This window comes from Streptomyces sp. NPDC087844, from assembly GCF_044742785.1.
Lineage (GTDB): Bacteria > Actinomycetota > Actinomycetes > Streptomycetales > Streptomycetaceae > Streptomyces.
Window position 1 is genome coordinate 57337 of record NZ_JBIUVD010000020.1, and the last position, 56319, is coordinate 113655.

Consider the following 56319-nt stretch of genomic DNA (forward strand, 5'->3'; position numbering starts at 1 on the left):
AGCGCACGGCGCGGCGCAGGCCGAGCACGGCGACGGCGGTGCCGAGCGCCAGGAAGAGCCCGATCTCCAGTGGCCCCTCGACACCGAGGCGCAGCAGCGCCCCGTGCAGCGACTGGTTGGCGAGATCGTCGGCGGGCCGCCCGAGCCCGGCCCCGGCCAGATGATGCACCCAGTACGTGTACGAGTCGTGCGGCATCGCCGCCCACGCGAGCGCGGTGAGCGCGGCGAAGGTGAGCGCGGAGGAGACGGCGGCCCTGCGGCGGCCGGTGAACCACAGGAGCGGCGCGAACAGCAGGACGGTGGGCTGCAGGGCCGCGGCGAGGCCGATCAGTACCCCGCTCGCCCGTTCCCCGCGCACCGCGAAGCAGCCGAGGAGCACCAGCAGGACCGGGATGATGCTGGTCTGGCCGAGATACAGGGTGTTGCGCACGGGCAGCGACAGCATCAGCAGGCTGATCGCGACGGGCGCTGCCAGCAGGGCCGTACGGCGGCTCACGGGGTGGGGGAGGGCGCGGGCGGCGAGCAGTCCGAGGGCGACCACCAGCAGCAGCGTGCCGAAGGTCCAGCCCCAGCCGAGGGCCTGCTCGGCCGCCTTGGTGAGGGGTTTGAGGACGAGCCCGCCGAAGGGTGTGCCCGTGAAGCGCGTCGAGTCGTACAGCGAACCGTTCACATGCAGCACGCCGTCGGGTCCGACCCAGGTCTCCAGATCCGTCAGGCGCTCGCCCCTAGGCGTACTCAGGACGACGGCGACCTGTCGGACGGCCAGTACGGCGGCGACCAGCCACAGGCCCGCGCGGACCATGCCCAGCCGCGCTCCGGCCGCCGCGGGCGCCGTCGCCCCGAAGGGATCACCTGGTCGTCCGCCGTGCTCCACATTTGCCACGTGCCGTCGGCCCTCCCGCCCCGTTCGTCCTCTACGCCCCATGAGCCCCATGAGTCCCTGGGGTCCCGTGCGTCTGTTTCCTGTTCGAACTCTAAGAGGCTCGCACCACCCCCGATGTGAGACGCGGGCAACCCCCTCTTCACCTGACGTCCTCCATTCTTTTGTCCCGATGGAGGTGTTGTAAGGCTGAAGAGAGCCCACGGCACGCCGCCACGCGAGGCCGTGACGGGAATACAACCACCCGACATGCCGATAACCGGCTATATTCGGCTACGGAACTAGTTAGCGCATCTAACTAGGCAGACGAAAGGCTTACCGCATGACCGAGCCGCAGCTCTGGCACGACGTGGACGACTACTTCACCGGGCTCCTCGCCCCGCCGGACGCCGCCCTGACCGAGGCGCTGCGCGACAGCGACGCCGCCGGACTTCCGCAGATCAACGTCGCCCCGAACCAGGGCAAGCTGCTGCATCTCCTCGCCGTGATCCAGGGCGCGACCCGCATCCTGGAGATCGGCACACTCGGCGGCTACAGCACCATCTGGCTGGCCCGCGCTCTCCCCGAGGACGGCCGGCTGATCACCCTGGAGTACAGCGAACAACACGCCGAGGTGGCCCGGCACAACCTCGCCCGCGCCGGTCTGGACAAGATCACCGAAGTGCGGGTGGGGCCGGCCCTGATCGGCCTGCGGACACTGGCCGGGGAGAATCCCGCGCCCTTCGACGTGGTCTTCATCGACGCGGACAAGGTGAACAACCCGCGCTATGTGGAGTGGGCCCTCAAGCTCACCCGGCCGGGCAGTCTGATCATCCTCGACAACGTCGTCCGCGGGGGCGCCGTCACCGACGCCACCAGCGACGACCCGAGCGTGCGCGGCACCCGCGAGGCGCTCGACCTGTTCGCCGCGCACCCCAGGGTGACCGCCACGGCGATCCAGACGGTGGGAGTGAAGGGGTACGACGGGTTCGCGCTGGCGCGCGTACTGCCGTAGGCGGCGCCTGTCGTGGGCGCCGACTGCCACAGGCCCCGCCGGCGAAGGTTTCGCCGCACCCCCAGGGCGTCAGACCTCGTGGTAGAAGCCCACGTTCACGCTGCGCGGGCCCGTGCGGTCGTGGATGACCAGCTCGCCCGAACCGCCCATGGGCAGCGTCGCCGTCCCGCCGTACGGCAGCGGCTGCTGGACTCCGCCGCCTCCGCCCACCAGCGAGAAGCGCACCTCGGACGACGGGTCGTCGTGCGTGCCCCGCAGCCAGGTCACCTGCCAGGTCCCCTCGGGCCCGCACAGGAACTCCAGGTGGACCCGCGAGACGAACAGCCAGTCGTCGGGCGTCGCGAGGCGGCAGGCGCCCCGGTCGCGCCCCACCCGCAGCATGGCGCCCGGCTCGCTCGGCGCGTCGGCCATCTGCATTCCGGCCGTCGCGCCGGCGTCCGTCCCGGACACCGAGGCCATGGTGAGTTCGAGCACGTGCGCTCCTTCGTTCCCGCGCGTTCCCGCGTTCCGACGTTCCGACTGTCCCGCGCCGGGACGTGTTCGACGCCCGGCGACGTATCGCCGCCGAATGATAGAGCGCCGGGACGTACGACGTCCGGCACAGTCGCATACCGCTCCGCACAGTCCATACCGTGCGGCACGGTCGCATACCGCTCGCAGGTCCCCGCGCGGCCTGCCGGAACGACCTCCGGAACGGCCTCGGGAACGGCTTCCGGCACGGTTTCCGGCACAATGGACGCATGACCGAGCGCAAACCTCCCGGGGTCGGCTTCGAGTCCTGGGTCGACCGACAGATCCGCGAGGCGGAGGCACGCGGCGAGTTCACCGAACTCGTCGGTGCGGGCAAGCCGTTGCCGAGCGGCCCCGACACGTCGTACGACGAACTGTGGTGGATCAAGCAGAAGATGGCCCGCGAGGGCATGTCCGTACTGCCTCCCACGCTGGCGCTGCGCAAGGAGGCGGAGGACGCGCTGGAACAGGCCGCCACCGCGCCGTCGGAGCGGGTGGTGCGGCGGATCGTCACGGAGATCAACGCGAAGATCCGCGAGATGATGTTCAAGCCGCCACCCGGCCCACCGCTGGGCCTCAAGCCGTACGACGTGGAAGAGATCGTCCGCGCCTGGCACGAACGCCACGCGGCCTGACGGCCGACGGCCACGCCGGTCGGGTCGACGCTCGACCGCCACCATCGCGGCGCCCACTGAACCCGACCGCCGCCACCGCACCGCCTGACACTCGACCGCCGCCGTCGCACCCTCCCGTCGTCCCTGCGGGACGCCCGGCCGCCGTCACCACGCCCGCTGACGCGCCACCGCCGATCCGACTGGCCCGGCCACCGGCGAGGCAGGCACACCGCCGCCGCGAGCCCGCGCCGCCCTCGCGGGACGCCCGGCCGCCACCACGCCCGCTGACGCGCCAGCGGTCGGCGGGCAGCGGCCAGCGGTCGGCGGGTAGCGGCCAGCGGGTAGCGGCGAGGTGGGCACCCGTGGCTGTCGCGCGCCATCGCGGCGCCCGCTACGGGATGCCCGACCGGTCGGCGCCTCCTCGGCCGGGCGTGGATTACGGGCACGGGTCCATGACCCCGGTCCTGGGCCGGCCCCGGCCCCGGACCCGTGACACAGGTCCATGGCACAGGTCCACGCGACAGGTCCATGGCACGGGTTCGCTCACGAGCGAGGCCCCGCCCCGGCACATCGCCCGGGCGGGGCCTCCTCACTCATAAAACCCACCGCAACCGACTTGCCGCGCACGTCAGTTACGCGGACCCGGCCGGCCGGGCTCAGATCTTCAGCAGCCGTTCCGTCAGTTCGCGGTAGTCCTTCAGGGCAAGCCGCAACTGCTCCGTGTCGGCCGTGTCGTCGGCGGAGTTCTGCCAGGACGTGCTCAGGGCGCGCCGTCGCTGGGTGACGGCGTCGGTGAACCGTTCAGCGACCTCCTGGAGCACCTGGTCCGCCTCCTCGACCGAGCCTCGGGGCCCGTCGACGAACCCGGCGACCGCGTGCTGCAGCCGCAGCGACCACTTGTCGCCCTCGTCGTGCGGCATGAGCCGCCCGCCGGTACTCACACCGCCCCCGGTCCCGGTCCCGGTCCCGGTCCCGGCGTTCACCCTCGCCTCGGCACCGCGGACGCCCTCGCGGGACGCGCCGCCCCGGCCGCCGCCCGGAGCCGCCTTGCCGGTGCCGCCGGCGACCTTCCCGGCAACGCCCTCACGCGCCGGTGAGCGGTCCTGCTCCGGCGTACGCGGACCGGCGGCCGGAATCCGCCCGCCGACCACCGTGTCCTGGCCGTCCCGCGCACGCTCCTGGGCCGCCGTGTCCCGGCCGCCGAGCACATCGTCGCGCGCGGCGGAGTTTGCCCGCGTCGAGGCCTCGGGCCCCGCCGTGCCCGCGTTGCCCGTGAGCCGCCCGGCCGCGGACCCGCCGCCGTGCGCCGCGCCGCCGGTTCGTGGCGTCCTGGTCACATTGCCCCGCTCGTCCCGCTCATCGCGCTCGTTCCGCTGATCCTTGGAAGGACCTGCCGCGGTGTTGTCCGGCATGCGTCTCAACTCCCCTTCACGTGGCGCTTGTTGAGCGCCCACGGCGCGTGCGAACGGCCGCGGGAGCTGTCGTCGGTTCGAGTGGTCTCGGCTGCTTCCTCGCCACCGTCCCTGTCGGCCTTCCGCAGCTGCGCCCTGTCGTCGCGCGCGGAGCTGGTCAGGGCCTCGAAGAGGGCGCGGGCCTCGACCAGGGACTCACGCAGCTCCTCCGTGCCGGCCCGGTCGGCGCCGGCCCCGTTCGGGTGCGCGGCCAGGTGGACACGGCGGTAGCCGTTCACGTGGTGCGCGTGGTGCACGGAGAGCGCGGAGACCTGCTCCTCGTAACGGTCGCCCGCCGGGAAGCCGCGCGCGCCCGCCACCTCGCCGAGCAGCCGGTCCGCCTCTACGACGGCGTCGCGCGGCGAGTCGACGAACTGCTCCTGGATCGCGGTCCAGCGGACCGTGTAACGGTCCCGCGCCGCGGCGTCCAGCGGCTGCTCGCGGAGCGACCCGTGCCGCTGCACGCGCTCCTCAAGCTCGCGCTCGGCGGCCTGGGAGTCGCCGTCGTGCCGGGCGAGTACCCGGTCGTACTCGGGCCCGAAGCGCCGCTTCAGGCTCTGCCCGCCGCCCGCCCCGCGAGCCATCACGAGCCGAGCGATCACGGCGGCGACAACGGCCACCACGATCACGATCAGAACGATGATCACGCCTGTGGACATGGATTGCCTTCCGGGTTCTGGGCCCAGCGGGCCGCTTCCTCCTTCAGGTTGCCCGGACTTCGGCTACCAAACGGCCGTGGCCGGATCCACGTCATGAGGGTCCCCAAGTGGGCCCCGGGTCAGCTCACTTGCCGAGCCATGTCCGCCCGGCCGGTTTCACCACCGGCTCCACGCAGGGCCGCTCGGCATCGGAGCCGCACAGCTCGGAGTTCAGTTCCGTCACGAGCTGGGCGAGGTCGGTGGGCCGGTCCGGGCCCCACCAGTCGCCGAGGAGTTCGGCCAGGGACTCCTCCCGGGCCGCGGCCAGCTTCTCGGCCACCTCACGCCCCTCCTCGGTGAGAACGAGGTCGAGACCCTCCCGTACGCCGAGACGCCGCTCCTCCACCTGGCGTGCGGCCGCGATGACGATCTGCAGGGGCACCCCGCTGTGATCGGCGAGGGCGGCGGGCTCGGCCCAGCCGTAGCGCCTGATGCGCAGCAGCAGCCAACTCGCGGCGGGCAGCAGGTCGTACCCGGCGCGCGCGGTGATCTTCTCGTAGATGTGCCGCCGCCCCTCCCTGGTGCCCAGCACGGACAGGGCGCGGCACACCTCGTCGTACGAGGAGCGCTCGACGGGGTTGCTGGCGAGCGTCTGGGTGGCGTCGGGCGCCGTCACCGAGCCCCGCAGCCTGTCCTCGCGCAGGAACCAGGCGAGCACGAATCCGACGACGGCGACCGGGGCCGCGTACAGGAAGACGTCCGTGATGGAGACGGCGTACGCCTCGACGACGGGTGGCCGGAGCGCGGCCGGCAGTTCGCCGATGATCTTCGGGTCGGATTTGAGCGCGTCGGCACCCAGGCCCGCCGGCAGTTCCTGCCCGCGGAGCACGTCGGCGAGTTCGCCGCTCAGCCGGCTCGTGAACACCGAGCCGAAGATGGCCACGCCGAACGAGGCCCCGATGGACCGGAAGAAGGTGGCGCCCGAGGTCGCGACGCCCAGATCCTCGTACGAGACGGCGTTCTGCACGATCAGGACGAGGACCTGCATGACGAGACCGAGCCCGAGGCCGAAGACGAGGAAGTACACACTCATCTCGCCCGTGGAGCTGTCCACGTCGAGCCGGTGGAGGAGCAGCAGTCCCAGGGCCGTGACGGCGGTGCCCGCGATGGGGAACACCTTCCAGCGGCCCGTGCGGCTGACGATCTGCCCGGAGACCGTCGAGGAGACCAGCAGTCCGGCCACCATCGGCAGCATGTGCACGCCCGACATGGTGGGCGAGACACCCTGGACGACCTGGAGGAACGTCGGCAGGTACGTCATGGCGCCGAACATCGCGAAGCCGACGACGAAGCTGATGACCGCGGCGAGGGTGAAGGTGCGGATCCCGAACAGTTTCAGCGGGAGCACGGGTTCGGCGGCGCGGCGCTCGACGGCCACGAACAGCACGGCGAGTACGACGCCCAGGACCGCGAGGCCGATGATCTGCGGCGAACCCCAGCCCCAGGTGTTGCCGCCGAGGGAGGCGACGAGGACCAGGCAGGTGGCGACGGCCGCGATCAGGAACGTACCGAGGTAGTCGATCGTGTGGTGCCGGGAGCGGACCGGGATGTGCAGGACGGTGGCGATGACGGCGAGCGCGACGACCCCGACGGGAAGGTTGATGTAGAACACCCAGCGCCAGCTCAGGTGCTCGGTGAACAGCCCGCCGAGCAGGGGCCCCAGGACACTGGTCGCACCGAAGACCGCGCCGAACAGCCCCTGGTACTTGCCCCTTTCCCGGGGCGGGACGATGTCGCCGACGATCGCCATCGACAGCACGATGAGGCCGCCGCCGCCGAGGCCCTGGAGGGCGCGGAAGCCGATCAGCTGGGGCATGTTCTGCGCCATGCCGCACAGCGCCGAGCCGATCAGGAAGATCACGACGGCGAACTGGAACAGCTTCTTGCGTCCGTACTGGTCACCGAGCTTGCCCCAGAGCGGGGTGGCGGCCGTGGAGGCCAGCAGATACGCCGTGACGACCCACGACAGATGGTCGAGTCCGCCGAGATCGCTGACGATGGTCGGCAGCGCGGTCGACACGATGGTCTGGTCGAGCGCGGCGAGCAGCAGCCCCAGGAGCAGCGCTCCGATGGAGACGAGGACACCGCCCCGCATGTGCTCCGGAACGGCGGCGGCGCCCCGCGCGTGGTCCCCTCGACGACGGGGCTGAAGAACATCGGGAGGCACCGCAGGTACGCCCCGGTCACCCCCGCCGCCCCTGTCACCCCTGCCGCTTCGGCCGCCCTTGTCACCCCTGTCACCCCTGCCGTGCGCATCCTCGGCCATGTAGACCTCCCGGCCACGAGAATCCCGTTCCTCTTCCATCCTGGTCGGTGTGACCGGTTATGGCCTGTTGAATCCGGCCAGGAGTTCGGGATTCCGGGGGTAACCGGGAGATTGTGTGGAGGGGGTCTGCATAATCGCTGGAGTTCGCATGGGGAAGGATCTACGACGTGAGCGACCGGAGCGGTCATATATGCCCGGAATGCGGGGCACCCAGGGAGTCCGGGGGTTCCCCGACATGCGGCTGCGCCCGCAGAGCGGCGGACGAACTTTTGGAGACCCGGTCCGCCGAGACGGCAGCCGCGGAGGACTTCGACCCGCTGCGCATACGCCCCTACGTGGACCTGGAAGTGCACGCGGAGGGCTCCACCGCCGACCCCGGTAGTGGCGGGTCGCAGGCGCCGCCACCGGAGGCCCGCCAGGGACCCGACGACCGGGCAACCATCTCGATCCCTCTCCAGCGCACCCCGTCCGACGGTTTCACCGACACCCACGCCGACGATGGCGATGGCGACGGCGACGGCGACGGCGCTTACGACGCCCCCGCAGACCTCTCGGACATCCCCGAGAACACGGGTCGCCGGCGTCGTTTCATGCTCGTGGGTGCCGGTGCCACGGCCGTCGTGGTCGCGGCAGCCGGGTTCGCGAGCGGACTGTTCTCGTACGAGTCGCCGTCGCGCAACGGCGCGGCCCCGGACGACATACGCGCGAGCGTGCCGGACACGGCGGTGGACGAGCCGTCCCCGTCGGCCTCCGAGTCACCGTCGGCATCGGCATCCACCTCGTCGTCCGCGTCGGCCGACGAGAGCCCCACGCCCTCGGCCTCGGAATCGACGAGCGCCTCGGCCACTCCGTCCAGGACGTCCGCGACGACACGTGCGCCGTCGCCCGAGAACTCGGTCAGCACCGCCCCGTCGTCCGCCGACCCGACGGACAAGACGGACCCGGCGGTGCTGCGCCGCGGCGACGAGGGCCCCGAGGTCACCGAACTACAGCTCCGCCTCAAACAGTTGGCCCTCTACGTGGGCGACGCGGACGGCGACTACGACAACCGCACCGAGAACGCCGTCCGCAACTACCAGTTCACCCGAGGCATAGACGACGACCAGGGCGTCTACACCGAAGAAACCCGCTCCCGCCTGGAATCAGAAACAACAAAACCCTGACCCCACCTCCACCCCCACCCCCACCCCCAACAGGGGCGCGGGGAACGGCGCACTCTTTCGTCTTTCAGGGGCGCGGGGAACGGCGCAATCTTGCGCGCTTAGGGGCGCGGGGAACGGCGCAATCTTTGCGTTTCAGGGGCGCGGGGAACGACGCAATCTTTGCGTTTCAGGGGCGCGGGGAACGGCGCAACCTTGCGCCTCCCCACCCTCAGGGGCGCGGGGAACGGCGCACCCGATCCCCACCGACCCGCAACCGCACACCCCCACCCTCCAACCCCTCAACCCGAACCCCCCGAAGATCCCGAACAACCGCATCAGGCCGATGAAGACCGGCCCGAGCCCCAACCCCCACCACCCGCATCCCAGCGGAGCGCCCCGCCGAGATCCCCGCCCCCGAGTCCTCGAACACCACACACTCCTCAGGCGCGACCCCCAGCTCCGCCGCCCCCTTCAAGAACCCCTCGGGATCCGGTTTGCTCGCCCCCACGGACTCCGCGGTGATCCGCAGTTCGGGCAGCGCGAGCCCCGCCGCCCCCATCCGCGCCGCGGACAACCCCACATCCGCCGACGTGACGAGCGCGTGCGGCACCCCGAGCGCCCGCAAGGACGCCAGGAACTCCCCCGCCCCCTCGACCGCCACGACCCCGTCCATGTCGGCGGTCTCCTCGGCGAGCATGCGCGCGTTGTCGGCGTGGTTCTGCTCCATGGGCCGGCTCGGCAGCAGCACGGCCATCGACGCGTACCCCTGCCGCCCGTGGACGACCTTCATGACCTCGTCCCCGTCGAGCCCGTGCCGGTCGGCCCAGCGGCGCCAGACGCGCTCGACGACGGCGTCCGAGTTGACGAGGGTGCCGTCCATGTCCAGCAGCAGCGCGCGGGCGGTCAGCACGGTCGAGGCCGTCATCGGCATGCTCCAAAGCAGCGTGGAATCACGGCGCGGAGGGGGACCCCGCACGCCTCCGGGAGACAAGGTGGCCCCGCCCGCCGGTCAGGGAGTGCGAGCGGGGACCACTTTGTTCACCCACGGTACAAAACGAAACGGTGATCCCGCTACCCACCCCGCACACTCACTCCACCCCGCCCCGCGCCCACCCCACGCAAGTCCCGAACAACGCGGACAAGCCACCCCGAAACCCCATCGGACCCCATAGAGCGCCACCTGACCCCATAGATGGCCACCGGACTCCATAGATCCCCGGACTCCACAGCACCATCGGACCCCATAGAGCGCCATCGGATCACGCTGAACCTCGCCGGATCCCCGCGGACCCCACCGAATCCCGCCGAATCCCGCCCGAGGCCTTGTCGTGTCATGAACGCGTCACTAACTTCTCACCTGACGCACATCTCCCGGAAACCGGCCCCCGCGAGCATTCAGTCGCTCGCAGGTCAACTTCCCCCCACCCGTAGGGAGTTCGCATGCCGAAAGTCTACGCGCGTCGACGGCTGAGTCTAGTGGCCGCCTTCGCCGGTCTGATAGCCATGGTCGGGCTTTTCAACGGCCCGGCCGCCTCCGCCGCGCTGCCCACCCCGGTCAGCGCCGCCACCGCCCGCACCTACCTCGCCTCGCTCACCGTGGCGACCGAGGACCGCACCGGGTACGACCGCGACCTCTTCCCGCACTGGATCACCATCAGCGGCACCTGCAACACCCGCGAGACCGTGCTGAAGCGTGACGGCACGAACGTCGTGACCAGCTCCGCCTGCGCGGCCACCAGCGGCTCCTGGTACTCCGTCTACGACGGCGCCACCTGGACCGCCGCCTCCGACCTCGACATCGACCACCTCATCCCGCTGGCCGAGGCCTGGGACTCCGGCGCCGACAGCTGGACCACCGCACAGCGCCAGGCCTTCGCCAACGACCTGACCCGCCCGCAGCTCATCGCCGTCACGGACAACGTGAACCAGTCGAAGAGCGACCAGGACCCGGCCGAGTGGATGCCCTCCCGCACGGCCTACGCCTGCACCTACGTCCGCGCCTGGGTCCAGGTGAAGTACTACTACGACCTCTCCGTCGACTCCGCGGAGAAGAGCAAGCTCACCTCGGTCCTCAGCGGCTGCTGAGCACGGCGGCCGACCGGGCCCCGGGCCCGGATCTCACGTGCTCTCTCGCCGGAATCTCCCCACCGGCCTCCGTCGTTCCGTACCGTACGGGGCGACGGAGGAGGGTGATCACGTGGCGAGCCTGCGCCTGGGTCCATTGCTGAGGTACGTCGACGGCTCGTCCGCGACCGTCTGGGTCGAGGCGAGCCGTCCGGCCACCGCCGAGGTGCGCTGTGCGGACGGCGCGGGCGGTGAGTCCCGTACCTTCCAGGTGTCGGGCCACCACTACGCCCTGATCCCGGTCACCGGACTGGCACCGGGGACGACCACCTCGTACGAGGTGCTGTTCGACGGGGAGCGGGTCTGGCCCCTCCCCGACTCCCCCTTCCCGCCCTCGGCCATCCACGCCCCCGTGGACGACCACGAGACCGTGCGCGTCGCCTTCGGCTCCTGTCGCTGGGCATCACCGCCCGAGGGCGAGAAGGACCCGGTCGGTCCGGACGCCCTGGACACCCTCGCGGCCCGGATCGCCGCCGACCCGCAGGGCGAGCGCCCGGACGTCCTCCTGCTGCTGGGCGACCAGGTGTACGCGGACGAGGTCTCCAAGGCCACCCAGCACTGGTTGCAGGCCCGCCGCGGCCTGGACCAGCCGCCCGGCGCCGAGGTCGCGGACTACGAGGAGTACACCCACCTCTACTACGAATCGTGGCTCGACCCCGAGGTCCGCTGGCTGCTCTCCACCGTGCCCAGCTGCATGATCTTCGACGACCACGACGTCATCGACGACTGGAACACCAGCGAGGCCTGGGTCTCCGACATGCGGGACACCCCCTGGTGGCGTGAGCGCGTGCTCAGCGGCCTGATGTCGTACTGGGTCCACCAGCACCTCGGCAACCTCTCCCCCGACCGCCTCGCCGAGGACCCCCTGTACGAGGAGGTCCGCGCCACGCCCGACGGCACGGACGCCCTGCGCGCCTTCGCCGCCCGGGCCGACACCGACCCGGCCTCGGTCCGCTGGAGCTACCGCCGCGACTTCGGCCGCACCCGTCTCGTGATGGTCGACAGCCGCGCCGCCCGCGTCCTCGACGAGCAGAACCGCTCGATGCTCGACACGGCGGAGTGGGAGTGGCTGCGCGAACAGATACGGGACGGTCACGTACTGGACGAGCAGGCACCCGGGGGCACCGGCGCCTACGACCACCTGCTCATCGGCACCTCCCTGCCCTGGCTGCTCCCCCACCTCGTACACGACGCGGAGGCGTGGAACGCCGCGATGTGCCGGGGCGAACGGGGTGAGCGCTGGGCGCGGCGCGGGGAGAATCTGCGGCGGGCGGCCGACCTGGAGCACTGGGCCGCGTTCCCGTCGTCCTTCGACAAGCTGGCCGGGCTGATCGCCGAGGCGGGTTCGGGGCCCCAGGCGCCCGCGACGGTCTGCGTGCTGTCCGGGGACGTACACCACGCGTACATCGCCGAGCCGGTCTGGCGGGAGGGTCTGCGGGGCCCCGACGCCCGCGTGGTCCAGCTGACCTGCTCCCCCGTCCACAACTCCATCCCGCCGTACATCAAGGTCGGCTTCCGCTTCGGCTGGAGCGGGGTGGGCCGGGCGCTCGGCCGGCGGTTCGCCCGGCACGGCAGGGTCACGGCCCCGCCGGTGGACTGGCGGAAGACCGGCGGGCCCTGGTTCGGCAACCAGCTGATGACGCTGACTCTGAGCGGGCGCTCGGCTCGGCTGCGGCTCGATCACGCGCGTGCGGAGCGGGGTGGCGGGGCGCGGTTGCGGACGATCATGGAGTCCGTCCTCAGCTGAGCGCTCCGCCGGGGGTGGTTGTGCGTGTGCCGGCCGGTGGGGCTGTGCGCGTAATTCCCCGCCCCCCTACGGGGCGCCGCACCTGGCCTCGTACGCCTATTGCGCGTGTTGCCCGTGATGTTGGTGCTTGGTCCCGTGAGGCATGCCACAACCAGTACCGTTGATCCGCTTCAGGGGTCGGTTCCCGTGGTGTGCGACGGCATGATGATGCGGACCGTCCGCTTCCACCGGGGCGGTGAGCCGCGTATGCCCCATCTGTCCGGGAGTCACACCCTTGTCTGCAGCGACCGCGGAGCCGACGGAACCGATGGAACCGACGAGGACCACCGGGTCCACGGAACCGAGAGATCACGTCTCCGTGGCGGTGGTCGGCGCCGGACCGCGCGGCACCAGCGTGCTGGAACGCCTCTGCGCCTCCGCACCCGAACTCCTCACGCCCGGCACGCGTCTGACGGTCCACGTCGTCGATCCGTCACCGCCGGGCCCGGGCCTCGTCTGGCGCACCGCCCAGCCGGCCGAGCTGCTGATGAACACCGTGGCCTCGCAGGTCACCCTCTTCACCGACGACAGCGTGGACTGCTCGGGCCCGATACGCCCCGGCCCCGGACTGCACGCCTGGGCGAGCGGGCAAGCGGTCGGACGGCTGGGGCCGGACGACTACCCGACCCGCGCCCAGTACGGCCAGTACCTGGAGTGGGTCTTCGGCGAGGTGGTCCGCGGGGCGCCGCCCGCGCTGCGGATCGAGACGCACCGGGCGCGCGCGACCCGCCTCGACGGCACGGCCGACGGCCTGCAGACCCTCGTACTCGACAACGGCCGTGCCCTGACGGACCTGGCGGCCGTGGTCCTCGCCCAGGGCCATCTGCCCGCCGTGGCGGACCAGGCGCAGGAGCGGCTGTCCGCGCACGCCGAGCGGCACGGACTGCGTCATGTCCCGCCCGCCAACCCGGCGGACCTCGACCTCTCCCGCGTCGCCCCCGGCGAGACCGTCCTGCTGCGCGGCCTGGGCCTCAACTTCTTCGACCACATGGCCCTGTTGACGACGGGCCGCGGCGGCCGTTTCGTGCGCACCCCGGCCGGTACGCGCTACCTCCCCTCGGGCCGCGAGCCCCGTCTGGCGGCCGGCTCCCGGCGCGGCATCCCGTACCAGGCGCGCGGCGACAACGCGAAGGGCCCGTACGGCCGTCACCTCCCGCTCGTGCTCACCCCGGAGGCCGTCGCCGCCTTCCGCAAGCGCGCGGACTCGGGCGAAGCCCCCGACTTCCTGACGGAGATATGGCCGTTGGTGGCCAAGGAGGTCGAAACGGTCTACTACGAGACCCTGTTGACCCGCGTCGCCGCCGATACCCCGGGTGCTCCGGGCGCTCCGGGCGCTCCGGGCGCTCCGGGCGCTCCGGGCGCTCCGGCGGTACGCGACTTCCGTGAGCGTTTCCTCGCCGTGCCGCACCGGGACCCCCAAGAGGCCGAGGTGCTCGCGGAGTTCGGGATCCCCGAAGCCGACCACTGGTCCTGGGACCGCGTCTCACGCCCCCACGGCGGACGGGTCTTCACCGGCCCCCGCGACTTCCGGGGCTGGCTGCTGGCCCATCTGCGCGAGGACGCCGAACAGGCCGCGCTCGGCAATGTCGACGGCCCGCTCAAGGCGGCTCTCGACGTGCTGCGCGACCTGCGCAACGAGTTGCGGCAGATCGTCGACCACGGCGGCCTCGCGGGTCCCTCGCGCCGGGAGCACCTGGACCGCTGGTACACCCCGCTCAACGCGTTCCTGTCCATCGGCCCGCCCCGGCGCCGCATCGAGGAGATGGCGGCGCTCATCGAGGCGGGCGTGCTGGAGGTGATCGGCCCGCGCCTTGAGGTGCGGGCCGAGGACGGGGCGTGGGTGGCGCACTCCCCCGACGTGCCCGGTTCGGCCGTGTCGGCGACCACGCTCGTCGAGGCCCGGCTGCCCGAGCCGGACCTGCGGCGCACCGCCGACGCGCTGCTCGCCCGGTTGCTGAAGACGGGCCAGTGCCGCCCGCACACCGTGGACGGTTACGAGACCGGAGGGCTGGACGTCACACAGCGCCCCTATCACCTGATCGACCGTCAAGGGCGCCCGCACAGGCGCCGGTTCGCGATCGGCGTGCCCACGGAGGGGGTGCACTGGGTGACCGCCGCCGGGGCCCGTCCGGGGGTGGACTCGGTCACGTTGTCGGACGCCGACGCGGTGGCGCGGGCCGTGCTGCGAACGGCTGCCGCCGAGGTCGGACGGGACGCGAGGGCGAACGCGGACCCCGTATCGACACCCGTATCGACGGAAAAACCATGGCCCAAAGTTGAACTTGCAAGCATTGAATAGGCAGACCTAACGTAGAGCACTCACTCGGTTACGTCCTGCACGGACCGTACCGACACCGAAGGAGTCACCCCACATGACCGGACGCCTCAACAGCGCCCAGCCATACGCCGTCGGCCTGTTCCGCATCGTCGTCGGCCTGCTCTTCGCCTGCCACGGCGCCGTCGCGCTGCTCGGTGTTCTCGGCGGCCTGGACGGCAAGGGCGCCACCGTCGGGACCGGCGCCTGGCCCAACTGGTACGCGGCCGTCATCGAACTCGTCGGCGGCACTCTGGTCCTGCTCGGCCTCGGCACCCGTATCGCCGCGTTCATCGCCTCGGGCGCGATGGCCTACGCGTACTTCAAGGTCCACCAGCCCGAGGCGCTGTGGCCGATCGAGAACAGCGGTGAGGGCGCGGCCATGTACTGCTGGTCGATGCTCCTGCTCGTCTTCACCGGCTCGGGCGCGTTCGGCCTGGACCGGCTGATCCCCGGCCGTTCGTCCACGGCGAGCGGGGAGAACCGTCCCTCGGAGCCCGTCGCGGCCTGACGCGGGCCTCCGTGCCCTTCGCGACGACAGCGGCACGGCTTCAGCCGGCCCACCCGAAGGGCACGTTGAAGCACGCCGGCCGGGCGCCCGTGCCGCCCGGCTCGGCGTGCAGCACGACGGAGCCGGCCTCACCGCGCCGGAAGTTCCAGTCGCGACGCGCACGCGCCCCGCCCCCGCCGCGGCCGGACCGGCGCCGCACGGATCCCGGTGCACATGGACCCCGTACGCGTGCCCCGCCCTTTCCGTTGGTACGGGACGTCCGGGCGGCCCGCCCCAGGGGTGTGGCAGCCGGGTGAACATGGTGTGGCGAACACACGAGCCCCCTGTGGATCTCCTGTCGCACCCGAGGCGTACGCTGTATGGCTGTCACAGGCCGCTCCTGCCGCTCCCCCGCGACACACCGCGGCACACGGCACGGTTCGGGCCTACGGGGGAGACACAGGGGAGTTTCGGTGCTTGAGAGTGTGGGGTCGCTGTCCGGCACCCCTTGGATCTACAGCCAATGGATCTATGCCGTAGTGGCGCTGTCGGTCCTGTTCGACGTCTTTCTGCCGGTGCTGCCGAGCGGCGTACTGGTCATCACGGCGGCGACGGCTGCCGCGGCGGGCACCGGAGCGGCGGTGCGGCACGTGCCGGACATCCTCTCGCTGATTCTCTGCGCCGCGACCGCGTCGGTCCTCGGCGACCTGGTGGCGTACCGGCTGGCCTGGCGAGGCGGTGAACGGCTCGACCGTGCCATCGCCCGCTCCCGACGCCTGAGAGGGGCGCAGGAACGTCTCGGCGCGGCTCTCGCCCGCGGCGGCGGCACGCTGGTCGTGCTCGCCCGCTTCGCCCCCGCGGGACGCTCGCTGGTCTCCCTGGGCGCGGGGGCCGCACACCGGCGCGTACGCGAGTTCCTGCCCTGGTCGATCCTCGCGGGCCTCGCGTGGGCCGCGTACAGCGTCGCCCTCGGCTACTTCGGCGGCCAGTGGCTGGGCGCGACGTGGTTCGCCTCGGGCATCTCGCTGGTCGCGCTCTTCGGGGCGGGCGCGGGGGCGGCGTATCTGATGCGACGCCCGTCACCGGCGCCGGTATCCGCACTCGTACCCGCACTCGTATCCGCGCCCCTACCCGCGCCCGTACCCGCGCCCCTACCGGAGACGGGCCCGAGCGCCTGAGACCGGGGCAGAGCCGCCGCTACGACGTGCGGGCGGCCTGGCCTCGCACCTCCAACCCGGCCAGCAACTCGGCCGTGGCCTCCGCGACCGCGTCGACGGCGCGTTCGAAGACCTCGCGGTTGTGGGCGGCCGGGGCGCGGAAGCCCGAGATCTTGCGGACGTACCGAAGAGCGGCGGCGCGGATGTCCTCCTCCGTGGCCTCTTCGGGCAGGACGGGCGGTCGGAGAGTCTTGATGCTGCGGCACATGCGTCCAGTCTCGCGCGCGGCACTGACATCGCGAGCGTTCGAGTGAAGTCCCCCTGCGAAGTCCCCCAAAGAACTCGCATCGCAAAATCGAACAGACGTACCATTGCCGGGTGGCTGCGACCTACGACTTCCCAAGCGACCTCCTGGCCGGTCAGGAGGAGCTGCATCAGGTCCGGGCCGAACTTCTGGCCCTGCTGAAGCGGCTCCCCTGGTCGGTCGAGCCCCTGGACGGCTTCAGCGACGACCACGGCTGGCGCAAGGTGGAACGCCCCGCCTCCCCGGGCTGGACCCCCGACGAACAGGCTGAGGTGGAAAAGCTCCGGCAGCGCGAAAGGGAACTGGCGGTCTTCGTGACCTGCCACCGCTTCTGGTCGGAGGTAGCGCCCACGGAGAAGGTGGCCGCCCGAATGAGCGTCAAGCACACACGAGAAACGGAGGACCGGGGCCCGTCGTAGCCGAGCTGCTTCAGCTGATCCTCCCCATCCGCCGTCCGGCCGGAAGCCGTAGCACACCCCACCCCGAGCCCGTCCGGCCCGAGGGTCGGGGCATAACCCACCCCAGCCCGTCCGACCCGGAAGTAGGGGCGCGGCCCCACTCCCAGGGGCGCGGGGAACTGCGCAACGAGCCCTCACCGAACCCGCACACGAAGCACCCCGCCCGCCCCCTCGCCCGAGCGGAACCGCACCCCGGTCAGGGCGCCCCGACCGGCCCGCACGGAACAGAACAGAACGGAACCGGTCGCTCAGGCGCCGGCCCCCCGCTCCTCCCGAATCTGCGAGACCACCTCGGCGACAGTCGCCCGCACGGCCTCCAGCTCGGTAAGGAAGTGCCAGTAATCCGGATGCCGCCCCTCCAACGACCCGATCGCCCGCTCCAGCCGAGCCACCGAGTCGTCGAGCGGACGCGCCTGCCGAGGATCGGGCGTGTTGCGTCCGGCCATGGCGAGCCGCTGCGCGTCCCGGATCGCGAACCGCGTCCGCTCGATCTCCCGCTGCGGGTCCTTCGACACCTCGTTCAGCCGCCGCAGCCGGTCCCCGGCCGCGGACACCGCCTCATCGGTCGTGTTCAGCAGGGCGCGCACGGTGGACAGCAGGGCCGTCGCGTCGGCCCAGCGCTGCTCCTCGCGAGCGGTCCGCGCCTCCGCCAGCCTCACCTCGGCCTGCCGGACGGCCTCCGCCGACTGGTCCGGCACATGCTGGAGGTCCTGCCAGCACTCGGCCACGAACCGCCGCCGCAACTCGCTGAGCACCGGATTCACCTGCCCGGACCGCGTGGTGAGCGCCTGCGCGCGCGTACGCAGCGACACGAGACGGCGGTCGATCTCGGTGGCCCGCTCCGGCAGCCGCTCGGCTTCCGCGCGCACGGCGCCGGCGTCCCGGGCGACCCGGTCGGCCCGCTCCAGCGTCTCCGGCACGCCGTGCTGCCCGGCGCCCTGGTTGAGCTTGGTCAGCTCGGGGGCGAGCGCGGCGAGACGGGCGGCCAGGTCGTCGGCCTTGAGGCCGCTGCCCCGCACCGCGTCCAGGGCGTTCGACGCGGCGAGCAGGGACTGCCGCGCCCGCTCGACGGCGGGTGCGAGCCGGGCGAGCTGCGTCTCGGCCTTGCCGAGGAGCGGCCCAAGCCCCTGTTCGAAACGATCCAGCTCCTGCTTGACCCGGCCCAGCTCGTCCTTCGCCCTGGTCAGCTCCGTACGCGCATGGGCGGCGACAGAGGCTTCCAGGTCGTCCCGGTCGAGATCGTGGGCGTCCACGGCGTCGATGTACGTATGGCTGACCTCGTCGATGCGCCGGCCGAGCGCCTCGAAGTCGGCGACCGCGCGCCGGGCGGGCGGAGTGTCGTCGACGGCGGTGATGGTCTCGATCGAGATCCGCAGATCACGCTGCGCCGTGTCGAGTTCGTAGAACGCGGCCGCCGCGGCGTCCTTGGCGGCCTGCGCCTCGGCTCGCTGGCTCTCGGAACGCCCACCGAACCACCGCCGGGTGCCCCCGCCGGCGAAGGCGGCGGGCAGTACGAGCGCGACCAGCGGAAGCGGCAGCAGAACAAGCCCCAACAGATCACGCCCGGCGCTGCTCCCCCGACGCGTCCCGGCCGCCCCGCTCGCCCTCGTGGACCCGAACCCGGCACGGAACCGAGGCACTTCACGGGACCGAGGTACTGCACGGACCCGAGGTACTTGCTGTGCGCACGGCACAGACGGCGTGTACGGCTGTGAAGGTGTCGCCGGTGTCGCCGTCACTTCCCTCTCCCGCGCTGAAATCCGTCCTGCCCCGGTGGTGGCCCCGCTCCATTCTCCCACCAGGTAAGGACGAACACACGGGCCGGTTAGTTCGCGGTACGCACCGTGACTTTCCCGTCCTGGGTGTGGGCGGACACCACATGGGAGCTGCTCCTGTCACGCGGCACCGACACGTCCACGGACCCGTCCTGGGCGCCGGTCGTGACCCGGTACTTGGCGTGCGGCAGCCCGATGGTCAGCGAACCGTCCTGCCCACGCGCCGAGACCCGGTCCGGGACGGAGGCGAATTCGAGACGGGTGGAGCCGTCCTGGGTGTTCACCTCCACACGCCGGGAGTCGATACCGGAGGCATGCACAGACCCGTCCTCGGTACGCAGCGTCAGGCGCCCGGACACATCCTCGACCCGCACGGACCCGTCCGCGGCCCGTATGTCGAGGGCTTCCTCGAACCCGGTGGCCCGCACACTCCCGTCCTGGTCCTTCACCGTGAGGGCGACTCCGCGGGGCACCACGATCCGGTGCTTGGCCGAGCAGTCGGCGACCACCCCGGAGCAGTGCACCCGGAGCTTGAGGGTGTCGTCCTTCTTCATGCTCCAGGTGATCTCGGGGTCGCTCCCGAGCGCGACACTGGCCTTGAACCACCGGGTGACCTGGACCTCGTCCACGTCCCCCACGACCAGTTCCAGCGCCGAGTCGTCGGAGTCGACGGTGAGGGTCCGGCCCTCGATCGCGAACGACCGCGTCTCGGGATCCGTGTCCTCATCCGCGCTGTTCCCACACCCCGAGGCAAGTAGCCCCACGGCGACCACCCCCACGCCGACGACGGCCAGGCTCCGTCGACGCCTACGCACACCCCTGCCCGCACTCGCACTCGTACTCGTACTCGAAGAAGGCTGACGACCACTCATAACGGGACTCCCCCAGATTCGAACGCCCGAGGCCCCACCTGCGCCCCGAACACCTCGACCGTACGGACCCGTCCCCCGCCGCGGGATCCGGACCACTCCCGGATCCGGGGTGGGGAAAACCCCCGCATCCCCCGGAGCCGTCCAAGCCCTCGGAACGGGTTTGCGGGGCACCACCCCGGGCAATGTAGGCTGTCGACTCGTCCCGGGCGCGTAGCTCAGTGGTAGAGCGCCGCCCTTACAAGGCGGATGTCGGCGGTTCGAAACCGTCCGCGCCCACCAGGTCCAGGACACAGACAAGGCCCAGGTCAACCGGTGTGATGCCGGATGCCTGGGCCTTGATCGTTGTTGGCGTGCGGAGCGCCCCGCACGGACGAGTGAGCCATCCGATGCATCAGCTCACGAGTGGCGGGCCCCGACGAAGACAAGCCCGGTCCGGCCGGCACCCGCGTACTCGGGGAGTTGATGAGCCAGCTCCTCGCCGAGCGAGGCCGGGAACGCAAGCCGAGCGCTTGCGGCCCGGGGCGTCAAGGTCGTTCGGACAGTGGCGCACTCCACCCACACACCCTGAACCACGCCCGCTCCACGGTGTGTGGGTCGAAGGCGGACGGGATGGGAGCTGGGGTGAGTGGTGGGTAGCGGTGCGGCGTCAGCTATACGGTTCAAGACATTCAGGGCGGTAGGCCCCGGGCTCGGCTTCAGAGTGTGGAGATCACAGAGTGAGTTACCCGTACGAACTGGGCGGAGAGACTCTGTGGGACGCGGGTTACCACAGCGGACTGCTGTACCTCTCCCTTGCGCGGGGCGCGGCGGAGTTCCTGGAGCTACCGACCGGCCTGACACCGGCCCCTCAGGGCAGCTGTGACATAGAGCTGCCGACGTTCCGGGCCTTCGTGCAGGGTCTGTACGGCACGTACTCCTCGGCCGGGAATCCGGTGCTGCGCGGTCTGACGCGCGACCTACTGATCACCTCGCTCGTCCTCCTGGAACACGCGGAGGCCCCGATCACGCTGAAGCCCGAGCACGAGGAGGATCTCAGGGAGGGGAGGATGGTCTTCACGCGTTCCATGGGGCAGGGCAGGGGCTAGAGCTACGGAGCAGAAGGCTGCCGTGCCCCTGTCGTGCCCGATCGTCCGGGAACTGACGGGGAACCACGGTGTTTGACGGACACCGCATACAAGAACGACCCCAACCGGTTCTCCTGGTCAGGAGTTGTTCACCTGCGGTGGGTGTGGGATTTGAACCCACGGTCACATCGCTGCCCGCCTCCTCGGAGTCGCTCATCATCAATGCGCTGCGCATGCGCCCGTTAAGGCCCAGGTCAACCGGTGTGACGCCGGCTGCCTGGGCCTTTTCCTGCGTGCGCGAGCGAGCGCGCAGGGCCCGCCTCCCGGACTGCGGGGTTTCAGATTTCCGAGAAGCGCCGCAGTGCGAACTGCAGAGCGTCCGGCTCCACGTGGACTCCTCCGCCGAAGGGATGGTTCATGGCCGCCAGCAATGCCAGTACCGCGGAGACCAGCAGGGTCAGCATGCCGATGCTTGCGATTCCCGGGCCTGTCAGAGCCGGGATCTGGACCGCGGCGGCAAGTACCAGAAGCATCGCGGAGAGGATCAGTCCGATCCAGAGGTAATTCGGGATCTCCTGGGACACCGACATCATCCGCGCGCGCCGGGCGTCCCCCACCGCCCGGAGGGCCACCAGCGAGTCCCGCGTGTAGGCCTGCTCGCGCCCGGACTCGCCGCCGGAGGCGTCCTGCAGCTCCCGCCGCAGCTCGTCGTACTGGTCCTGCGCCTGTGAGCTGGACCCACCCCTCGCCATGGCCGGCCACTCCTCGTTGATCACCGTGACCGTGTACTGGCGGGTCAGCTCACGAACCGACCCGCGAGTGGTGTCGGGCAGCGGCCGGGTCGCCCAGTAGAGATTGGTGAGGCTCGCGCCCTCGTCGCTGACCTGGTCGGCGGCTTTGCTCAGACTCGTTCCGGCGGAAACGATCGAGAGGGCAAGAATGAAACTGAACAACGTTCTATTGAGGGCGGAGAAATGTTCGACGGAATCCTTCAATGCGGGGCCTTCACGCCAGCGCTGCGGAATGATGCGAACCAGCAGAGCCAACAGGAGAATTGAGGCGACCACGGAGCAGACGACCAAGGCCACAGCACGCAAATTCATATGTCCATCCAACCGCGCCGGTGCGCGTGAGTGGCGAAAAGCTCTTGTCCGCGGCCGCTATTCACCCCCATCGAGTGCACGGTACCGACCGCTGGTTGACCGGATCGACCGCTGATCGTTCGGGGCCGGGGATCTCAGGGCTGGCGGGACCGGCTCGCCGGGCGGATGCTGGGTGGAGCAGGACTGACGCCCTCCCTCGCACCGAGGATCACACCCGGGGATCACACCTGGGGATCGCACCCGTGGATCGCACCCGTGGAGGCGGACATGGCAGCGCATGTACTGCGGACGGCACCCAGGCGGCGGACCAGGCTCGACGAGCACCTGCCGGTCGATCATCGGCTCAGCACGTTCTACCGGATCGGCGCGGGGCTCATGGGGCTCGTGCTGCTCGCCTTCGGCATCCTGGGGCTGATCGACAAGGTCGGTTTCTTCGACACCCACGGGGACAAGGTGTCGGGGCTGAGCACCAACGGCGCGCTCAGCGTGCTCTCCGTCTGTGTGGGGCTGCTGCTCTTCGGCGGCATGATCATCGGCGGCAACGTCGCCTCGACGATCAACATGGTTCTCGGCGTCCTCTTCATCCTCAGCGGCTTCGTGAACCTCGCCCTGCTCGACACGGACCGCAACGTCCTCGCCTTCCGCATCCCGAACGTGCTGTTCAGCTTCGTGGTCGGCGTGATGCTGATGTTCTTCGGGATGTACGGACGGGTCGGCTCGGCCCTGCCCCACGACAACCCGTACTGGCGGTCCCGCCATCCCGAGCAGGCCGAGCGGGAGCAGCGGGCGAGGGCGGGGGACGAGTTGCGCGCGAGGGCCCTGGCCCAGGGCACGGATTCCACGGGCCCCGGCCCAGCTCCGGCTGCCGCTCCCGCTGCCGCTCCGGCTCCCGCTCCCGCTCCTCTGGGAGAGCGGCGCTCCGCCCGCTAACCTGTGCGCATGCCTCGCTATGAATACCGCTGCCGGACCTGCGGCGACACCTTCGAGAAGAGCCGTCCGATGGCCGAGTCGTCCGCGCCCGCGGACTGTCCGGCCGGCCACGACGACACGGTGAAGCTGCTGTCGACGGTGGCGGTCGGCGGCTCATCCTCGTCTGCCTCGTCTGCCTCGTCTCCCGCGCCCGCACCGGGCGGCGGAGGCGGAGGCGGCTGCTGCGGCGGGGGCTGCTGCGGCTGACCGCACACAGCCGGTGACGCCCGCGCCCGCGCCCGGATTCGGCTCCGAATTCGGCTCCGACTCCAGCTCCGGCTCCGGCTCCGGCGAACCCGGCTTCAGTCTGCCTTCAGCTTCCGTTCTCTAGCGTCGGGTGCGTGACCGGAAGCAGCGCACCGCAGTGGATCAACGGCCTGATGGACACGCTCGGCGCCCCCGGCGCGGGCATCGCCATCGCCCTGGAGAACCTGTTCCCGCCCATCCCGAGCGAGGTGATCCTGCCGCTCGCGGGGTTCGCGGCGAGCACCGGGCAGATGAACCTGTTCGCCGCCCTGCTGTGGACGACGGCCGGTTCGGTCGTCGGGGCGCTGGCGCTGTACGGCGTGGGGGCGCTGCTCGGCCGCGACCGCACGGTGGCCATCGCGGCGCGGCTGCCGCTGGTCAAGGTGTCGGACATCGAGAAGACCGAGGCGTGGTTCTCCCGGCACGGCACCAAGGCCATCTTCTTCGGACGGATGATCCCCGTCTTCCGCAGCCTGATCTCGGTTCCCGCGGGCGTCGAACGCATGCCGCTGCCCGTCTTCCTCGGCCTCACCACCCTCGGCAGCGCCATCTGGAACACGGTCTTCGTCCTCGCCGGCTATTTCCTCGGCGAGAACTGGACCGACGTCGCCGGCTATGTGTCGGCGTACTCGAAGGTGGTGCTGGCCGGCGCCGCGCTCGCGCTGCTGGTCCTCGTGGGCGTGCGCCTCTTCAGGCCCGGTCGGGGCGGCCGACGGCGTGCGGCGAAGGACCCTCGTACTCCTACCGAGTCGCGCTCGCGCTGAGGAACTCCTGGAGAATCCGCTCCCCCGCGGCCACGCCCCGCTCCGCAAGCGCGGTGACCCCCGGCGCCGTCCATCCCGCCTCGGCCAGTTCGCCGTGGCCCGGACGCCAGCCGCGGTCCGCGGCCAGCAGCAGGTCGGCGTCGAGCAGGGAGTCGCCGGCCGCGAGAGTGCGGGCCGCGCCCGTACGGCGGGCCACCTCCCGCATGGCCGCGCTCTTGGTGAGCGGCTTCGGTACGGCGTAGACCTTGCGGCCCTGGACGGAGACCGTCCAGCCGCGGTTCTCCGCCCAGACGGCCAGTTCCTTCGCCCAGTCCGCCGGGAGCAGTTCGCGCTCGACGACGAAGTACACGAAGAGGTCCTCGGCGACGCGCTGCTTGAGCACCCAGGCCGGGTCGGCGGTGGCCGCCATGTGCGCGCGCACCTCGTCCAGCGGGGCGCACTCGTCCGCCAGGCGCGCGGTCACTTGGGCCTGCCACCGCGGGTCGGAGACTCCGTCTACGAGGAGGTGGCCGCCGTTGGCGCAGATCGCGTATTTCGAGGCAGGGCCGGGGAGCCGGATCCGGTGGTACTGCTCACGGGTACGGGTCGTGGTCGGGACGAAGTCCGCCGCGCCGCCCAGTTCGGTGAGCAGTCCGGCCGCGGTCTCGGTCACGTACGACAGCGGCTTGTTCTGGTAGACCTCGACGCAGAGCAGCCGGGGCGCCTCGGCGTCGGGTCCGGTCAGCGCCAGCGCGTTGGCGGAGTAGATGAGTGTCCGGTCGAGGTCGCTCGCGACCAGCGTGCGCGGAGCGGGTCCGGGCATCAGACCGTCACCGCCCTGCCGTCGGCGCCGGTCGCGCCGCGCGTGTACTGGGGGTGGATCAACCCGACGCAGGTGTACGGAAGTTCGGCGACCTCCTCGACAGGTACGCCGCGCTGTTCGGCGAGCAGGCGTACGTGGTCGAGGTCGGCGCCCGCCCCGGCCCTGGCGAGGATCTTCCAGGGGACGCGGCGCAGCAGCACCCTGGTCGTCTCGCCGACGCCCGGCTTGACGAGGTTCACGTCGTGGATGCCGTACTCCTCGCTGATGCGCTCGACCGCCGCCCAGCCCTCCCAGGTCGGGGCCCGGTCGGCGGAGAGCAGTTCCTTGACCCGGTCGTCCACCGCGTCGCCGACCTCGTCGAAGCGGGCGGAGATCGCGTCCAGGAATTCGACGGAGACGTCCGTGCCGGCGAGCTCGCGGTAGAACTTCGCCCCGTGGTAGTCGTGCTCCCCGACCAGGTCGGCGCGGAGCACCGTACGCGAGATGAGCCCGGAGACGGTGGAGTTGAGGCACGCGGAGGGGATGAGGAAGTCCTCGCGGGTGCCGTACGTGCGCACGCAGGAGCCGGGGTCGGCGAGGACCGCTATCTCGGGGTCGAAGCCGCCGATGCCGTCGGACGCCTCGAACTCCTCGACGGCCTGGGCGAGTTCGCGGGTGATGGCGCCTTTGCCGGTCCAGCCGTCCACGAAGACGATGTCGGCCGGGTCGTGGTGGGCGGCCAGCCAGCGCAGCGCGTTGGCGTCGATACCGCGTCCGCGCACGATGGAGACGGCGTAGTGCGGCAGGTCCAGGCCGTGGCGGTGCCGGCCCCAGCGGCGCATCAGGACGCCGACGGGGGTGCCGGCGCGGGCCAGGGAGACGAGCACGGGCCGCGGTGAGCGTTCCGCGAGGACGGTCTCGGTGACCGCGCCGACGGCCAGGGCGATCCGGGCGGCGGAGCCGGCGAGCGCGTCGCGGAACAGTTCCTGGTACTCGGGGCTCGGCTGGTACTCCACCGGCAGCGACTCCGCGTAGTGGGCGCCGCCGCTCTGGATGGCCTCCTCGCGCTCTTCGGTGGGCGCTTCGAGGCGGGTGTCCGAGAGGTCCTGCAGCAGCCAGCCGACCTCGTCCGCCGCGTACGAGGAGAAGTCGGGGCCACGGAGGGGCTCGGGCAGCATCGAAGACCTTTCAGCGGTTTCGGAGACGTACGCGGAGGGGCCGGGGACGTACGAGGGGACCACGGCCAGCAGCACACTGCCCGCATGCGCGGCGAGCTGCGCCAACAGGCCGTCCGGGGCGTGCAGTTCGGGGGTGTCGGCGGTGGAGTCGACCACGGCGACGACGGCGTCGAAGCCGGCGCCCGCGACGTTGTAGGCGTACCGCTCGCCGGGTCCGTCGGCCGGGCCGTCGTGGGCGGGGAAGACGAGCCGGGTGCGGATCGCGTAGCCGGGGTCGTCGACGGCGAGCACGGGTGAGCGGGTGGTCGTGGAGTAGCGCACCTCGGCGTCGGTCAGCTTCTCCAGCGCGACACCGAGCCGCAGCGGCGCGTACATCAGCTCCTCGAAGCCGAGTACGAGGACGCGGCCGCGCCGGGCGGCGGGCGGGAGCGCTTCGGCTGTTCGGGCCGCCATGGCGGGCAGGGCGCCCTCCAGGCGGACGCGGTGCTCGGGCGTGAAGCCGTGCCGTCCGCCGTCGGCGAGGCCCTGCGGCCAGCCGAGGTCCACCCGGACGATCGCGCCGGGCTCGGGGCGCGACGCCACGGCCACCGCAGCCGCCTCGTGCTCGGCGACCAGCGCCTGTCCCTTCTCCAATACGCCCTCGGGCAGCCGTACGGTGCCGGAGGCGGCCGTCACCAGGTCCACGGTCGCGTCGATCTCCTGGGCGAAGTCCGCGAGGCGTCCGAGGTCCGCGGCCGAGCGCATGTCGACCAGGGCGACTATCACGTACCGGCCGCGCGGATAGCGTGCGTGCAGGTCACGGATGGTGTTGAGGATCGTGTTGCCGGTGGAGAACTCGTCGTCGACGAGGACGAGCGGGCCGTCGGTGGCCAGCAGGCCGGGGTTCTCCGGGAGCAGCAGATGCGAGGTGGCGTGCGAGTGGGACTCCTCGAAGCCGCCGGCCGTCGCGACGCCCGCGACCGGGCGCCGGGTGGAGTGGAGGCAGGGGGCGAGGCCCACGCCGTCCGCGACCGAGTGGCCGAGCCCGGTGGCCGTCTCGGCGTACCCGAGGACGACGGCCCGGCCCGCCGCCTCCTCTCCGAGCAGGGCGCGTACGCGCAGCCCGAGCGCGAATCCGTAGCCGTACACGACGGCGGGTGACTGCGGTACGTGCTTGCCCAGCACGTTCGACACGAGCAGATGCGCGCGCCTGGGGTTGCGCCGGAGCGCGAGCCCGAGGAGTTCCCCGAGTCCTTCGTCCCCGACGAGCTCCACGCCGAGGCGCCCGGCGACCCAGCTCCCGGACCAGACCTCGCCGACGGGCCCCTCGTCGGGTCCTTCGGCGGGCCCGCCGAAGGACCCACGCGCTCCGGCCCTGGTTCCGGGGCGGAAGCCCGTCGCGGACCAGACGCCGGACCCGTCGTTCACAGCCTTGTTCATGGATTCCTTGTGTGTCAGCCGGGATGTGTGTCAGCCGGGGATTCCGGCGGCGAGCAGCTCCACGAAGCCGATGTCCTCGTTGGTGACGCCGAAGACCTCGGCGCGCTGGAGGGTGCGTTCCGCCCAGGCGCGGTGCGGCTTCACCTCGTTCATCTTGTTCGTGTACGCGGACCGCAGTACGCCTCCGCCGCCCCGCTCGGGCCGCAGGATGTCCTGGGCGTCGCTGAACTCCTCGTGGCTGACCACGGACAGGGCGTGCACGGGCAGCACGTGCGAGGGGTGGATGCAGGTCTTGCCCTGCAGCCCGTTGGTCCGGTCGAGGGAGATCTCCCGCAGCAGGCCGTCCATGTCGTGCTCGATCAGGGCGGCGCGCAGGTCCTCGGCCTCCGGTGTGAAGGGGCTGCGGCGCAGTTGCGGCTTGAACATGCGCTCCTGGACGCGGAAGTACTCCCACACGGGCCCGGTCACCGTGAAGCCGGTGCCGTCGGCCCGCCCGAGGACGTTCACCACGTCCGCGATGACGGAGGCCACTATCTGCACGTCGTACGCGGTCATGTCGGGCGCTCTGCGCAGGCCGTACGCCGAGCAGAAGTCGGTGACGCCGAGCCGCAGGGCGAGCACCCGGTCGCGGTACTTGTCGACGGCCCGGAAGATCCCGGCGAGGGTCTCCGCCCTGGACTCGCGGTACAGCAGTTCGGGCGATTCCAGGACGGGCATGGCGAAGAGCCGCCGCTCGCTCGCGCCCTCGGCCTCGGTGAGCGCCTCCAGGAACGGGACCCCCCGTTCCTCGGTGAACTTCGGCAGTACGAATCCGGACAGGAGCCGCACGGAGGTACCGAGCCGCCGGACGAGGTCGGGTATCTGTTCGGGCGCTCTGACCCGGATGAAGAGCAGGGGCAGCTCGTCCCCTGGGCGGTCGGCCAGGTCACGGAACTGCCTGACGAGGTTCTCCTCGGCGTCCACGACGTCCGCGTCGCCGATCGAGTCCTCCAGGCACACCACCATCGAGACGACCCCGGCACCGGCCTGCTTCACGATGTCGTCGGCGAGCTTCGGCCTGGTCGCGGGGGAGTAGAGAGTGGCTCCGAGTGCTGCGGCCAGCACCCGGGGCGAGGAGTCCGCGGTGAAGACGCACGGCTCCTGGAAGAAGAGGCGGTCCCGCACCTCAGGGGCAATATGCCCGAAATGACGCATTAGTCTCCCCCGGGGCGGCTAGATGGCCTGACGATATGTGGCCGGTAATAGTACGTAGAGATCCGTGTCCGGGGTTCCCATCGGGCATGAAATTCAGGTAACGCGGACAAACACCATTGTGCCGTCCACTCACACGGCGGGTCGGACGGGAGCGCGACCGGAGCGCACCCCCACGTTGTCGTGACCAGGGCCGAGAGGGCAGGATGACCGTATGACGCACGCCATGCTGAAGGGGTCGAACGTCCCGCTGGATGCCACGGCGGTGCGCGCCGTGCTGCGCTGGACGCCGGGACGGGGTGTCCCGGACGTGGATGCCTCCGCACTCCTCCTCGGTCCCGACGGTCGTGTGCGGTCCGACGAGGACTTCGTGTTCTACAACCAGCCCCGGCATCCTTCGGGGAAGGTCTGGCGACTCGGCAAGAAGCGCGTGAACGACGGTCTCGCCGAGGGGCTCACCGATACGATTCAGTCGGATCTGGCGGGCGTTGACAACGGTGTGGGACGGATTCTCCTTGTCGCTTCCGCCGACGACGTCACCTTCGACCGGGTACGCGCACTGCGGATTGTGGTGTTCGACGCCACGATCGGGGACGCCGAGCCGCTGGCGTACTTCGACATCAAGCCGGAGACCGGTGAGGAAACCGCGCTGATCTGCGGTGAACTGTACCGGCGCGGCGAGGGCTGGAAGTTCCGGGCCCTCGGCGAGGGCTATTCGAACGGGCTGCAGGGCCTTGCGGCCGACTTCGGCATCTCGGTGGACGAGTCCGGGGGCGAGGAGAGGGCGGCGTCCGCCGGGCGGGCCGGCTCGCAGCCGTTGCCGCCCGAGGAGCCGACCGCGCAGGTGCCGCAGCAGCCGGTGCAGCCCGCGTACGGCTATCCGCCGGCCGCTCCCGGCCCGGAGCCGACCCGGCAGCAGCCGCCGGCCACGCAGCCCGCGTACGGGTATCCGCAGCCGACCAGTGCGCCCGCGTACGGGTACCCGCAGCCGCCCCGGCCCGCCGCGGCCCCGTCCGGGTACGGCTACCCCCAGCCGGTGGGCCCGGCCCCCGACCCGGACTTCCGCCTCCCGCCGCAGGGACCGCAGTTCATCGGCCGCTAGGGGCAGGGCCTTTTCAGGGGCGCGAGCGCCCTTGGGGGCGCGGGGAACTGCGCGGCCGGCCACGATGGACCCGCACCCGCCCCTGAACGCGCGCTCCCGAGCTCGGGAGCGCCCCGGCGGAGCCGACCGCGGGGCAGCACCTCGACCGCGGGCCGGTGGGGGTTGGCCGCGCAGTTCCCCGCGCCCCTTACGGGGCCGGGGCCGGGCCCGGGGCCCGCTAACGGTCGGCCTTCGCCTTGTAGCCGCGGCCCCACTGGAGGCCCCAGCCGTAGAGACGGTCCAGCTCCGCCTGGAAGCCGTACACGAATTTCACCTCGCGCCGCACCACGAGTTCGTTCTTGACGTTCTCGATCATGACGACCGCGCAGGACCGGGCCTGGGAGTGCCGCTCGTCGAGCCCGATCTCGATCCGGGGCCCGTTGCTCGGGTACAGGGTCACGATCGCGTGCGTACGGTCGAAGGCGGGGGTCTGGTCGTAGATGTAGACGAAGACCAGGAGCCGCTTGATCTCCTTGCGGTGATCGAGGTTGACGAAGATCGTCTCGCCCGAGCCGGAGCCGAACCGGTCGTCACCGCTGAGCTTCACGTAGGGCGCGCCGTTCAGGTCCCCCAGGAAGCTCCCGAGCGGCTGGACGACTCCCTTGGTGCCGTCGGCCAGCTCGTACATGCAGCCGAGGTCGAGGTCGACGTTGACCATGGACTGGGTGTGCGCCTGCACCACTTCAGGCTTCAGGGCCTTGAAGGGGTGCCGCAGCAGACTGCCCCGCTGGGGCCCGCCTATGTCGGAGGTCCGCATCCGCCACGAGAGGTTGATACGGAGATTGCCGGTGGCCGCACCCTGCTTGCTGAGTGAGATCGTCTGGTTCCGTTTGGTCAGTTCGATGGCGTTGGTCGCCGCGCTGCCCGAGTCGAACTGCGTCGACCGCCCGCGCCACAGGCCTTCCCAGAATCTCATTCCCGCCCCCACGCTCGCCCGTTCACCCCGCCCCGACCAGAGACCGGGGCCTCATACGCCGGGGCGGCTGCCGAGGACTCCTCGGCAGCCGCCCCTCACAGAGCGTTCCTCAACCTGACCGGTGTCACACCCCGGACGAGACCTCTGTCTTGTCGTCCGAGGGATCAGCTTTTCCCTCCGCGGCCTCCAGAGCCTTGTTGCGGCGCACGGAGGACCAGAAGGACCAGGCGATCAGGACGACACCGACGAGGCCGGTGATGATCTCGTTGACCTCGAAGCGGATGGTGATCAGCAGGATCCCCGCGAGGGCGCCGATCGCGTAGTGGGCGCCGTGCTCCAGGTACACGTAGTCGTCGAGGGTGCCCTGGCGGACCAGGTAGACGGTGAGCGACCGGACGTACATCGCGCCGATGCCGAGGCCCAGCGCCATCAGGACGATGTCGTTGGTGATGGCGAACGCGCCGATCACACCGTCGAAGGAGAAGGACGCGTCCAGTACTTCGAGGTACAGGAACATGAAGAAGGCGGCCTTGCCGACGAGGGCTCCGGCGGAGATCTCCTTGCCCTTGGCCCTGGCCTCCTCCTCGGCCTCGTGCTCGCGCTCCTCCGCCTCTTCGAGGCGGTTCTCGAAGAACCCGGAGAGTCCGCCGACGACCAGGTACGTGATGAGGCCGGCGACGCCGGAGAGCAGGACCGTCTCCGCCTTGTCGGCGGAGCCCGCGTGCAGATGGGCCTGCGGGGCCAGGAACAGCGCGGTGCCGAGCAGGATGATCAGGGCGATGCAGGCCGACAGCATGTCGACCTTGCCGAGCTTGGCGAGCGGGCGCTCCAGCCAGCCCAGCCACTTGATGTCACGGTCCTCGAAAATGAAGTCGAGGAAGATCATCAGCAGGAACATGCCGCCGAAGGCGGCGATCGACGGGTGGGCGTCGGTCACCAGTTCCTGGTATCGGTCGGCGTCGTTCAGTGCGAGGTCGACCGCTTCGATGGGGCCGAGCGAGGCGCTGATCGCGACGATCACGACGGGGAAGACGAGCCGCATTCCGAAAACGGCGATCAGGATGCCGACGGTGAGGAAGATCTTCTGCCAGAAGGCACTCATCTTCTTCAGGATTCCGGCGTTGACCACCGCGTTGTCGAAGGACAGCGAGATTTCGAGGATGGACAGGATCAGTACGATCCCGAACGCGGTCCATCCGCCGATCAAAACCGCTGCGACCAGGCCGAGCGCGGTGACCGCGAACGACCAGCCGAAGGTTTTCAGAACCACTGGCTACCCAATCGTGAGTTGGGGGGCTACCCCCGGACGAAGTCCGGAGGGGGTTTCCCCCCGCCGTACCCGGCTTTACGAAACATTGACCTCGAAGTCTAGAGGGCCGACTCCCCGGAGGAGAGGGCCGGGCCCTTCCGCTCGGAAAGTCGCAGGTCCAGGGGGCCCGAACATAGGTGACGCGCCTTCCGCCACCTGGGCCATCTCACTGGGTGGCACCACTTCGTGACACCACGGCCGACCCTCTGATCACAGGGGTCGCTTTCCGCGTACCCGGCTTTACGAAACGTTGACCCCGAAGTCGAGGGCGATGCCGCGCAGCCCGGACGCGTAGCCCTGGCCGACCGCGCGGAACTTCCACTCGCCGCCGTAGCGGTAGACCTCGCCGAAGATCATCGCGGTCTCCGTGGAGGCGTCCTCGGAGAGGTCGTAGCGGGCGAGCTCCTGGCCGTCGGCCTGGTTGACGACCCGGATGAACGCGTTGCTCACCTGGCCGAAGGTCTGGCCGCGGTTGTCGGCGTCGTGGATCGAGACCGGGAAGACGATCTTCTCCACGTTGGCGGGCACCTTGGGGAGGTCGATGAGGATGGACTCGTCGTCGCCCTCGCCCTCACCGGTGAGGTTGTCCCCGGTGTGCTCGACCGAGCCGTCGGGGCTCTTGAGCTGGTTGTAGAAGATGAACCACTCGTCGCCGAGCACCCGGCCCGCATTGCACATCAGCGCGCTGGCGTCGAGGTCGAAATCCGCTCCGGTGGTGGAGCGTGCGTCCCAGCCGAGCCCGACCAGCACTTGCGTGAGGTTCGGTGCGGCCTTGGAGAGGGAGACATTGCCCCCCTTGGCGAGCGTGACACCCATGTTTGGTCCTCCCCGGTGAAGCCGTTTGGTCGTGCCGTGGTACCAGCACGTCCGGCGCCGCACTAGGAGGTGCGGCGCCGGACGGGAAGTGGTGATGCTCCTCGGGGCCGGACCCGGCCCCGAGGAACGGCTCAGACGTTGACGCCGAAGTCCTGCGCGATGCCGCGCAGGCCCGAGGCGTACCCCTGGCCGATGGCGCGGAACTTCCACTCCGCGCCGTGGCGGTACAGCTCGCCGAAGACCATCGCGGTCTCCGTCGAGGCGTCCTCGGAGAGGTCGTACCGGGCGAGCTCCGCCTCGCCGGCCTGGTTGACGACGCGGATGAACGCGTTGCGCACCTGGCCGAACGACTGCTGGCGGTTCTCGGCGTCGTAGATCGAGACCGGGAAGACGATCTTCTCGATGTCGGCGGGGACCCCGGCGAGATTGACCTTGATCTGCTCGTCGTCGCCCTCGCCCTCACCGGTGGTGTTGTCACCGGTGTGCTCGACGGAGCCGTCGGGGCTCTTCAGGTTGTTGAAGAACACGAAGTTGGCGTCACTGCTGACCTTGCCCTCCGCGTTCGTCAGGATCGCGCTCGCGTCGAGGTCGAAGTCGGTACCGGTGGTGGTGCGGATGTCCCACCCCAGACCGATGATGACCGCGGTCAGGCCCGGGGCCTCCTTCGACAGCGATACGTTGCCGCCCTTGCTGAGGCTGACTCCCACGAGTCCTCCCATTGGTGTCCGGGGGCGGGAAGCCCCGTAGTGCGTTGGTATCGGATCAACGTGTCGATCCTAGTGAGAGGTTCCCCGCCACCGCAGTCCCTGGGGCACGAAGAATCCCGAAGTGTCGCATCCAGGGCTCTACAGGGCGTCGAGCGCCTTCACGTACTCGTCCAGGTCCCGTGCGTCCGGCAGCGCGTTGACGACGGTCCAGCGGACGACACCCTCCTTGTCGATGACGAAGGTGCCGCGCACCGCGCAGCCCTTGTCCTCGGCGAAGACCTCGTACGCGCGCGAGACCTCGCCGTGCGGCCAGAAGTCCGACAGCAGCGGATAGTCCAGGCCCTCCTGCTCGGCGAAGACGCGCAGGGTGTGGATGGAGTCGTTCGAGACGGCGAGGAGCTGGGTGTCGCGGTCGGCGAACCGCGGCAGGTTGTCGCGCAGCGCGCACAGTTCGCCGGTGCACACGCCGGTGAAGGCGAAGGGGTAGAAGAGCAGCACCACGTTCTTCGCGCCCCGGAAGTCGGAGAGCTTCACGGTGGCACCGTGATTGTCCTTCAGCTCGAAGTCCGGAGCCTTGTCGCCGACCTCGATCGCCATGGCCTTGCGTCCCTTCCGTCGATCCGGGCTGTTCGGGTGACCTCCACCCTACGCAGAGCCCCCGAAAGCGGGGCGCGCACTCAGCCCCCACCGACCCGCGGACGGACAAGGCCCCCGTCGACCGGAGTCGACGGGGGCCTCCTGGCCTCGGCTGCGCCTCAGCGCTTCTTGGCTGCCGTCTTCGGCGTCGCCAGCTTTGTGCCGCTCCAGTCCTTCCCCACGCTGATGCCCTTGGTCTGGGACAGACCCGCGGTCGTCACAGCTTCGGCGATGTCGCTGGGCTCCACATAACCGTCTCGGCCGGTCTTGGGCGTCAGCAGCAGGACGGCGCCGCCCTCTTCGACGTACGTGGTGGCGTCCACCAGCGCATCCGTCAGGTCGCCGTCGTCGTCTCGGAACCAGAGCACAACGGCGTCGGCGACGTCGTCGTACTCCTCGTCCATGAGCTCGCTGCCGATTACTTCTTCAATGGCCGAGCGGAGCTCCTGGTCGACGTCGTCGTCGAAGCCGATCTCCTGGACCACCTGCTCGGGCTGGAATCCCAGCCTGGCGGCCAGGCTCGTCCGCTCCTCCGCGTGGTCCGCGGTCGCGCTCACGGGTTGCCTCCTGATCATGTTCGGTAATGGGGTCCTCCCCGGCCCGGGCGAAGCCGAGATCCTGGGGAAGTTCAAGCCACGCGCGTGCGCGCAGCATTGGCCGTAGTCCACACGGGCGGGGCGGATCGCGCAAGTACCCGGCCGTCAAGACCGCCGAAACGGTGACGATCCAGGCCGTGTCGCCGCAACTCCAGTCAGGGAATCACAGCCGTTGGTGACGCACACCACAGGAATCTGCCCCGGTTTGTGAATTCTGGAACCCTACGAGGGTACGAGACTCGAATGCCTTTGCGGTACGCGTCACGGGTCGGGCGTATCGTTGCGATTTGCCGGACCCGCCCTTGGGAGAACGGTACGAACGTGTCGGTTACCTCTCGGTAGAGATGACGTTTCCGCTCCCGAGGTACACGATGGGGAACGGTGCAGACGCCCAGGAAACCAGAGAAAAAGCAAAGTAAAAACTGAAGAAACCGAGAAGAAGCGGCCCCCCCCGAGAGCGAAGGAACAGCGTGGCTTCCGGACCCGATCGCAACCCGATCATCATTGGCGGCCTTCCGAGTCAGGTCCCTGACTTCGATCCCGAAGAGACCCAGGAGTGGCTCGACTCCCTCGACGCCGCCGTGGACCAGCGCGGCCGGGAGCGGGCCCGCTATCTCATGCTGAGGCTGATCGAACGGGCTCGCGAGAAGCGCGTGGCCGTTCCCGAGATGCGCAGCACCGACTACATCAACACCATCGCCACCAAGGACGAGCCGTTCTTCCCCGGCAACGAGGAGATCGAACGCAAGATCCTCAACGCGACCCGCTGGAACGCGGCCGTGATGGTGTCCAGGGCCCAGCGGCCCGGTATCGGTGTCGGCGGCCACATCGCCACCTTCGCGTCCTCCGCCTCGCTCTACGACGTGGGCTTCAACCACTTCTTCCGCGGCAAGGACGGGGGTGACGGCGGCGACCAGATCTTCTTCCAGGGGCACGCCTCCCCCGGTATCTACGCCCGCGCGTTCCTCCTCGACCGCCTCGACGAGGCGCAGCTGGACGCCTTCCGGCAGGAGAAGTCGAAGGCCCCGCGCGCGCTGTCCTCGTACCCGCACCCGCGCTCCATGCCGGACTTCTGGGAGTTCCCGACCGTCTCCATGGGCCTCGGTCCGCTCGGCGCGATCTTCCAGGCGCGGATGAACCGCTACATGGCGGCGCGCGACATCGCGGACACTTCGAAATCCCACGTCTGGGCGTTCCTCGGCGACGGCGAGATGGACGAGCCGGAGTCACTCGGCCAGCTGTCCATCGCCGCCCGCGAGGGCCTGGACAACCTCACGTTCGTCGTCAACTGCAACCTCCAGCGCCTCGACGGCCCTGTACGCGGCAACGGAAAGATCATCCAGGAGCTGGAGTCGCAGTTCCGCGGTGCCGGCTGGAACGTCATCAAGCTCGTCTGGGACCGCAGTTGGGACCCGCTGCTCGCGCAGGACCGCGACGGCGTGCTCGTCAACCAGCTGAACACCACGCCCGACGGCCAGTTCCAGACGTACGCCACCGAGACGGGCTCGTACATCCGCGAGCACTTCTTCGGTCACGACCACCGGCTGCGGGCGATGGTCGAGAACATGACCGACGACCAGATCCTGCACCTGGGCCGCGGCGGTCACGACCACCGGAAGGTCTACGCGGCCTTCGCGGCGGCCAAGGCACACAAGGGCCAGCCGACCGTGGTCCTCGCCCAGACGGTCAAGGGGTGGACGCTCGGCCCGAACTTCGAGGGCCGCAACGCCACGCACCAGATGAAGAAGCTGACGGTCGCCGACCTCAAGGGCTTCCGCGACCGGCTGCACCTGCCGATCTCCGACAAGGAGCTGGAGTCCGGCGCGCCGCCGTACTACCACCCGGGCCGGGACTCGGAGGAGATCCAGTACATGCACGACCGCCGCAAGGCGAACGGCGGGTACGTCCCGACGCGTGTCGTGCGCTCGAAGCCCCTCGCGCTGCCCGAGGACAAGACGTACGCGAGTGTGAAGAAGGGCTCCGGTCAGCAGTCGATCGCCACGACCATGGCGTTCGTACGGCTGCTCAAGGACCTCATGCGCGACAAGGAGATCGGCAGGCGGTTCGTGCTGATCGCGCCGGACGAGTACCGCACGTTCGGCATGGACTCGTTCTTCCCGAGCGCGAAGATCTACAACCCGCTCGGGCAGCAGTACGAGGCCGTGGACCGGGACCTGCTCCTCGCGTACAAGGAGTCGCCGACCGGGCAGATGCTGCACGACGGCATCTCCGAGGCGGGCTGTACGGCCTCCCTGATCGCGGCCGGCTCGGCCTACGCCACGCACGGCGAGCCGCTCATCCCGGTGTACGTCTTCTACTCGATGTTCGGTTTCCAGCGCACCGGCGACCAGTTCTGGCAGATGGCCGACCAGTTGGCGCGCGGCTTCGTACTGGGCGCGACCGCGGGACGCACGACCCTGACGGGTGAGGGTCTGCAGCACGCGGACGGGCACTCGCAGCTGCTCGCCTCGACCAACCCGGGCTGTGTCGCGTACGACCCGGCGTACGGGTTCGAGATCGCGCACATCGTGAAGGACGGGCTGCGGCGGATGTACGGCTCGTCCGACGCGCACCCGCACGGCGAGGACGTCTTCTACTACCTCACCGTCTACAACGAGCCGATCCTGCACCCCGCCGAGCCGGCGGACGTCGACGTCGAGGGCATCCTCGCGGGCATCCACCGCTTCGCGGCGGGTACTGCGGGCGCCATCCCGGCGCAGATCATGGCGTCCGGTGTCGCGGTGCCGTGGGCCGTCGAGGCGCAGCGGCTGCTCGCCGAGGACTGGGACGTACGGGCCGACGTGTGGTCGGCGACCTCCTGGAACGAGCTGCGGCGCGAGGCCGTGGAGGTGGAGCGGTACAACCTGCTGCACCCGGAGGAGGAGCAGCGCGTTCCGTACGTGACGCGGAAGCTGTCGGGGGCCGAGGGGCCGTTCGTGGCCGTCTCCGACTGGATGCGGTCGGTTCCGGACCAGATCTCGCGGTGGGTGCCGGGGACTTACCAGTCGTTGGGCGCGGACGGGTTCGGGTTCGCCGATACGCGGGGGGCCGCTCGGCGGTTCTTCCACATCGACGCGCAGTCGATCGTGGTGGGGGTGCTGACGGAGCTCGCGCGCGAGGGGAAGGTTGATCGGTCGCTGTTGAAGCAGGCGATCGATCGGTATCAGTTGCTCGATGTGGCGGCGGCTGATCCCGGGGCCGCGGGCGGGGACGCGTAGCGCTCCGCGCGGGGGTGACCTTCGGGAGTGACCTGCAGGGAGACCTGCGGGTGCGGGCCCGGTGGGTGCTGGTCGCGCAGTTCCCCGCGCCCCTGAAAACACCGGGTGCGTGCAGGCGCGTGAGGGCTGAGCGCGCCGTTCCCCGCGCCCCTGAAAGCACCAGGTGCGTGCGGGCGCGCGAGGGCTGAGCGCGCCGTTCCCCGCGCTCCTATCGGGGCGCAGCCACGTCTCGAAGGGGCGCGGGGAACTGCGCCGCCGGCCCCCGCCGGGCCCGCACGGGTCGTGCACAGAGATGTGCCCCGCGGGCCCTGGAGGGGCGCGGGGCACATCTGAATCCTGCGGCCCGGTCAGAACATCATGCCGCCGGGGGCCGCCGCTCCGACCATCCACACGATGGCCAGAACGGTGTCGATCGCTCCCAGCACCACGGCGATCAATGCCGGTACCGGGCGGGCGCCGTTCCAGCGGCGCCCCATTGCCAGCCAGCCGCAGACGATGGCCGCCGGGCCGAGGATGATCCCCAGCACAAAGAATCCGGCGACCGCGCAGATGACTCCGATGATTCCGAGCGTCGCGCTGTCCGGCCCGCTCCGTGACCTCGTACGGCTACGTGAGCGAGGGTGTTTGCGCGTGGTGTGACCGAAGCCCGCCATCATCAACTCCCTGGACCTCTGAGCCGACCGAATGCCGGTCGGTTCTGGCTCGGAAGTCGGGTACCCCGGTCATGTCAATTCAGACGCGTACTTCTTTGATGCGGTTGCGCGGCGTGCTGCCCCCCTCCGGCAGCACGCCGCCACTTCAACCGAACTGCCCGTTCCGTACAGATCAGTTGAGACCACTCTGACCCGGGTGACGGGCGGTATGAAAGTCATACGTAGAGGTGTCACTCGGATAGGCGAAAACCCCGCCGAATGAACTCGGCGGGGTGTAGGGGGATTTCGGAGCCGGACTAGATGTGGCCGACTCCCGCGCCCGCCTCCGCGTTGGCGCCCCTCTTGGTGAGGAAGGCGACGAAGACGGCCACGACGGCGACACCCGCCGCGACCAGGCTGGCGAGGCTCATGCCGGAGATGAACGTGTCGTGGGCGACATCCGTGATCTTCGCGGCGATCTCGGGCGGTGTGCCCGGTGCCACCGGTGGCGCGCCGACCTGCACCGCTTCCGCGGCCTGGTCGAGCTCGGCCGGGGAGAGGTTCGGGAGCCCCGCGTCGGCCCAGTTGCCCGCGAGGTCGTTGTCGACCTTGGAGGCCATCACGGCGCCCAGGACCGCGGTGCCGAGGCTGCCGCCGATCTGCATGGCGGCCTGCTGAAGGCCCCCCGCGACGCCGGACAGCTCCATCGGCGCGTTGCCGACGATGACCTCGGTGGCACCAACCATGACGGGCGCGAGGCCGAGGCCGAGCAGTCCGAACCAGATCGACATGAGCCCGCTGCCGGTGTCCGTCTCCAGCGTCGAGATACCGAACATCGCGACGGCCGTGAACGCCATGCCGCCCGCGAGCGGGATGCGAGGTCCCGTCTTGCCGATCAGCCAGCCGGCCAGCGGAGAACCGACGATCATCATGCCGGTGAGCGGCAGCAGATGCAGACCCGCGTCGACCGGGCTCATCCCGTGCACGTTCTGCAGGTAGAAGGTGACGAAGAACAGGCCGCCCATGAAGGCGATCGCCATGAGCACCATCAGGACCACGCCGGCCGACAGCGGCACCGAGCGGAAGAGGGCGAGCGGGATGAGCGGCTCGCGCACCCGGTTCTCCCAGAACGCGAACAGGGCGAAGCCCAGCACGGAGATCCCGAGGAACGTCCAGGTCAGCGCGGCTCCCCAGCCCCACGCCGGGGCCTTGATGAGCGCCCACACCAAACAGAACATGGCGCCGGACAGCAGGCCGATGCCGAGCAGGTCGAAGGAGCGCGGCGCGTTCTTGGCCCGGTGGTCGGTCAGGATCACCGCGCCGAGGACGACCGCGAGGATGCCGACCGGCACGTTGATGAAGAACACGGACTGCCAGCTGACGTGCTCGACGAGCACCCCGCCGAGGATCGGACCGCCCGCGGTGGAGGCGCCGATGACCATGCCCCAGATGCCGATCGCCATGTTCAGCTTCTCGGCCGGGAAGGTGGCCCGCAGCAGGCCGAGCGCGGCGGGCATCAGCAGCGCGCCGAACAATCCCTGGAGCACCCGGAAGACCACCACGAAGGCGATGCTGTCGGAGAGCCCGATGGCCCCCGAGGCCGCCGCGAAGCCGACCACGCCTATGAGGAAGGTCTGACGGTGGCCGAAGCGGTCGCCGAGCTTGCCCGCCGTGATCAGCGTGACGGCGAGCGCGAGGAAGTAGCCGTTCGTGATCCACTGGACGTCGGCGAAGGTGGCGCCGAGGTCCTTCTGGATGGCCGGGTTCGCGATGGCCACGATGGTGCCGTCGAGGGCCACCATCATGACGCCGACGGCCACGGTGATGAGGGTGAACCACGGGTGGCCGCGCAGCCCCTCGGCCGGTGCCGGGCCGGAGGCGGCCGGGGTCTCGTCGGCCGGGCCCGTCTTGTCGACGGTGGTCTGACTAGTCATACGTTCGAGGTTAGTGACAGTCGCTGACAATTGACAAACCACTTCACAATTCGGTAACTGACACGTCATCCGCGGGGCGGACACGCGCAACCGAAGGACACCTGGGTGCCCACCCGGGACGGGAAAGAGGACTCATGGACACGGCACCACGACCGGGCCTGCGCGAGCGCAAGAAGCAGCGCACGCGGGACGCGCTGGTGCGGTCCGCCCTGGAGCTGTTCGCGGCACACGGGTACGAGCGGACGACCGTGGACGAGATCGTCGAGGCGGTCGACGTCTCCCAGCGCACCTTCTTCCGGTACTTCGCCGGCAAGGAGGAGGCCGCCTTCGCCGTCCAGGAGATGACCGAGTCGCACTTCCTTGACGCCGTACGCCAACGCCCGGCCCACGAAGCCCCCTTGGACGCGCTGCGGCGGGCCGTCATGGCGAGCTGGGACACCATCGGGGAAGCGATCGAGGCCGTCGTGCCCATCGAACTGCACATGCGCACCTACCAGTTGATCGAGTCGACCCCGGCGCTGCTCGCCACCCACCTGCGCCGCCACGAGGGTCTTGAGGAGCAGCTGGCCCGGCTGATCGCGGACCGGGAGGGCGTCGACGTGGACGCCGATCCGCGCCCGCGCGTGGCGGTGGCCCTGTTCGGCGGCGTGATGCGGCTGGCGGCCCGCCGGTGGGGCGCGGGCGAGGACTTCAGCGTGGCCGCGATGCGTGAGCTGACCGCCTCGTACCTCGACCAGATGGGGCCCGCGTCGATCGCGAACTGGCACACGCGTGACGAGAGCGATCACCGGGACACCGAGTAACTGCGCCCGCACGGAACGTAGTGACCTTATGGGTACGGAACACCCATGCGCGTACACAGCGTGATGGCCCGGCGGGGAGCAGGGCCACTTTGCCCCAATCGCCCCAACGGAAACGTGATACGCCTCACTCGGTTAACGCGAGACCCTCTCGTTCTCCTAGTGTGTCCTTTCAGTGACTTCCTTCGACTCCACCCCCCAACTCAACGTCTGGCGCATGTTGCTCGCGCTGGCCGTGGTGTTCGTGATGCTCGGGACCACCGGCTGGACCGCGGTACGCGGTCACAGAGGGGCGGCGACACCGATCGCGGCCTCCCTGGCCGCATGGGAACGCGGTCACATGGGCGGGCACCGGCTGCCCGACCCGGACGGGACGACGCCGATCCGGCTGGCCCAGTTCTTCGCCTCGCTCGACGCGTACCAGCGGACCCGGCTCGCCGCCCGCTATCCGCTCGCGGTCGGCAACATGAACGGGGCGCCGGTGGCTCTGCGCTACCGCGCCAACCGGATCGCCCTCGGCCAGGCACGCAAGGCCGAGATCGAACGCATGCGTGACAAGCGGCTCTCCGCGGTCGGCCGACGCGACGCGGGCCGCCGGATGCACCGCTACGAGGCCCTGATGGCCGGCAAGCGCCGCATCCTCGCCTTCGACCCGATGGGTTCGGGCCGGGTCGCGGAGGTCTTCGGGAACCTCGGCAGGGCCGAGCGGGTCTCGGTCGTGGTGCCCGGCGTCGACACCGACCTGCTGACCTTCCAGCGCACCGAGCGCAGGTACACGGCACCGGTCGGCATGGCCAAGGCCCTGTACCGCGCCGAGCGGGAAGCGAGCCCCCGGACGCGTACGGCCGTGATCGCGTGGGCCGACTACACGACGCCGAACGGGCTCGGCATGGACGCCGCCACCGGGACCCGCGCCGAGGAGGGCGCTGTCCGGCTCGACGCCCTCGTACGCGCGCTGCCCGGCCGCTCACGTGTCGCGCTGTACTGCCACAGCTACGGATCCGTGGTCTGCGGTGTGGCCGCCCACTCACTGCCGCCCCGGGTCTCCGACATAGCGGTGGCGGGCAGTCCGGGCATGCGGGTCGAGCGGGCGGCGCAGCTGCGCACCGCGGCCCGGGTGTGGGCCGTACGGGACTCCGACGACTGGATCCAGGACGTACCGCACCTGGAGGTCGGCGGGCTCGGTCACGGCGCCGACCCGATGTCCTCGGACTTCGGCGCGCGGGTGCTGTCCGCGCGCGGGGCGAAGGGACACACCGGGTATTTCGAGCCCGGGACCGACAGCCTGCGGAACTTCGCCGAGATCGGTATTGGCGCATACCGCGCGGTCAGCTGCGCGCACAAGGATGACGCGTGCCGGGAGGGTCTGCCCGGCACCGCTGAAGCCGGACGCGCGTAGAGGACGAGGAAAGTGCGGTCTGCTCAGGGAGGGGACTAGGAAGCGCATGCCGCATACGATGGCCCGCATGGGTGACGTACTGGCCGGATTTCATGCCGCCTGGGAGTTCGAGTCCGACTCCGTGCTCATCCGCTTCGAACGGGGGATCCGCACACCGAAGCTGTTCCAGGCGCTCGGTGAGCGGCGCATCCCGCTCGACGCGATCGCGTCGGTGACGCTGACGCCCGGCAAACGCGGGACGGTCGTCCTGCGTGCCGAGCCGAGGCCGGGCGCGGATCCGCTGATGGAGGCGGCCGCGGGACAGCTGAGGGATGTGTGCGACCCCTACCGCCTCGTGCTGCCCGCCGAGCGCGAGACGCTCGCCGAGTACTACGCCGACGAGCTGCGCGCGATGCTGGGGCCGCCGGACGCGGAGCCGGTGGAGCGCTATCTGGTGCGGGCGCCCGAGACGCCGCTCCAGTTCAAGGCGTACGACGGGAAGGCGTCCTTCGACGGGAAGTCCGTGGCCTTCCGGTGGTTCTGGACGGGGGCCTCGTCCGCGAAGTGGAAGGCCGGCGACCAGACGTTCGCCGTCGCCGACCTGTGCGGGGTGGAGTGGCGCTCGCCCGAGATCTTCGAGGGGCATCTGCGGCTGCTGCGCCGTGAGGCGGGGGGCGCGGGGGGTGCCCGGCCGGGGCAGCCGGATCAGGATCCGGCCGCCGTCGTCTTCGGGCTGGGGTACGGGCCGGTGCACGAGTCGCTGCCGTTCGCGGCGGCCGTGCTGGCGGCCGCGCGGTCCGGGGGGCCCGCGGTGCTGCCCGACGGGGTGGGCTCGGGGGCGTCCGCCGGTGCGGTCGCGGTGGCGCCGCGGGTCCGGCGGGACCCGGCGGACATCGCCGAGCGGATCCGGCACCTCGGTGAGCTGCATGAGGCCGGGCTTGTCACGGATGACGAGTTCTCCGTGAAGAAGGCGGAGCTGCTGGCGGAGCTTTGACGCCTGCGGCTGGGCTGGGCTGGGGGGGGCGGGGAGCGCGCCGGGTGCGGGTACGCCGTGGCCGGCCGCGCAGTTCCCCGCGCCCCTGGTAGACGGGGCTGCGCCCCCTGCCTTTCGTCTTTGGGGGCGCGGGGAACGGCGCGCTCAGCCACGACGCGCCCGCACCCGGCGAACCGGCCCGGGCCCCCGGCCCGGAGGGCTACTCCCGGCCCGCCGAGGAGAAGGTCATGTCGGCGTAACGGCTGCCCGCGACCCCCGCGGCGATGGGCTCCAGCGCGGCCAGGTCGGACTCGGTCAGCGCGACACGCGTCGCCGCCGTGTTCTCCTCCACCCGCGTGCGGCTGCGCGTGCCGGGAATGGGCACGACCGGCAGCCCGTGCACAGCCGCCCGCCGGTGCACCCAGGCCAGCGCGATCTGCCCCACGGAGGCCCCGTGCGCCTCGGCCACCCCCCGGATCGACTCCAGCAGACCCGCGTTCGTCACCGCGTTGTCCCCCGTGTAGCGCGGCTGCCGGCGGCGGAAGTCACCGGCGGTCAGGTCCTTGTCGGCGTCGGTGAAGGAGCCGGTGAGGAAGCCACGCCCGAGCGGGGAGTACGGGACCAGCGTCACGCCCAGCTCACGGGCCGCCGGAACGACACCCGCCTCGATGTCCCGGCTGAACAGCGACCACTCCGACTGGACGGCCGCGATCGGGTGCACCGCCTGCGCGGCCCGCAGTTCGCCGCCCGTCACCTCACTGAGGCCGAGCTGCTTGACCTTGCCCTCGCGGACCAGCTCGGCCATCACGCCGACGGTCTCCTCGATCGGGACCTTCACATCACGGCGGTGCATGTAGTAGAGGTCGATCACGTCGACGTCCAGGCGCTTGAGGCTCGCCTCGACCGCCTGCCGGATGTACGGGCCGTCGTTGCGGATGATCCGCCGGGTCGGCTCGTCCGGCGGGATCGTCAGGGCGAACTTCGTCGCGATGACCACCTCGTCGCGGTGCGCCGCGAAGAAGGGCGCCAGGAACCGCTCGTTCTCCCCCTGCCCGTAGGCGTCGGCCGTGTCGTAGTGCGTGACGCCCAGTTCCAGCGCGCGCTCCAGAGTGGCCCGGGCCTCCGCGGCGTCCGTCGGCCCGTACGCGAAGCTCATGCCCATGCAGCCGAGACCCTGCACACCGACCTCGGGGCCGCCCGTGCCGAGCGGTGCCTTCGCGATCCTGCTGTCCGTCATCGGGACCCCTCCGACGCCAGGGCCTGCCCGGCGTCCGCATAGAAATTGATCTTCCGGTCGAGCACCGCGAGAGTGTCCTGGAGCTCGGCGATCCGGGCCCGCACGTCCCGCCGCGTCGCTTCGAGCAGTTCGAAACGGTCCGCGTACGTGTCGTCGCCCGCGCGCACCATCTCCGCGTACCGCACCATGTCGGCGACCGGCATCCCGGTCAGTCGCAGCTTGCCGACGAGGTCGAGCCAGTCGAGGTCGCGGTTGCTGTAGCGCCGCTGGCCCGTGTGCGAGCGGTCGATGTGCGGCATCAGCCCGATCCGCTCGTACCAGCGGAGCGTGTGCGCCGTCAGGCCGGTGAACGCGACGACCTCGCTGATCGTGTACTGGTCCCGGCCGTCGGGGCGCCGCAGCGTCTGCGGCGGGGCTACGCAGATGTCGGTCCCGGGCTCCGTGGTCTCCATCACCGTCATGGTCCCCACGCTAAAACCCTGGAGTGCACTCCAAGCAAGCGGAAGCGGATGAAATTCCGACGACACGGGGCGCCGCGCTGGCTAGCGTGCCGATCATGAGCCTTGTACGCCGGGCTGTGCCCGAGGACGCCGAGGAACTGCTCCGACTGCGTCAGGTGCTGATCGACGCGATGCCCGGGGCGGACACGTCGACCGGCTGGCATGCCGCGTCCCTGGTTACCGTACGGGGCCGGCTGGCCGATCCCGGCGGGGGTTTCGCGGCGTTCGTCGTCGAGCACCCGGAGCGGGTGGGGGCGCTGGCGGCGCTCGTGGCGGGGACCCTGGAGTACCGGATCGGCCGGCCCCGGAACCCGCACGGGCGGATCGGATACGTGTTCAGTGTCGCGACCGATCCCGGTGCGCGGCGGCGGGGGTACGCGCGGGCCTGTATGGAGGCGCTGGTGGAGTGGTTCCGGGAGGAGGGGGTCGGGCAGATCGACCTGACCGCCTCCCCGGAGGCCGCGCCGCTGTACGAGTCGATGGGGTTCGTCCGTACGCCGGATCCGTTGATGCGGTTGAAGTTCTGACCGGTGGTGGGTGGGTGCGGGCCCGGTGGGGGCCGGCCGCGCAGTTCCCCGCGCCCCTGAGAGACCGGCGCTGCCCGATCCGGAGCCGAACGGTGACCGTAGGCTTCGGGTCATGTCTTTGGAGAGTCTTGCGCTGATCGAGAAGTGGCCCGTTCCTACCGCCACCGCGGCTGTTGTGCGGGCGGACGGCACCCTGCTCGGGGCCCACGGCCCCACCTCGCAGCCGTTCGCGCTGGCCTCTGTCACCAAGCCGCTCGCCGCCTACGCCGTGCTCGTGGCGTACGAGGAGGGGGCCGTCGAACTGGACGAGCCGGCCGGGCCCGAGGGGTCCACCGTGCGGCATCTGCTCGCGCACACGAGCGGGCTCGCCTTCGACGAGCACCGGGTGACGGCTCCGCCCGGACAGCGGCGGCTGTACTCCAACGCCGGGTTCGAGCAGTTGGGCGACCATGTCGCGAAGGCGACGGAGATCCCCTTCGCCGAGTATCTGAGGCAGGCGGTCCTCGAACCGCTCGGTATGACGTCGACGACCCTCGGCGGCTCGCCCGCGAAGGACGGCGTCTCCACCGTCGACGACCTGGTGCGGTTCGCCGCCGAGGTGCAGGCGCCGCGGCTGCTCGACCCGCGGACGGTCGCCGAGGCGATGACCGTGCAGTACCCGGGCACGAAGGGCGTCCTGCCGGGCTACGGCCACCGGAACCCCAACGACTGGGGTCTCGGCTTCGAGATCCGCGACTCCAAGTCCCCGCACTGGACAGGCGGTTCGTCCTCCCCCCGCACCTTCGGCCACTTCGGCCAGTCCGGCACGTTCCTGTGGATCGACCCGGACGCGGGGATCGCCTGCGCAGCCCTGACGGACCGCCCCTTCGGGGCTTGGGCGACGGAGGTCTGGCCCGCGTTCACGGACGCGGTCCTGGCCGAGCTGGGGCGCTGAGCCTGCGCTCGTCGGGTGTCAGCGGCGGGTTTCGATCCGCAGGTCCCCCGCCGTCACCCGGCGGACGTGGTCACTGGCGAGCATGTCGTGCGGGAAGCCGAGGCCGATGGTGCCGGCCTCGTCGAGGCGGGCCAGCTGGGCGGCGGTGAGATCGACCTCCAGGGCGCCCAGATTGCCCTCCAGCTGCTCGGGGGTGCGGGCGCCGATGACCGGCGCCGTCACGCCCGGGTTCCGCAGGGTCCAGGCCAGCCCGACCTGGGCGGGTGTGCGGCCCAGTTCCGTGGCGACCTCCTTCACGACGTCCGCGATGGCGAGGTTGCGTTCGGTGACCGTGCCCAGGGCGAGGTTGAAGTTCTTGCGCGTGCTGTCGCCGGACACGGCGTCCGTGGCGGTCAGGTCGTCGCGGCTGTACTTGCCGGTGAGCACCCCGCCCGCCAGCGGTGAGTACGGGATCACGCCAAGACCCATCTCACGTGCCATGGGGATCAGGTCACGTTCGCCGGCGCGCTCGGTCAGGTTGTACTCGATCTGCAGGGCGACCAGGGGCGACCACCCGCGCAGGTCGGCGATCGCCTGCATGCGCGACACCTGCCAGGCCGGGGCGTTGGAGATCGCCACGTACAGGACCTTGCCCTGCCGGACCAGATCGTCCATGCCGCGCAGGATCTCCTCGACCGGTGTCGTGAAATCCCACACGTGCAGGTAGAGCAGATCGAGGTAGTCCGTGTTCAGCTGTCGCAGACTGGCCTCCACCGAAGCGAACAGGCTCTTGCGGTGGCTGCCGCCGGAATTGGGATCGCCGGGCCGGCGCAGCGTCGTGTACTTCGTCGCCAGCACCAGGCTCTCCCGGTTGTCGCGGGTGAATTCGCCCAGCAGGCGCTCGGAGCTGCCGTCGGTGTAGGTGCTGGCGGTGTCGATGAAGTTGCCGCCGCGCTCGACGTAGAGGTCGAACAGCTTGCGCGCCTCGTCCCGCTCGGCGCCCCAGCCCCACTCGGTGCCGAAGGTCGCCGTGCCCAGGGCCAGCGGTGAGACCCGCAGTCCCGAGCGGCCCAGCAGCCGGTAGGTGTCGAGGGTGAGCGACATGGTGTCCTCCTGTGCTCGTGATCCGTTGTCGACAGCGAGTCTGCGAGCGCCCCGAACCAGGGGTAAGGGAAGGACGTTCCTGGGAACATCGGTCCTACCCCGGCGGTTGGGTCCGACATGACGACCCCCACCGTGGACGCGACATCGGAGCTGGCCGCGTTCCTGCGGACCCGGCGCGCGCGACTGGACCCGCACGATCTCGGTCTGCCCTCGCGCCGGCAGTCGCGGCGGACCCCTGGACTGCGCCGCGAAGAGGTCGCCGAACTGGCCGGGGTCAGCGTCGACTACGTCGTACGGCTGGAACAGGGGCGCGGGCTGCGGCCCTCGGCGGACGTGGTGGAGGCACTGTCCCGGGCGCTGCGCCTGAGCCCCGACGAACGCACCTACCTCTTCGACCTGGCCCGCCGGCGCCGTCCGGGCGACGCCGACGGGCCCGCCACCACCGCGGCGCCGACCCTCGCCCGGCTGGTCACCGACCTGTCACCCCTGCCGGCCATGGTGCTGAACCACCGCTACGACATCCTGGACTGGAACCGTGAGATGGCGGGGCTGCTGCTGGACTTCGGCACCCTGCCGCCGTCGCAGCGCAACACGATGTGGCTGTGCCTGATGCATCCGGAGATCCGCGAGTTCTCCACCGACCGCGAACGCGTCGTCCGGGAGGGCGTGGCCCACCTGCGCGCCGCGTGGGCCACGCATCCCGAGGACCGGGCCCTGACCGACCTCATCGTCGAGTTCCGGACGCGTGACGAGCAGTTCGCGCGCGTGTGGGCCGAGCGGGACGTCAAGGTCAAGGGCCGCGGGCGCAAGGTCGTACGGCATCCCGAGGCCGGTGAGATCGCGGTGGACTTCGAAGTGCTCACGCCGATCCAGGATCTGGACCAGCGGCTGGTGATCTACCGCGCCGCGGACGACGGGAGCCGCTCGGCACTGGACCGGTTGTCCGCGCGGTGATGCCGACGCTCAGCCGGCCGTCATCTCCCAGAGCAGCAGCTCCGCGCTCCCCCGGGCCACCGCCTCCACGTCCTTCGCGTCCGTGATGCGCGCCGCGTCCCCCGCGCCCACCACCTCGCCGCCCAGCAGCACTTCCCCGCGCACGACATGCGCGTACAGGAAGCGTGCGTCCGGCACCGCGGTCCGCTCGCCCGGGGCGAGACGGCGGACGTGCAGCATCGCCCCCGCCTCCGGGACCGCGTACGGCGTGGAGTCCGCGATGCCGTGGACGACCTCGTACGCGGGGTCGCCGCCGGGCTCCAGCGGGGCCAGCCACATCTGGACGAAGCGCAGCGGCGTGTCGCCGTCGTTGCGTTCGACGTGGCGGACCCCGCCCGCCGAGCTGAGGCGCTGGACGTCCCCGGGGCGTACGAGCGACTCGTGGCCCGTGGAGTCCCGGTGGGTCAGCTCGCCCTCGACGACCCATGTGACGATCTCGGTGTGGCTGTGCCGGTGCTCGTCGAAGCCGGCGCCGGGCGCCAGGCGTTCCTCGTTGCACGCGAGGACCGCGCCGAAGCGGAGGTTGTCCGGGTCGTAGTGCGGGCCGAAGGAGAAGGCGTGCAGGGACTCGATCCCGGCCGCCGGGTCGTCTCCGCGGTAGCGGTCGTCTGCGCGCCGTACGTCCATCACGCGACCCACGGTAGACCCGCCGGGCGTGCCACCTGCGACCCTCCGCCGCATCCCGCCGTCCGGATAAGGCAGTCTTGTTCCGTGCCCGAACCCGAATCCAGCAACACCGAACGCGCCGCGCGCGCCGCCCACGCGCACACCGCGACCCTGAAGCGGCTGGAGAAGTCGTCCGGCAGTCTCGCCGCCCAGGCGATCGCGCGCATGGACGAGACGCTGTCCTGGTACCGGGCGATGCCACCGGAGAACCGGTCGTGGATCGGCCTCGTCGCACAGGCCGGTATCGCCGCGTTCACCGAGTGGTTCCGGCGTCCGGACGCCCCGCAGGCGATCTCCACGGACGTCTTCGGCACCGCCCCGCGCGAACTGACCAGGGCGATCACCCTGCGCCAGACCGTGGAGATGGTGCGTACGACGATCGAGGTGATGGAGTCCGCGATCGACGAGGTCGCGGCCCCGGGTGACGAGAACGTGCTCCGCGAGGCGCTGCTCGTGTACGCCCGGGAGATCGCCTTCGCCACCGCCCAGGTGTACGCGCAGGCCGCCGAGGCACGCGGTGCCTGGGACGCCCGCCTGGAGTCGCTGGTCGTGAACGCGGTCCTGTCCGGAGAGGCCGACGAGGGAGCGGTGTCGCGGGCCGCGGCTCTCGGCTGGAGCTCGCCCGAGCATGTGTGCGTGGTGCTGGGCACGGCACCCGACGGTGACAGCGAGCTGACCGTCGAGGCCATCCGGCGGGCCGCCCGGCACGCCAAGCTCCAGGTGCTCACCGGTGTCCTCGGTGACCGTCTCGTCGTCATCGCGGGCGGCAGCGACAACCCGCTGGCCGTCGCCAAGTCCCTGATCGGCCCGTACGCCGCGGGCGCCGTGGTGGCCGGGCCCGTGGTGCCCGACCTGCTGGCCGCGACCCGTTCCGCGCAGGCCGCGGCGGCCGGGCTCAAGGCGTGTTTCGCCTGGCAGGACGCGCCCCGGCCGGTGCTGGCGGACGATCTCCTGCCGGAGCGCTCGATCGCCGGTGACCCGGCGGCGCGCGACCAGCTGGTGGAGGAGATCTACAGACCGCTGGAGGAGGCCGGGTCCGCGCTCCTGGAGACGTTGAGCGTGTATCTCGAACAGGCGAGCAGTCTCGAAGGCGCGGCCCGGATGCTCTTCGTGCATCCCAACACCGTGCGCTACCGGCTTCGACGTGTGACTGACGTCACCGGCTGGTCGCCTTCCGACGTACGTTCGGCGTTCACGCTGCGGATCGCGCTGATCCTGGGGCGTCTGGCCGATGGAGATCCTCAGCTCTAGCCTTTTGTCGGGGACCTACAATTCCCCCTCCTGTTCTTCGTCCCTGTCCCCACGGGCGGCCGTGCCCGTTCACAAGAGAGAGTGTGAGAGTGCTCGTACTCGTCGCTCCCGGCCAGGGTGCCCAGACGCCCGGCTTCCTGACTCCTTGGCTCGACCTTCCCGGCGCCGCCGACCGCGTCGCCGCGTGGTCGGACGCCATCGGGCTCGACCTTGCCCACTTCGGAACGCAAGGTGACGCCGACGCGCTCCGGGACACCGCCGTCGCCCAGCCGCTGCTGGTCGCCGCGGGTCTCCTGTCCGCGTCGGCACTCGGTGCCGCGGCGCCCGGTGCCGCGGTACCCGGCGCCGTCGCGGGGCACAGCGTCGGTGAGATCACGGCCGCCGTCCTCGCGGGCGTCCTGGACGAGACGGCCGCACTGAAGCTCGTGCGCAAGCGGGGTCTGGCGATGGCCGGGGCCGCCGCCGTCACCCGGACCGGAATGTCGGCGCTGCTCGGCGGCGACCCCGAAGTGACGATCCCGCACCTGGAGAAGCTGGGCCTGACCCCGGCGAACGTGAACGGCGCGGGCCAGATCGTGGCCGCCGGCACGCTGGAGGAGCTGGCCGCCCTGGAGGCGGACAAGCCCGAGGGCGTACGCCGGGTGGTGGCTCTGAAGGTCGCGGGCGCGTTCCACACCCGTCACATGGCTCCGGCGGTCGACGTCCTCGCGCAGGCCGCGACGGAGCTGTCGCCAGCCGACCCGACGGTCACGTACGTCTCGAACAAGGACGGCCGGGCCGTCGCCACGGGTGCCGAGGTCGTCTCCCGTCTGGTCGGTCAGGTAGCCAACCCGGTCCGCTGGGACCTGTGCATGGAGACGTTCAAGGAACTCGGCGTGACCGCGCTGGTCGAGGTGTGCCCCGGTGGCACACTGACCGGTCTCGCCAAGCGCGCGCTGCCCGGTGTGAAGACGCTGGCGCTGAAGACACCCGACGACCTCGAAGCGGCTCGCGAGCTCCTCGCCGAGCACGCCTCGGCCTGAGCGCGTAAGGAGCCGACTGAGCATGTCGAAGATCAAGGCCAGCAAGGGCGCCCCGTTCGCGAGGATCCTCGGTGTGGGCGGCTACCGCCCGGTTCGTGTCGTCCCGAACGAGGTGATCCTCGAACGCATCGACTCGTCCGACGAATGGATCCGTTCGCGCTCCGGCATCGAGACCCGGCACTGGGCCAACGACGAGGAGACCGTCGCCGCGATGTCGATCGAGGCGTCCGGCAAGGCGATCGCCGACGCCGGGATCAGCGCCGAGCAGATCGGCGCCGTCGTCGTCTCGACCGTCTCCCACTTCAGCCAGACCCCGGCCGTCGCCACCGAGATCGCCGACAAGCTCGGCACGGCGAAGGCCGCGGCCTTCGACATCTCGGCGGGCTGCGCCGGCTTCGGCTACGGACTGACCCTGGCCAAGGGCATGATCATCGACGGTTCCGCCGAGTACGTGCTCGTCATCGGCGTCGAGCGGCTGTCCGACCTGACCGACCTGGAGGACCGCGCGACGGCCTTCCTGTTCGGTGACGGCGCGGGCGCGGTCGTCGTGGGCCCCTCCCAGGAGCCGCACATCGGCCCCACGGTCTGGGGTTCCGAGGGCGACAAGTCCAACACCATCAAGCAGACCGTCTCCTGGGACCGTTTCAGGAGCGGTGACGTGTCCCAGTTGCCCCTGGACTCCAAGGGCGAGGTCAAGTTTCCCGCGATCACGCAGGAAGGCCAGGCGGTGTTCCGCTGGGCCGTGTTCGAGATGGCCAAGGTCGCCAAGGAGGCGCTGGAAGTTGCCGGACTCACTGCGGACGACCTGGACGTCTTCATTCCCCACCAGGCCAACGAGCGGATCATCGACTCGATGGTGAAGACTCTCAAGCTGCCGGAACACGTCACGGTCGCGCGTGACGTGCGCACCACCGGTAACACCTCGGCCGCCTCGATCCCGCTCGCTATGGAGCGGCTCCTGGCGACCGGCGAGGCGAAGAGCGGCGACACCGCGCTCGTCATCGGCTTCGGGGCGGGTCTCGTGTACGCCGCGACGGTCGTTACCCTCCCCTAGGCACACCGTCCGGAACCTTCCGGGCGGCAGTACCGCCACACCCTCTGGAAACACAAGAAGGAGCGCCTGACATGGCCGCCACTCAGGAAGAGATCGTCGCCGGTCTCGCCGACATCGTGAACGAGATCGCCGGCATCCCGGTCGAGGACGTCCAGCTGGAGAAGTCCTTCACCGACGACCTCGACGTCGACTCGCTGTCCATGGTCGAGGTCGTCGTCGCCGCCGAAGAGCGCTTCGACGTCAAGATCCCCGACGACGACGTCAAGAACCTCAAGACGGTCGGCGACGCGACCGAGTACATCCTCAAGCACCAGGGCTGAGCAACCTCTCACCCCCGACTGCTGCCAGGTCCTGTCGGCACATTCCCTCCCCCAGCCTTCGGCCGGGAGGTGCCTCCAGCCGGGCGACGCCTGGCACGCCCTCCGGGCGTACGACGCGAATGTGACGACAGGACCCAGCCCCGCCACCCGGCGGTGGCGCCGCTGAATCCTCGTATCCGTTGGAGAAAGAATTCCCGTGAGCCCGACCAATCGCACCGTGGTCGTCACCGGTATCGGCGCAACCACACCGCTGGGTGGCGACGCAGCCTCTACCTGGGAGGGCCTGGTCGCCGGACGTTCCGGCGTCCGCCCCCTGGAGCAGGACTGGGCCGCCGACCAGGCGGTCCGTATCGCGGCGCAGATCGCCGTGGAGCCGGGCGAGGTCATCCCCCGCCCGCAGGCCCGCCGACTCGACCGCTCGGCGCAGTTCGCGCTGATCGCGGCCAAGGAGGCCTGGGCCGACGCAGGTTTCACCGGCAAGGCGGGCGCCGAGGCATCGGACGCCGCCGAGCCGGGTACGACCGTCGACCCCGACCGGCTCGGCGCGGTCATCGCCTCCGGCATCGGTGGCGTCACCACCCTGCTCGACCAGTACGACGTGCTGAAGGAGAAGGGCGTACGCCGCGTCTCCCCGCACACCGTTCCCATGCTCATGCCGAACGGCCCCTCGGCCAACGTGGGTCTGCTCGTCGGCGCCCGCGCCGGTGTGCACACCCCGGTCTCCGCCTGCGCGTCGGGCGCCGAGGCCATCGGCTACGCCATCGAGATGATCCGCACCGGCCGCGCCGACGTCGTCGTCGCCGGTGGCACGGAGGCGGCCATCCACCCGCTGCCCATCGCCGCGTTCGGCAACATGATGGCGATGTCCAAGAACAACGACGACCCGCAGGGCGCCTCGCGTCCCTACGACATCGGCCGTGACGGCTTCGTTCTCGGCGAGGGCTCCGGCGTCCTGGTCCTGGAGTCGGCCGAGCACGCCGCCAAGCGTGGCGCCCGTGTCTACGCGGAGGCGGTCGGCCAGGGCATCTCCTCCGACGGCCACGACATCGTGCAGCCGGAGCCGGAGGGTCGCGGCATCGCGGCCGCCCTGCAGCACCTGCTCGACAGCACCGACCTGAACCCGGCGGAGATCGTGCACGTCAACGCGCACGCGACCTCCACGCCGGCCGGTGACGTGGCCGAGCTGAAGGCACTGCGGAAGGTCTTCGGCGACGACGCCGACCACTTCGCCGTGTCCGGTACGAAGTCCATGACCGGGCATCTGCTCGGTGGCGCGGGCGGGGTGGAGTCGGTGGCCACGGTGCTGGCGCTCTACAACCGGATCGCGCCGCCGACCATCAACGTCGAGAACCTCGACCCCGAGGCGGAGGCCACCGCGGACATCGTTCGTGGGGAGGCCCGGAAGTTGCCTGTCGAGGGGCGGATCGCCGCGCTCAACGACTCGTTCGGGTTCGGTGGGCACAACGTGGTACTGGCGTTCCGGACCATCTGAACTTGGCCCGTTCTGCCTTGGCTGCCTTGGCTGCAAGTGGCTCGGCTCCTCTTCGAGGGGCCGGGCCGCTTGGCGTGTGCGGGTGTGTGCGGGCCGGTGGGGGCTTGTCGCGCAGTTGCCCGCACCCCCAAAGTGGGCCCGGCGGGGCTCAGACCACCTGGTGGAGCCAGCGGACCGGGGCGCCCTCGCCTGCGTAGCGGAAGGGTTCCAGTTCGTCGTCCCAGGGCTTGCCCAGGAGTCTCGTGAGTTCGGACTCCAGTTGGGTCTCGCCCTGCTGGGAGCGGGCCAGGGCGGCGCGCAGGCGGTCCTCGGGGATCAGGATGTCGCCATGGATGCCGGTCACCGCGTGGAAGATGCCCAGTTCGGGGGTGCAGCTGTAGCGCTCGCCCTCGGCGGTGGCGCACGGCTCGGCGGTGACCTCGAAGCGCAGCATCTGCCAGCCGCGCAGCGCCGAGGCGAGTTTGGAGGCCGTGCCGACCTCGCCCTTCCAGGAGAACTCGGATCTCCAGGTGCCGGGCGAGGCGGGCTGCCGGATCCAGTCGAGGCTGACCCGCGTACCGAGCACGCCCGCGACTGCCCACTCGACGTGCGGGCACAGCGCACGCGGCGCGGAGTGCACGTAGAGAACTCCACGTGTCGTCACCTGGCACCTCCGGACAGAGCGGGCACTTTGCGGCTCGGCGGATCGTTCAGTGGCAGGGCAGCCACGTGGCGAGGCTACCGTGCGGCGGCGCAAGGAGTGTGACGTACCGTCGCTCCAGGCGCCCGGAAACACGGAGGTTTCACCCAGGAGGACGCTCAGGGGTGAGCTGCCGTTGCGCGACGAACGAGGGGAACTGGGAATGCGGAACCGTGGTCACCGTTCGCGGGGCCTGGTCGCGGCCGTCGTGGCGGCTCTTGTCGGCGTCGCGGGGCTGACCGGATGCGACGCGGTCGGCGGCGACTCCTCCGGGCCGACGGGCTCCGACGCGCAGAGCAGAAAACCCTCACCGAAACCCACACCGGACTGGGACCGCAGCCCGCGCTCGCTGGCCGCCGTCGGCGACTCGATCACCCGCGGGTTCGACGCCTGCTCGGTGCTGACCGACTGCCCCGAGGTCTCGTGGGCGACCGGCACCGACGCGAAGGTGAAGAGCCTGGCGGTACGGCTCCTGGGGAAGGCCGGGGCCTCGCAGCGCAGCTGGAACTACGCGGTGACCGGCTCCCGCATGGCCGACCTGCCCGGTCAGCTGGCGCAGGCCGCGGCGAAGAGGCCCCAGCTGGTCACGGTGATGGCCGGCGCGAACGACGCCTGCCGTTCGTCGGTGTCCGCGATGACGTCGGTCGCGGACTTCCGCACCCAGTTCGAGGACGCGCTGAGCACGCTGCGGTCCGCTCTGCCGAAGACTCAGGTGTACGTGTCCAGCGTGCCCGATCTGAAGCGGCTGTGGTCACAGGGGCGGACGAATCAGATGGGCAAGCAGATCTGGAAGCTGGGGATCTGTCCTTCGATGCTCGGTGACGCTGACTCGTTGAGTACGGCGGCGACGTCGCGGCGGGATCGGGTGCAGGACCGTGTCGAGTCGTACAACACGGTCCTGGAAGAGGTGTGTGCGAAGGATCGGCGGTGCCGGTTCGATGGTGGGGCGGTTTTC

Annotated in this window: 53 protein-coding genes and 1 tRNA gene (2 of these 54 cut by a window edge); 28 read left to right on the top strand and 26 right to left on the bottom strand. The window is 70.6% G+C overall.

Features of this window, described 5'->3' with window-relative positions:
• Positions 1-883, bottom strand: partial view of a bifunctional glycosyltransferase 87/phosphatase PAP2 family protein gene (locus tag ACIOKD_RS31255; RefSeq protein ID WP_402090643.1) — the beginning only. 1358 nt of this gene lie to the left of the window's left edge; 883 of the gene's 2241 nt are visible here — the first part of the coding sequence; its start codon is at positions 881-883; the stop codon falls past the left edge of the window.
• Positions 884-1202: 319 nt separating this feature from the next.
• Here ACIOKD_RS31255 and ACIOKD_RS31260 point away from each other — a divergent pair, with 319 nt between their 5' ends.
• On the top strand, positions 1203-1874 hold the full coding sequence (locus tag ACIOKD_RS31260) for an O-methyltransferase (protein ID WP_402090645.1): 672 nt from the start codon (positions 1203-1205) through the stop codon (positions 1872-1874).
• A gap of 69 nt (positions 1875-1943) precedes the next feature.
• Here the strand turns inward: ACIOKD_RS31260 and ACIOKD_RS31265 are convergent, their stop codons facing one another.
• On the bottom strand, positions 1944-2348 hold the full coding sequence (locus tag ACIOKD_RS31265; RefSeq protein WP_402090647.1) for a hypothetical protein: 405 nt from the start codon (positions 2346-2348) through the stop codon (positions 1944-1946).
• A gap of 266 nt (positions 2349-2614) precedes the next feature.
• Here ACIOKD_RS31265 and ACIOKD_RS31270 point away from each other — a divergent pair, with 266 nt between their 5' ends.
• Entirely contained in the window at positions 2615-3019 is a 405-nt protein-coding gene (locus ACIOKD_RS31270; RefSeq protein WP_402090649.1) for a DUF1992 domain-containing protein, read from the top strand.
• A 635-nt stretch (positions 3020-3654) separates the two neighbouring features.
• Here ACIOKD_RS31270 and ACIOKD_RS31275 read toward each other — a convergent pair.
• The 3 genes from ACIOKD_RS31275 to ACIOKD_RS31285 all read right to left on the bottom strand — a co-directional run bounded on the left by ACIOKD_RS31275 (position 3655) and on the right by ACIOKD_RS31285 (position 7413).
• Positions 3655-4410 (bottom strand): hypothetical protein, encoded by a 756-nt coding sequence (locus ACIOKD_RS31275; RefSeq protein WP_402090651.1) that lies wholly within the window; start codon positions 4408-4410, stop codon positions 3655-3657.
• 5 nt (positions 4411-4415) lie between these two features.
• Positions 4416-5108: a hypothetical protein gene (locus ACIOKD_RS31280; RefSeq protein ID WP_402090653.1), complete on the bottom strand. Its 693-nt coding sequence runs from the start codon at positions 5106-5108 to the stop codon at positions 4416-4418.
• A 124-nt stretch (positions 5109-5232) separates the two neighbouring features.
• Positions 5233-7413 carry a DHA2 family efflux MFS transporter permease subunit gene (locus ACIOKD_RS31285; protein ID WP_402090655.1) on the bottom strand — a complete coding sequence of 727 codons (2181 nt, stop codon included), beginning with the start codon at positions 7411-7413 and terminating at the stop codon, positions 5233-5235.
• A gap of 269 nt (positions 7414-7682) precedes the next feature.
• On the opposite strand from ACIOKD_RS31285, the gene ACIOKD_RS31290 reads away from it, so the two are divergent.
• On the top strand, positions 7683-8576 hold the full coding sequence (locus tag ACIOKD_RS31290) for a peptidoglycan-binding protein (RefSeq protein WP_402090657.1): 894 nt from the start codon (positions 7683-7685) through the stop codon (positions 8574-8576).
• A gap of 208 nt (positions 8577-8784) precedes the next feature.
• On the opposite strand, the gene ACIOKD_RS31295 is transcribed toward ACIOKD_RS31290, so the two are convergent.
• On the bottom strand, positions 8785-9486 hold the full coding sequence (locus ACIOKD_RS31295; RefSeq protein WP_402090659.1) for an HAD family hydrolase: 702 nt from the start codon (positions 9484-9486) through the stop codon (positions 8785-8787).
• A 509-nt stretch (positions 9487-9995) separates the two neighbouring features.
• On the opposite strand from ACIOKD_RS31295, the gene ACIOKD_RS31300 reads away from it, so the two are divergent.
• The 5 genes from ACIOKD_RS31300 (at position 9996) to ACIOKD_RS31320 (ending at position 16447) form a co-directional block, all read left to right on the top strand.
• Positions 9996-10640, top strand: coding sequence for an HNH endonuclease family protein (locus tag ACIOKD_RS31300; protein ID WP_402090661.1), 645 nt, complete (start codon positions 9996-9998; stop codon positions 10638-10640).
• A gap of 112 nt (positions 10641-10752) precedes the next feature.
• Positions 10753-12426, top strand: a complete 1674-nt coding sequence (locus tag ACIOKD_RS31305) for an alkaline phosphatase D family protein (protein WP_402090663.1) — start codon at positions 10753-10755, stop codon at positions 12424-12426.
• Positions 12427-12733: 307 nt separating this feature from the next.
• On the top strand, positions 12734-14764 hold the full coding sequence (locus ACIOKD_RS31310) for an FAD/NAD(P)-binding protein (RefSeq protein WP_402090861.1): 2031 nt from the start codon (positions 12734-12736) through the stop codon (positions 14762-14764).
• Between the two features lie 73 nt (positions 14765-14837).
• A complete protein-coding gene (locus ACIOKD_RS31315) occupies positions 14838-15290 on the top strand; it encodes a DoxX family protein (RefSeq protein ID WP_402090665.1) in 453 nt (150 codons plus the stop codon).
• 452 nt (positions 15291-15742) lie between these two features.
• Positions 15743-16447 (top strand): DedA family protein, encoded by a 705-nt coding sequence (locus tag ACIOKD_RS31320; protein ID WP_402090667.1) that lies wholly within the window; start codon positions 15743-15745, stop codon positions 16445-16447.
• Between the two features lie 19 nt (positions 16448-16466).
• Here the strand turns inward: ACIOKD_RS31320 and ACIOKD_RS31325 are convergent, their stop codons facing one another.
• On the bottom strand, positions 16467-16694 hold the full coding sequence (locus tag ACIOKD_RS31325) for a DUF2277 domain-containing protein (protein WP_402090669.1): 228 nt from the start codon (positions 16692-16694) through the stop codon (positions 16467-16469).
• A gap of 110 nt (positions 16695-16804) precedes the next feature.
• Between ACIOKD_RS31325 and ACIOKD_RS31330 the strand changes: the two genes are divergently transcribed.
• Positions 16805-17149, top strand: a complete 345-nt coding sequence (locus ACIOKD_RS31330) for a hypothetical protein (RefSeq protein ID WP_402090671.1) — start codon at positions 16805-16807, stop codon at positions 17147-17149.
• Between the two features lie 287 nt (positions 17150-17436).
• Here ACIOKD_RS31330 and ACIOKD_RS31335 read toward each other — a convergent pair whose 3' ends face one another.
• Positions 17437-18948: a hypothetical protein gene (locus ACIOKD_RS31335; protein ID WP_402090863.1), complete on the bottom strand. Its 1512-nt coding sequence runs from the start codon at positions 18946-18948 to the stop codon at positions 17437-17439.
• Between the two features lie 65 nt (positions 18949-19013).
• Positions 19014-19727 carry a DUF4097 family beta strand repeat-containing protein gene (locus tag ACIOKD_RS31340; protein ID WP_402090672.1) on the bottom strand — a complete coding sequence of 238 codons (714 nt, stop codon included), beginning with the start codon at positions 19725-19727 and terminating at the stop codon, positions 19014-19016.
• Between the two features lie 312 nt (positions 19728-20039).
• Here ACIOKD_RS31340 and ACIOKD_RS31345 point away from each other — a divergent pair.
• Together ACIOKD_RS31345 and ACIOKD_RS31350 are read left to right on the top strand one after the other, a co-directional pair.
• Positions 20040-20114, top strand: a tRNA-Val gene (locus ACIOKD_RS31345).
• A 437-nt stretch (positions 20115-20551) separates the two neighbouring features.
• A complete protein-coding gene (locus tag ACIOKD_RS31350) occupies positions 20552-20920 on the top strand; it encodes a DUF6086 family protein (protein WP_402090675.1) in 369 nt (122 codons plus the stop codon).
• A 317-nt stretch (positions 20921-21237) separates the two neighbouring features.
• Here ACIOKD_RS31350 and ACIOKD_RS31355 read toward each other — a convergent pair whose 3' ends face one another.
• Complete coding sequence (locus tag ACIOKD_RS31355; RefSeq protein WP_402090677.1) at positions 21238-21987, bottom strand: hypothetical protein; 750 nt, start codon at positions 21985-21987, stop codon at positions 21238-21240.
• Positions 21988-22269: 282 nt separating this feature from the next.
• On the opposite strand from ACIOKD_RS31355, the gene ACIOKD_RS31360 reads away from it, so the two are divergent.
• The 3 genes from ACIOKD_RS31360 (at position 22270) to ACIOKD_RS31370 (ending at position 23981) form a co-directional block, all read left to right on the top strand.
• The gene (locus tag ACIOKD_RS31360) at positions 22270-22932 is read left to right on the top strand and encodes a DUF4383 domain-containing protein (RefSeq protein ID WP_402090678.1); all 663 of its coding nucleotides are present in this window, start codon (positions 22270-22272) and stop codon (positions 22930-22932) included.
• Positions 22933-22941: 9 nt separating this feature from the next.
• Positions 22942-23178, top strand: a complete 237-nt coding sequence (locus ACIOKD_RS31365; RefSeq protein ID WP_402090680.1) for a zinc ribbon domain-containing protein — start codon at positions 22942-22944, stop codon at positions 23176-23178.
• 173 nt (positions 23179-23351) lie between these two features.
• Positions 23352-23981 carry a DedA family protein gene (locus ACIOKD_RS31370; protein ID WP_402090865.1) on the top strand — a complete coding sequence of 210 codons (630 nt, stop codon included), beginning with the start codon at positions 23352-23354 and terminating at the stop codon, positions 23979-23981.
• Here the strand turns inward: ACIOKD_RS31370 and ACIOKD_RS31375 are convergent.
• The 3 genes from ACIOKD_RS31375 to ACIOKD_RS31385 are packed head-to-tail and all read right to left on the bottom strand — an operon-like array spanning position 23959 to position 28553.
• On the bottom strand, positions 23959-24783 hold the full coding sequence (locus ACIOKD_RS31375) for an HAD family hydrolase (RefSeq protein ID WP_402090682.1): 825 nt from the start codon (positions 24781-24783) through the stop codon (positions 23959-23961). The two genes, ACIOKD_RS31370 and ACIOKD_RS31375, sit on opposite strands and share 23 nt — an antisense overlap.
• Entirely contained in the window at positions 24783-27359 is a 2577-nt protein-coding gene (locus ACIOKD_RS31380; RefSeq protein WP_402090684.1) for a phosphoribosyltransferase, read from the bottom strand. Before ACIOKD_RS31380 ends, ACIOKD_RS31375 begins: the two co-directional genes overlap by 1 nt.
• A 30-nt stretch (positions 27360-27389) precedes the next feature.
• On the bottom strand, positions 27390-28553 hold the full coding sequence (locus tag ACIOKD_RS31385) for an HpcH/HpaI aldolase/citrate lyase family protein (RefSeq protein ID WP_402090686.1): 1164 nt from the start codon (positions 28551-28553) through the stop codon (positions 27390-27392).
• A 211-nt stretch (positions 28554-28764) separates the two neighbouring features.
• On the opposite strand from ACIOKD_RS31385, the gene ACIOKD_RS31390 reads away from it, so the two are divergent.
• Positions 28765-29652: a TerD family protein gene (locus ACIOKD_RS31390; RefSeq protein WP_402090688.1), complete on the top strand. Its 888-nt coding sequence runs from the start codon at positions 28765-28767 to the stop codon at positions 29650-29652.
• 217 nt (positions 29653-29869) lie between these two features.
• Here the strand turns inward: ACIOKD_RS31390 and ACIOKD_RS31395 are convergent, their stop codons facing one another.
• From ACIOKD_RS31395 to ACIOKD_RS31420, 6 genes are all read right to left on the bottom strand, one after another.
• Complete coding sequence (locus ACIOKD_RS31395) at positions 29870-30607, bottom strand: Tellurium resistance (protein WP_402090690.1); 738 nt, start codon at positions 30605-30607, stop codon at positions 29870-29872.
• Between the two features lie 124 nt (positions 30608-30731).
• Positions 30732-31877: a DUF475 domain-containing protein gene (locus tag ACIOKD_RS31400; protein ID WP_402090692.1), complete on the bottom strand. Its 1146-nt coding sequence runs from the start codon at positions 31875-31877 to the stop codon at positions 30732-30734.
• Between the two features lie 279 nt (positions 31878-32156).
• The gene (locus ACIOKD_RS31405; protein WP_402090694.1) at positions 32157-32732 is read right to left on the bottom strand and encodes a TerD family protein; all 576 of its coding nucleotides are present in this window, start codon (positions 32730-32732) and stop codon (positions 32157-32159) included.
• Between the two features lie 131 nt (positions 32733-32863).
• The gene (locus ACIOKD_RS31410; RefSeq protein WP_217452480.1) at positions 32864-33439 is read right to left on the bottom strand and encodes a TerD family protein; all 576 of its coding nucleotides are present in this window, start codon (positions 33437-33439) and stop codon (positions 32864-32866) included.
• A gap of 138 nt (positions 33440-33577) precedes the next feature.
• Entirely contained in the window at positions 33578-34036 is a 459-nt protein-coding gene (locus ACIOKD_RS31415) for a peroxiredoxin (RefSeq protein WP_402090697.1), read from the bottom strand.
• Between the two features lie 158 nt (positions 34037-34194).
• Positions 34195-34632, bottom strand: a complete 438-nt coding sequence (locus ACIOKD_RS31420) for a DUF3052 domain-containing protein (RefSeq protein ID WP_055519877.1) — start codon at positions 34630-34632, stop codon at positions 34195-34197.
• 509 nt (positions 34633-35141) lie between these two features.
• Here ACIOKD_RS31420 and aceE point away from each other — a divergent pair.
• Complete coding sequence (gene aceE / locus ACIOKD_RS31425; RefSeq protein ID WP_402090700.1) at positions 35142-37889, top strand: pyruvate dehydrogenase (acetyl-transferring), homodimeric type; 2748 nt, start codon at positions 35142-35144, stop codon at positions 37887-37889.
• 347 nt (positions 37890-38236) lie between these two features.
• Here aceE and ACIOKD_RS31430 read toward each other — a convergent pair whose 3' ends face one another.
• Complete coding sequence (locus ACIOKD_RS31430) at positions 38237-38545, bottom strand: small hydrophobic protein (protein ID WP_402090702.1); 309 nt, start codon at positions 38543-38545, stop codon at positions 38237-38239.
• Between the two features lie 293 nt (positions 38546-38838).
• On the bottom strand, positions 38839-40455 hold the full coding sequence (locus tag ACIOKD_RS31435) for an MFS transporter (protein ID WP_402090704.1): 1617 nt from the start codon (positions 40453-40455) through the stop codon (positions 38839-38841).
• A 134-nt stretch (positions 40456-40589) separates the two neighbouring features.
• On the opposite strand from ACIOKD_RS31435, the gene ACIOKD_RS31440 reads away from it, so the two are divergent.
• The 3 genes from ACIOKD_RS31440 (at position 40590) to ACIOKD_RS31450 (ending at position 43627) form a co-directional block, all read left to right on the top strand.
• The gene (locus ACIOKD_RS31440; RefSeq protein WP_402090706.1) at positions 40590-41258 is read left to right on the top strand and encodes a TetR family transcriptional regulator; all 669 of its coding nucleotides are present in this window, start codon (positions 40590-40592) and stop codon (positions 41256-41258) included.
• Between the two features lie 172 nt (positions 41259-41430).
• Positions 41431-42654 (top strand): alpha/beta hydrolase, encoded by a 1224-nt coding sequence (locus tag ACIOKD_RS31445; RefSeq protein ID WP_402090708.1) that lies wholly within the window; start codon positions 41431-41433, stop codon positions 42652-42654.
• Between the two features lie 58 nt (positions 42655-42712).
• The gene (locus ACIOKD_RS31450; protein WP_402090867.1) at positions 42713-43627 is read left to right on the top strand and encodes a DUF4429 domain-containing protein; all 915 of its coding nucleotides are present in this window, start codon (positions 42713-42715) and stop codon (positions 43625-43627) included.
• 199 nt (positions 43628-43826) lie between these two features.
• Here ACIOKD_RS31450 and ACIOKD_RS31455 read toward each other — a convergent pair whose 3' ends face one another.
• On the bottom strand, positions 43827-44843 hold the full coding sequence (locus ACIOKD_RS31455; protein WP_402090710.1) for an aldo/keto reductase: 1017 nt from the start codon (positions 44841-44843) through the stop codon (positions 43827-43829).
• Entirely contained in the window at positions 44840-45304 is a 465-nt protein-coding gene (locus ACIOKD_RS31460; protein WP_398285552.1) for a MerR family transcriptional regulator, read from the bottom strand. The genes ACIOKD_RS31455 and ACIOKD_RS31460 overlap by 4 nt, the downstream gene beginning before the upstream one ends.
• Positions 45305-45399: 95 nt before the next feature.
• Between ACIOKD_RS31460 and ACIOKD_RS31465 the strand changes: the two genes are divergently transcribed.
• Together ACIOKD_RS31465 and ACIOKD_RS31470 are read left to right on the top strand one after the other, a co-directional pair.
• The gene (locus ACIOKD_RS31465; RefSeq protein WP_402090713.1) at positions 45400-45870 is read left to right on the top strand and encodes a GNAT family N-acetyltransferase; all 471 of its coding nucleotides are present in this window, start codon (positions 45400-45402) and stop codon (positions 45868-45870) included.
• Positions 45871-45982: 112 nt separating this feature from the next.
• Entirely contained in the window at positions 45983-46804 is an 822-nt protein-coding gene (locus ACIOKD_RS31470; protein ID WP_402090715.1) for a serine hydrolase domain-containing protein, read from the top strand.
• 18 nt (positions 46805-46822) lie between these two features.
• Here the strand turns inward: ACIOKD_RS31470 and ACIOKD_RS31475 are convergent, their stop codons facing one another.
• Positions 46823-47887, bottom strand: coding sequence for an aldo/keto reductase (locus ACIOKD_RS31475; RefSeq protein ID WP_402090717.1), 1065 nt, complete (start codon positions 47885-47887; stop codon positions 46823-46825).
• 117 nt (positions 47888-48004) lie between these two features.
• On the opposite strand from ACIOKD_RS31475, the gene ACIOKD_RS31480 reads away from it, so the two are divergent.
• Positions 48005-48841: a helix-turn-helix domain-containing protein gene (locus ACIOKD_RS31480; RefSeq protein WP_402090719.1), complete on the top strand. Its 837-nt coding sequence runs from the start codon at positions 48005-48007 to the stop codon at positions 48839-48841.
• 9 nt (positions 48842-48850) lie between these two features.
• Here the strand turns inward: ACIOKD_RS31480 and ACIOKD_RS31485 are convergent, their stop codons facing one another.
• Positions 48851-49507: a pirin family protein gene (locus ACIOKD_RS31485; RefSeq protein ID WP_402090869.1), complete on the bottom strand. Its 657-nt coding sequence runs from the start codon at positions 49505-49507 to the stop codon at positions 48851-48853.
• 84 nt (positions 49508-49591) lie between these two features.
• Between ACIOKD_RS31485 and ACIOKD_RS31490 the strand changes: the two genes are divergently transcribed.
• The 5 genes from ACIOKD_RS31490 (at position 49592) to ACIOKD_RS31510 (ending at position 54685) form a co-directional block, all read left to right on the top strand.
• Positions 49592-50797, top strand: a complete 1206-nt coding sequence (locus ACIOKD_RS31490; RefSeq protein ID WP_402090721.1) for a PucR family transcriptional regulator — start codon at positions 49592-49594, stop codon at positions 50795-50797.
• A gap of 89 nt (positions 50798-50886) precedes the next feature.
• Complete coding sequence (locus tag ACIOKD_RS31495; protein ID WP_402090871.1) at positions 50887-51819, top strand: ACP S-malonyltransferase; 933 nt, start codon at positions 50887-50889, stop codon at positions 51817-51819.
• A gap of 22 nt (positions 51820-51841) precedes the next feature.
• Entirely contained in the window at positions 51842-52873 is a 1032-nt protein-coding gene (locus ACIOKD_RS31500; RefSeq protein WP_402090723.1) for a ketoacyl-ACP synthase III, read from the top strand.
• A gap of 71 nt (positions 52874-52944) precedes the next feature.
• Positions 52945-53193 carry an acyl carrier protein gene (locus ACIOKD_RS31505; RefSeq protein WP_055611752.1) on the top strand — a complete coding sequence of 83 codons (249 nt, stop codon included), beginning with the start codon at positions 52945-52947 and terminating at the stop codon, positions 53191-53193.
• Positions 53194-53389: 196 nt separating this feature from the next.
• Complete coding sequence (locus ACIOKD_RS31510; protein WP_402090725.1) at positions 53390-54685, top strand: beta-ketoacyl-[acyl-carrier-protein] synthase family protein; 1296 nt, start codon at positions 53390-53392, stop codon at positions 54683-54685.
• Positions 54686-54833: 148 nt separating this feature from the next.
• Here the strand turns inward: ACIOKD_RS31510 and ACIOKD_RS31515 are convergent, their stop codons facing one another.
• On the bottom strand, positions 54834-55328 hold the full coding sequence (locus tag ACIOKD_RS31515) for a DUF3145 domain-containing protein (RefSeq protein WP_402090727.1): 495 nt from the start codon (positions 55326-55328) through the stop codon (positions 54834-54836).
• Positions 55329-55527: 199 nt separating this feature from the next.
• On the opposite strand from ACIOKD_RS31515, the gene ACIOKD_RS31520 reads away from it, so the two are divergent.
• Positions 55528-56319 carry the 5' portion of an SGNH/GDSL hydrolase family protein gene (locus tag ACIOKD_RS31520; RefSeq protein ID WP_402090729.1) on the top strand. Its footprint extends 123 nt past the window's final position, so only the first 792 of its 915 coding nucleotides appear in the window; it begins with the start codon at positions 55528-55530; the stop codon falls past the right edge of the window.

Bases quoted from the DNA above. Each gene is read 5' to 3' on its own strand.
- ACIOKD_RS31480 (WP_402090719.1), top strand. From the start codon at position 48,005: ATGACGACCCCCACCGTGGACGCGACATCGGAGCTGGCCGCGTTCCTG.
- ACIOKD_RS31365 (WP_402090680.1), top strand. From the start codon at position 22,942: ATGCCTCGCTATGAATACCGCTGCCGGACCTGCGGCGACACCTTCGAG.
- ACIOKD_RS31460 (WP_398285552.1), bottom strand. From the start codon at position 45,304: ATGACGGTGATGGAGACCACGGAGCCCGGGACCGACATCTGCGTAGCC.
- ACIOKD_RS31285 (WP_402090655.1), bottom strand. From the start codon at position 7,413: ATGGCCGAGGATGCGCACGGCAGGGGTGACAGGGGTGACAAGGGCGGC.
- ACIOKD_RS31375 (WP_402090682.1), bottom strand. From the start codon at position 24,783: ATGCCCGGACCCGCTCCGCGCACGCTGGTCGCGAGCGACCTCGACCGG.
- ACIOKD_RS31415 (WP_402090697.1), bottom strand. From the start codon at position 34,036: ATGGCGATCGAGGTCGGCGACAAGGCTCCGGACTTCGAGCTGAAGGAC.
- ACIOKD_RS31475 (WP_402090717.1), bottom strand. From the start codon at position 47,887: ATGTCGCTCACCCTCGACACCTACCGGCTGCTGGGCCGCTCGGGACTG.
- ACIOKD_RS31385 (WP_402090686.1), bottom strand. From the start codon at position 28,553: ATGCGTCATTTCGGGCATATTGCCCCTGAGGTGCGGGACCGCCTCTTC.
- ACIOKD_RS31450 (WP_402090867.1), top strand. From the start codon at position 42,713: ATGGCCCGCATGGGTGACGTACTGGCCGGATTTCATGCCGCCTGGGAG.
- ACIOKD_RS31300 (WP_402090661.1), top strand. From the start codon at position 9,996: ATGCCGAAAGTCTACGCGCGTCGACGGCTGAGTCTAGTGGCCGCCTTC.
- ACIOKD_RS31485 (WP_402090869.1), bottom strand. From the start codon at position 49,507: ATGGACGTACGGCGCGCAGACGACCGCTACCGCGGAGACGACCCGGCG.
- ACIOKD_RS31395 (WP_402090690.1), bottom strand. From the start codon at position 30,607: ATGAGATTCTGGGAAGGCCTGTGGCGCGGGCGGTCGACGCAGTTCGAC.
- ACIOKD_RS31500 (WP_402090723.1), top strand. From the start codon at position 51,842: ATGTCGAAGATCAAGGCCAGCAAGGGCGCCCCGTTCGCGAGGATCCTC.
- ACIOKD_RS31310 (WP_402090861.1), top strand. From the start codon at position 12,734: ATGGAACCGACGAGGACCACCGGGTCCACGGAACCGAGAGATCACGTC.
- ACIOKD_RS31360 (WP_402090678.1), top strand. From the start codon at position 22,270: ATGGCAGCGCATGTACTGCGGACGGCACCCAGGCGGCGGACCAGGCTC.
- ACIOKD_RS31325 (WP_402090669.1), bottom strand. From the start codon at position 16,694: ATGTGCCGCAGCATCAAGACTCTCCGACCGCCCGTCCTGCCCGAAGAG.
- ACIOKD_RS31260 (WP_402090645.1), top strand. From the start codon at position 1,203: ATGACCGAGCCGCAGCTCTGGCACGACGTGGACGACTACTTCACCGGG.
- ACIOKD_RS31380 (WP_402090684.1), bottom strand. From the start codon at position 27,359: ATGAACAAGGCTGTGAACGACGGGTCCGGCGTCTGGTCCGCGACGGGC.
- ACIOKD_RS31405 (WP_402090694.1), bottom strand. From the start codon at position 32,732: ATGGGTGTCACGCTCGCCAAGGGGGGCAATGTCTCCCTCTCCAAGGCC.
- ACIOKD_RS31440 (WP_402090706.1), top strand. From the start codon at position 40,590: ATGGACACGGCACCACGACCGGGCCTGCGCGAGCGCAAGAAGCAGCGC.
- ACIOKD_RS31295 (WP_402090659.1), bottom strand. From the start codon at position 9,486: ATGCCGATGACGGCCTCGACCGTGCTGACCGCCCGCGCGCTGCTGCTG.
- ACIOKD_RS31315 (WP_402090665.1), top strand. From the start codon at position 14,838: ATGACCGGACGCCTCAACAGCGCCCAGCCATACGCCGTCGGCCTGTTC.
- ACIOKD_RS31270 (WP_402090649.1), top strand. From the start codon at position 2,615: ATGACCGAGCGCAAACCTCCCGGGGTCGGCTTCGAGTCCTGGGTCGAC.
- ACIOKD_RS31430 (WP_402090702.1), bottom strand. From the start codon at position 38,545: ATGATGGCGGGCTTCGGTCACACCACGCGCAAACACCCTCGCTCACGT.
- ACIOKD_RS31455 (WP_402090710.1), bottom strand. From the start codon at position 44,843: ATGACGGACAGCAGGATCGCGAAGGCACCGCTCGGCACGGGCGGCCCC.
- ACIOKD_RS31275 (WP_402090651.1), bottom strand. From the start codon at position 4,410: ATGCCGGACAACACCGCGGCAGGTCCTTCCAAGGATCAGCGGAACGAG.
- ACIOKD_RS31390 (WP_402090688.1), top strand. From the start codon at position 28,765: ATGACGCACGCCATGCTGAAGGGGTCGAACGTCCCGCTGGATGCCACG.
- ACIOKD_RS31370 (WP_402090865.1), top strand. From the start codon at position 23,352: ATGGACACGCTCGGCGCCCCCGGCGCGGGCATCGCCATCGCCCTGGAG.
- ACIOKD_RS31470 (WP_402090715.1), top strand. From the start codon at position 45,983: ATGTCTTTGGAGAGTCTTGCGCTGATCGAGAAGTGGCCCGTTCCTACC.
- ACIOKD_RS31505 (WP_055611752.1), top strand. From the start codon at position 52,945: ATGGCCGCCACTCAGGAAGAGATCGTCGCCGGTCTCGCCGACATCGTG.
- ACIOKD_RS31280 (WP_402090653.1), bottom strand. From the start codon at position 5,108: ATGTCCACAGGCGTGATCATCGTTCTGATCGTGATCGTGGTGGCCGTT.
- ACIOKD_RS31435 (WP_402090704.1), bottom strand. From the start codon at position 40,455: ATGACTAGTCAGACCACCGTCGACAAGACGGGCCCGGCCGACGAGACC.
- ACIOKD_RS31465 (WP_402090713.1), top strand. From the start codon at position 45,400: ATGAGCCTTGTACGCCGGGCTGTGCCCGAGGACGCCGAGGAACTGCTC.